This window comes from Snodgrassella gandavensis (genome assembly GCF_914768025.1).
Taxonomy (GTDB): domain Bacteria; phylum Pseudomonadota; class Gammaproteobacteria; order Burkholderiales; family Neisseriaceae; genus Snodgrassella; species Snodgrassella gandavensis.
In genome coordinates this window covers 57,672-115,342 of sequence record NZ_CAJZCE010000003.1, presented here as the reverse complement: position 1 = coordinate 115,342, position 57,671 = coordinate 57,672, and the positions used below count along the sequence as shown (strand labels likewise).

The window sequence follows — 57,671 nt, the reverse complement described above, 5'->3', positions numbered from 1 at the left end:
AATACGGTCGGCCAGAAACTGTACGGCTTCCTGAAAACTCAGTCCCTGATATTCCATGATAAAGCCTATGGCGGAACCATGCACGCCACAGCCAAAGCAGTGATAAAACTGTTTGGTGGGGCTAACGGAAAAGGAGGGTGATTTTTCTTTATGAAATGGGCAGCAGGCCATGTAGTTGGCTCCGCTTTTTTTCAGCGGTACAAACTCTTCGATTACGTCAACGATATCGATTTTATTCAATAGTTCGTCAATAAATTCGCCTGGTATCATGCCAACTACGCCTGTCTACTTCTATGCTAAAGATTTAAAACCTGTTTTTTAGGTTTGTTTGTGCTGCTGTTGTTAATTATCAGGCTAAAAGCTGTTTGATTTTTTTGCTGACTTCACTCATGTCGGCTTTGCCAGCTAGTGTTTTTTTCAAAACACCCATTACTTTGCCCATGTCACTGGGTTGTGTGGCACCGACGCTGGCAATGGCATCTTGGATTTCGGCTTCGATTTCGGCGTCATCTAGCATTTTAGGCAGGTATTGTTGTAACAGGTTGATTTCTGCCTGCTCTTTTTCGGCCAGATCATTTCTGCCACCTTCGGTATACATACGTACAGATTCTTTGCGCTGTTTGACCATTTTGCTGATGATTGCTGTGAAGCGACTATCGTCGACTTCGATTCGTTCGTCTACTTCGATCTGTTTTATTGCAGCCAGTGCCATGCGGATGGTAGACAGGGTAGTTGAGTCATGGTTGCGCAAGGCTGTTTTCATGTCTTCCTGCAGTTGTTGTTTTAGGCTCATAATGGATGCTCGCAATGAAATGAATAAGTATTAATTGAATTGATGGTTAGTAGTTTATTGCTATGTTTCCGGTTTGCTACAGTTTTTAATCGTTAAAATGCAAATACCGCAAGCAATAGCCTGCGGTATTGTTTTTTATGGTGTTCACCCGGCTGCAAGACTTGATGAGCCAGCGATACCAATTAACCAATTAATAGTATTTTGGTTGCAATTGCTGGCTGCGCAAGCGTTTCTGCAAACGTTTTACGGCTGCTGCTTTTTTGCGTTTACGTTCGGTAGTTGGTTTTTCGTAAGCTTCGCGTGCACGTAGTTCGGTCATCAGGCCGGTTTTTTCTACAGTGCGTTTGAAACGGCGCATTGCAACTTCAAAAGGTTCATTTTCTTTTACACGTACAGAAGGCATGTTTTTTCCTGAGTAAATTAATTTTGTTACTGATTTATTCATCAGTATGGTAAATACTGAATTACTGCCATTTGATGGCAAAGGCGGTGTTTACGGTACCGCATAACCGTCTACAACATCACCTCCCAAGGTGTAAATGATGGCTATATCTGTATGTATAAAAGTATAAACAGATATATGGTTATTTTAAATAAATAAGGTTTAATTATGGCTGATTAAATCTGTGTCGTCAAGATGATGTTGAATAGATTGATGCTGATATTTTCTACAAATATTTGTGTTAGATACGATTTACTCGGCGAATCTGGGGTATGGAGTGCAGATCGCGTGTGATTAGGTTGAGCTGGTCTAAGTCTTTTACTTGTAATACAAAGCGAAATTCGATAAATCCTTCCACGCCTTCAAGTTTTTTTGATGTGGTTTCTACTGATTTGATGTTGCTGCCATTAGAGGAGATAGCCTCCGCTATGGTAGCCAGCAGGCCATGGCTATCGATAGCATTCAGGCACAGGGTGACTTGGTAGTTGTCTGCCTGCATGATATCCCAGTTGGCATCCAGTTGAAGCTCGGGATCTGTTTTGAGGATGTTGTTGCAGGTATCGCGATGTATGATGATTCCCTCATCTTTAATCAGCAGTGCTTTGATGGCATCGCCGGGAATAGGGTGGCAGCATTTGGCCAGATGAATATGTGCTGATTCGTTGCCGGTGAGGTTAATTGGTGTGAGTTTGATGGTGTTGTTAAAGTGTTCTCCAGCCAGCTCGGCAATATGCATGGCCACTGAGACAGGTTGCAGTAATCCCATGCCAACTTCGCACAGGACGTTTTCAAATGAGGTGTTTTTTAGGCGTAAATCAGCCAGATATTTGTCTTTCAGGCTGTCAGACAGTAAAACATTTTCTGGCAACAGGCTGGACAGTGCTTTTTGTAGTAGCTTTTCGCCCAGACGTATGGCATCGCAACGATTCATTTTTTTTATCTGGCTGCGGATGGCGCTGCGTGCATGGCTGGATACGGTAAAGGCTAGCCATGCTGGTGTGGGATGGCCATTACTTGAGGTGATGATTTCTACTGTATCACCTGTATGCAAGCGGGTACGCAATGGCATTAGGTTATGGTTGATACGTGCTGATACGGTGCGGTTGCCAATATCGGTATGGACTGCATAGGCAAAATCAACGGGTGTGGCACCTTCTGGCAAGGTGATGATTTTACCTTTAGGGGTGAAAACATATACTTCATTCGGAAACAGATCGGTTTTTACATGCTCAAGAAATTCAATGGCGTTGGCACTGTGAGCCTGAATGTCGAGAATGCTTTGCAGCCACTGGTTGGTACGCATCTGTGCCTGATCAAAGCTGTTCTGTTCGCCATCTTTGTGCATCCAGTAGCTGGCAATGCCGCGTTCGGCTATGGTGTCCATTTCATGAGTGCGTATCTGTACTTCTATCGGCAGGCCATATGGTCCAATGAGAATGGTATGCAGGCTTTGATAGCCATTGTTTTTGGGGATGGCAATGTAATCTTTGATTCGCCCTGGTTTGGGCTTATAAAGGTTATGTAAAACACCTAAGGCGGTATAGCAGGCAGGAATGTTGTTGACAATGACTCTGAAAGCGTAGATGTCCATTACGTCAGCAAAGTGTAGATTTTTGCGGCGCATTTTTTCATAAATGCTGTAAAGGTTTTTTTCTCTGCCTCTTACTTGTGCTTCGATATTGGCGCTGACCAGACGCTGGCTGAAGGCGCGCAATACTTTACCGACTACGTCGCGTCGGTTGCGCCGAGATGATTGAATGGCTTTTGCCAGAACTTCATAGCGATGGGGGTATAAATGCCTGAAAGCTAAATCCTGCAATTCACGATAAACGTGATTTAATCCGATTCGATTGGCCAGTTGTGCATAGATTTCCATGGTTTCTTGGGCAATGCGTCTTCGGCTGGCTGGTTTTTTGGCCGATAATGTGCGCATGTTGTGTAATCGGTCTGACAATTTGACGATAATCACGCGAACGTCCTGAGTCATCGCCATTATCAGTTTGCGGAAGCTTTCGGCCTGTGCTTCCTGCTGGCTATTGTATTCGAGCTTTTCCAGCTTCGATAATCCATCAACCATATTGGCGATGGTTTCGCCAAATGCTGCAATGATTTCTTCTTTGGTGGTACCGGTGTCTTCCAGTACATCATGCAGTACGCCGGCGCATAAAGCTTGTATGTCTACGTGCCATTCTGCTAGCTGGGTGGCAACTGCCAGCGGGTGAGTAATATAGGGCAAGCCGCTATTGCGAAATTGCCCCTGATGTGCAATGACACCAAATTCACATGCTTTATTGAGCAGATTCAGGTCTTCTTTGTTGAGGTAAGAAGCAGTATTCAGAAGTTTATTCTGTGCTTCAGTAATGATGGCCTGATAACTGTTTTCTATTTGCTGCTGACAGCATTTTAGCTGGGTTGCTATGCTGGTGTGTGATAAGGTATTAATCTCATTAAAAATCTTCATGCCTACAGGACCCATGGCCTCGCTGGGCATTTGGTTATCTGTAGTTGTGATGGATAAATCCTCGAAAGCTGTTTTGATTAAGACCGCTGCAAGTGCCTGTACACGTTGCTGGTTTTCAGCCAGTGATGTAGTAATGGCAAAACTGCGTTCAAGTAGCGCAGTTTTGCCAGTTTGCTCTGCCAATGAATAAATATAGGCACAAGCCTGTTCCAGTAGTTTCCAGCGTTCCTGTTTGTACAGATATTCTGTATGTGCAAACAGTTTATCCCGCCATTGGTTTGCTGGCGGTTTATAGGGTAGGCTGGGTGGAAACATGGCTATTTGCCTGTATTATTTTTGCTGGTTAAGTAATTCTGTTCCAATTTGTCCGCTGGCGATTTCACGAAGGGCAATAACAGTGGGTTTGTCATGATCTTCATCGACCAGTGCGGTAGCACCATTGGCAAGCTGGCGTGCACGCAAGGCGGCAATCATGGTTAGGTCAAAGTGATTGGGAATGCGTCCGACACAATCTTCTACAGTAATACGAGCCATAATCTGAATTCCAATCCTGATATCAGGTAAGTAAGAGATAGTTTAAAAAAATTATTCTCCGGTTAGAATCCGGGTAATTGTTTGAGTTTGTGCTTGTGCACGTAATCCAACCGAGCGAATAATTGCCAGTAAATCCTGCTCTGCTTGAGTAAGCTCATGATTAACAATTACATAATCAAACAGTCTGCTTTGCTCAATTTCTTCGCGTGATTTTTCCAGACGATAGGCAATGACGTCTTCGCTATCAGTGCCACGGTTTTGCAGACGTTCGGTCAGTTCAGTCATTGAGGGGGGTAAAATAAAAATACTGGTTGCTTCTGGCAGTAAACGACGAATTTGTTCTGCTCCTTGAACATCGATTTCCAGAATAACGTTGTAGCCCTGTTGTCTTAATGATTCTACTGCTTTTAAACTGGTGCCGTAGTAGTTGCCGTATACATTGGCATGCTCAATAAATGCACTGGCAGCAATCATTTCCTCAAATTCACTACGGCTAACAAAATGGTAATGTACACCATTTTGCTCTCCTTCACGCGGCATTCTGGTGGTATGGGAAATAGAAATACGGATATCTGGCTGATTGGCACTCAGGCGCGATACCAGAGTGGTTTTGCCTGTTCCGGAAGCAGCAGAAACAATGAAAATATGTCCAGATTGCAACATAATATGAATTTAAGGATTACGGTGGCTAATTATGCCACAGCCGTGAATGTTACGCCAATCTGGATGACGGGATTATTGCATATTCTTGCACTGTCTGTGGCCGGTAATAGCTTTCTTTTAGTGCTAGTTTCGGCTAAAATGCTAAATTCAATTTCCTGCTGATTGTCATGACCAAGTTTATTTTTGTGACTGGCGGTGTGGTCTCTTCACTAGGTAAAGGCATTGCCGCTGCGTCTACTGCTGCTATTTTGGAATCTCGTGGTCTTAAAGTGACCATGCTTAAACTGGATCCTTATATTAATGTTGATCCGGGTACAATGAGCCCCTTTCAGCATGGTGAGGTATTCGTTACCGATGACGGCGCTGAAACTGATCTGGATTTGGGGCATTACGAGCGCTTTATTGATGCCACTATGCAAAAGCGCAACAATTTTACGTCTGGTCAGGTTTATGAAAGTGTAATTCATAAGGAGCGTCGTGGTGATTATCTGGGCGGAACGGTTCAGGTTATTCCGCACATTACTGATGAAATTAAACGCAAGATTCATGAGGGTGCTGCCGGCTATGATGTTGCTATTGTGGAAATCGGTGGCACGGTAGGTGATATTGAATCTCTCCCTTTTCTGGAAGCTATCAGACAGATGCGTAGCCAGCAGGGAAGAGGGAATACTCTTTTTGTTCATCTTTCGTATGTTCCCTTTATTGCCGCTGCCGGTGAAATCAAAACCAAGCCAACACAGCATTCTGTCAAGGAATTACGTGAAATCGGTATTCAGCCTGATGTGCTGATCTGTCGCATGGATCGGCCGATGCCGGAAGAGGAAAAACGCAAGATTGCTCTGTTCTGTAATGTTGAAGAACGTGCTGTTATTAGCTGCTATGATGTAGACAGTATTTATGAAGTGCCGGGAATGCTACATGATCAGGGTATTGATAGTATTATCTGTGAACAATTGCAGCTGAATGTTCAGCAGGCTGATTTGACTGCATGGAACAAGATCGTCTACTCAGTACAACATCCGAAGCATAAAGTAAAAATTGCCATGGTGGGCAAGTATGTGGATTTGACTGAGTCATATAAATCTTTATCCGAAGCATTAAAACATGCCGGTATTCAAACTGAAACAGATGTAGATATTCACTATATTGATAGTGAAATTCTGGAAACAGATGGGACAGCCTGTTTGCAGGATATGGATGCCATTCTGGTTCCAGGCGGGTTTGGTACTCGTGGAGTGGAAGGTAAAATTGCTGCTGTACGCTATGCTCGTGAACAGAAAATACCTTATCTGGGTATTTGTTTGGGTATGCAGATTGCTCTGATTGAATATGCGCGTGATGTGGCAAATCTGGAAGGTGCCAATTCAACTGAATTCAACTTGAAAACTCAGCATCCCGTTGTTGCCCTGATTAGTGAGTGGCAGGATCGCGATGGCCAGATTGAAAAGCGCGATATTAATACTAATCTTGGTGGCACAATGCGTTTAGGTGCACAGGAAGTCAAGTTGGCGGCTGGTTCTTTGGCCAGAACTATTTATGGTAATGAGTTAATTCGTGAGCGTCACCGTCATCGTTATGAAGTTAATAACTACTATCTGCCTCAGTTACAGCAGGCGGGTCTGGTAATTGGTGGTGTATCTACGGGACATGAACAATTGGTGGAAACCATTGAGTTACCGAATCATCCTTGGTTTTTTGCCTGTCAGTTCCATCCTGAATTTACTTCAACGCCGAAGAATGGCCATCCTTTGTTTACTGCTTTTATTAAGGCGGCATTGGCTTATAAGAAATAAATCAATTTTTTGCTTGCTGAACAGGCTACCCGTTTTTCGGGTAGCCTGTTTTTTGTTTAAAACTATTAATATTTTTGCTATCTGTAATTACATTTTGTATGATGGTTTTAGTATTAACAAGTGGTACATATATATTCCTTGCTATGAAAAATATTATTTTACTGGTCATTGTGGCATTGGGTCTGTGGTGGTGGCAGTATGGCGCGGTGGATGAGCAGCAAAAGAGTCATGCGCAAGAGCAGATAGTAGAGTCTTTTAAATCGATTCGGAATAATTTAACCGGTGCGCCATCGACCAGCAGTCCGGTGTTGGGAGCTATTCCTGTTCAGCAGGCTCAAAATGAAAATCTGGATAAGGTACAGGTTTATGGAGAGGGCAAGGTGATTAAAACTTTGCCCGATGATAATAAGGGTATTCGTCATCAGCGATTTATACTCAAGACTGATAATGGTACTCTTTTGGTGGTACACAATATTGATCTGGCGCCCCGATTAGACGGTTTGCAGCGTGGGGATAAGGTTGGTTTTACTGGTGAATATATTAGTAATGAACGGGGTGGCCTGATACATTGGACACATCATGATCCCGCTCACCGTCATGCTGATGGCTGGTTGTTATATCAGGGCAGGCGTTATCAATAAGCTTGCTGAGGTATTGGGTTTTAAAAATTTATTATTTGTGGTTTATATTTAAATAGAGGAAATATAGTGAATAATCTTTCTTTTCGTAGTCCATTGGCTAATTTGCTGTCTGAAAACTGGTGGATAATACTGATACGCGGGATTGCCGCTTTAGTTTTTGGCTTACTGACGTGGTTTTATCCATTTATATCTATTTTGATCATGGTAATGTTTTTTGGCATTTATGTTTTGGTTGATGGGGTGATGGGTGTAGTAATTGCTATCAGAGGTCGCCAGACGCATCAGGATTGGTGGCTGATGTTGATTTGGGGTATTGTCAGTATTCTGGCCGCTATGTTGACTTTTTTTGTTCCGGGTATAACGTGGCTAGTTTTGATTACATTGATTGCAATCTGGGCATTAGTTAGTGGTATATTACAGATCATCGCTGCTATTCGTTTGCGTCGATCTATTCGTGCAGAGGGATGGATGATTGTTGCGGGTATATTGTCGGTTTTGGTGGGTATTATTTTGTTTGTCAATCCTATACAAGGCGGTATCGCACTGACTTGGGTTATTGGTGTTTATGCAGCATTGTTTGGTGTTGTGAACATTGCTTTGGCTTTTCGAGTACGTCGATTCGCTACGTTAAAGATAAATGAAAATAATTGATTTTTATATAAAATCTAACATTCCTCATTAAAAAAAACTGGCTGGTAATAAGTTAAACCAGCCAGTTTTTATTATTTAGAAAACGCTTTTATTTCAATACTTCGGCCATGGCATTGGCTACATATTCTATATTGCTACTATTTAGGCCAGCCATACACATGCGACCATTTTCGACTAAATACACGCCAAATTCACTTTTTAAGCGTGTTACCTGCTGGGGGCTTAAGCCCGTAAAGCTGAACATCCCACGTTGTTTAATGAAATAGCTGAAATCGCGTTCTGGGATTTTAGTCTGCAATACTTCGTACAAACGAGAGCGCATAGCACGAATACGGTCGCGCATGGTGTAAACTTCCTGCTCCCATTGTCGAAATAATTGGCTATTATTCATCACATGGTCAACAATATGGCCACCGTATGCGGGAGGGCTTGAGTATAAACGGCGAATAGTAAATTTGAGCTGGCTTTGTACCAACTGAGCTTCTTCCGCTGTAGGACAGACTATGCTCAGGCCACCAATACGTTCACCATACATGGACAGATTTTTGGAAAATGAATTACTGATATAAACACATAAGCCCATATCAACAGCTTTGCGAATAGCATAGGTATCAGTATCAATATCGTCACCAAATCCCTGATATGCTATGTCCATAAAAGGTATTAATTGCTGTTGTCTGATAATTTCCAGCAGTTCATCCCATTGCTGATGAGTAGGATCAACACCAGTAGGATTGTGGCAGCAGGGATGTAACAAAATAATACTGCCTACTTCCAGTTGTAGAAGAAACTGTTTTAATTCTGTAAATTTAATGCCGATGGTTTCTGGATCATAGTAGGGATATTTATGTACTTCTATTCCTGCGCCCTCAAATATACTGATGTGGTTGCCCCAGGTAGGATTGCTGACGTAAGCTTTTGCGTGTGGGAACCAATGGTGAATAAATTCTGCACCTATGCGCAAAGCACCAGAACCGCCAAGGCTGGCAATAGTGGCAACCCGTCCGTTTTTAATGGCTTCATGCTCATTGCCGAGTAATAATCTTTGGCAGGCTTGTCGATAACCTGGCAGCCCGTCCATTGGTAGATAATCATGCGGCAGATGCTGTTCTACCATTCGCGACTCTACGGTTTTAACGCATTCCAGTACAGGTACATGACCAGTATCATCATAATAAACACCTACACCCAGATTCACTTTATGGCTGCGCGAATCCTGTTTGTATTGATCCATCAGACCTAGTATAGGATCTCCTGGATAGTATTCGACATTCTGAAACATCTCAGTTCCTTAGAAGACAGCAATGTTATTTGACGGAAAAATGAATTGCCGTTATGCAATCCAAGGTGATTGTACCTTAAATGTCTTTACTCTTATTAATTATTGCTGTTATTTTTTTACAAAAACCAAATCCCACACACCATGTCCCAGACGTTTACCGCGTGCTTCAAATTTTGTTTCCGGCCGATAGGCGGGTGTTGTAGCAAAATCATTAGCAGTATTTTGTAATTCCGGGAAGCTGGTTAATACTTCAAGCATCTGCTCTGCATATTCTTGCCAGTCAGTAGCTAGATGAATATAGCCGTTTTTTTGCAATTTTGGAAGTAACTGGGCAATAAAGGGTATCTGAATCAGGCGACGTTTATGATGGCGCTTTTTGTGCCATGGATCCGGGAAAAAAATATGGATGCCATGTAGACTATCATTGCTGAGCATATGATTGACCACTTCCACTGCATCGTGGCGCATCACTTTTATATTCTGAATATTCTGTTCCTGAATCAGTTTTAACAGATTACCTACACCTGGTCCGTGTACATCAATAGCAAGAAAGTCGCATGCAGGCAGATTCTGGGCAATTGTGGCAGTTGCGACCCCCATGCCAAAGCCGATTTCCAGTATTTTAGGTGCATTCCTATTGAATATAGTGTCTAAATCTACTATGTTTGTATTGAAATCAACACCGAATTGTGTCCATTGTGTATCAATGGCACGTTGTTGTGCAGCAGTCATGTGGCCTTGGCGAAGGACAAAGCTGCGGATGCCACGAGCGTGCTCTTTATTACTTTTTACTTGCAGATCGGGTTTATTGGTCATACTTTATCTTGCGTTTAACATAAAAGTTGATAATTGGGCAGATAGGGATTCTAACATGCTTCAGGAGATATATTGCTGCAATGTTGTCGCCAGTGTTTCTGCTGTTATATTGTCGGCTAACGTAGCCTGTCCAAGGGTTTTTAGCACGACAAAACGCAAGTTTCCATCAATTACTTTTTTATCGTGGCTCATATGGGTAAGCCATGCATTCAATGACATTTGCGGGGGAACAACGGGCAGATTAGCCTGAGATAATATAGTAATAACGCGTGCAGTATCTTCTGGACGCAGATAGCCAAGTTGTTCCGACAAGCGACATGCCAGTACGGTACCCGCAGCAACAGCTTCTCCATGCAACCAGTTGCCATAGCCCATTTCTGCTTCAATGGCATGACCAAAGGTATGCCCCAGATTGAGATAAGCGCGAATACCCGCTTCTTTTTCATCTTTGCCTACAATATCGGCTTTCATCTGGCAGCAGCGATAAATAGCCTGAGCCAGTACAGATGGGTTCTGTTCAATTAATGCAGCAATATTGCTTTCCAGCCATTGTAAAAATTCAACATCACCTAATACTGCATATTTAATTACTTCTGCCAAACCAGCGGAAAATTCGCGAGGAGGTAAGGTTTGTAAACTGTTTAAATCGATAAATACCGCCTGAGGCTGATAAAACGCGCCAATCATATTTTTTCCCAGAGGATGATTGATTGCTGTTTTACCCCCAACAGATGAGTCTACCTGACTAAGAAGTGTGGTAGGAATCTGAATAAAAGGAGCACCGCGCTGATAAGTTGCGGCCGCAAAGCCTACCATATCGCCAATGACCCCCCCGCCCAAAGCCAATAAAGTAGTCTGGCGTTCAGCCCTGTGTTGCATCAGCCCGTCATAAATCAGATTCAGTGTTTGCCAGTTTTTATATTGTTCACCATCGGGCAGAATAATACTGAAATGCTCATAACCTGACTGGGTCAGAATCTGCTGCCATTGCGACAAGTATAATGCCGCCACTGTATCATTACTAATAATGGCAATTTTATTATTAAGATAGGGGGCAAGAATACTGTGCGCAGATTCACGCAAATTGCTACCAATAAAAATTGGATATTGATGTGAGGCGGTTGCAACAGAGAGGGTATGCATAATGACTTATAACAAAGACAGTTGTTGGGAAGGTTGACGCAGTAATCGAATTAATCGGCTAACGGTATGAGTACAATAAGGACTGCCTACATCTATTACGGTATGTGCGGTGGCACGATAAATAGGATCACGTACAGTATATAATTCTTGTAGCTTGGCTAGTGGGTCAGAAACCTGTAACAGCGGGCGGTTTTTATCATGCTGAATTCTTCCCAGTAAGACTTCCGGTTGGGCATGAAGATAAACGACATGACCATGCTGTTGCAGTTTAAGCCGGTTTTCGATTTGTAAAATGGTACCGCCACCGGTAGCAATAACAATATTTTTTTGTTGTACCAGCTCGCTGATAACCGTTGCCTCACGACAGCGAAATCCGGCTTCACCTTCAAGTTCAAAAATGGTTGGTATGGAAACACCAGTACGCTCACAAATTACCTGATCGCTATCATAAAAGGGACGGCGTAATTTATTTGCCAGTTGTTTACCAAGAGTAGTTTTACCTGCTCCCATTAAACCGATCAGAATCAGATTGCCAGCTATATTATCCATGTTTGTTATTGTAACTGAGTGTTGCAATTTATGCATTAGTAAACTGAGGGTAGATAATTGATGAATAGTGTTAAATTTAAAAATATAAATAAATAAGTATATCTTTATTATCTTGTAAATTTTTTATGATGGATTACCCTTTAATTAACGAAAGAATGTTTCTATGTCTCTTTGCTGATTTGATATTTTAAAGACTAGCTAAATCACCTAAAGTTCGAATTTATTTATTGTTGAAATAAGAAAAGCCAGTCTGTTTTTACAGACTGGCTGAATGGATCCTGCTGAAGTTACCTCAATATTTTAATGGAGTATTAGTCGATTCAACAATTCGTGGCGTAATGAAAACCAGTACTTCATTACGTTGCTGGGTATTTTTTCTGTATTTGAATAAATTGCCAACGCCTGGAATATCGCCTAATAAAGGCACTTTATTTGTAGTGTTGCCATTATTTTCATTATAAATACCACCAATAATTAATGTACCACCATTTTCTATCATGGTCTGGGTATCAACAGTTCGTTTTTGCATACAAATATCACTGGTCACTGGCACATCAGGTGCAACATTTGAGCAGGAGATCGGTTTATCGTTTTGTACCTTCAATGTCATAATGATATTGCCATCAGGAGTAATTTGTGGTGTAACCTTTAACCCCAAAATAGCATCTTTAAAACTGATAGAGGTAGCTCCGCTAGAAGTTGATTCCTGATAGGGCACTTCATAACCAGATTCAATTTTTGCCTCTTTGCGATCCTGAGTTAATACTCGCGGTGACGAAATAATTTTGGTTTTACCTTCGCTTTGCGAAGCTGAAAGTTCAAGAAGCAATGCGCCCGAAGCAAAGCTATGTACCCAAGAAACTACAGAAGTTGGATTAGTTACACCAAGGTTAACATTTGGCGAGTCAAATTTTACTGTATTTTGACCGTCGGTTTTCAATGTATTGTCGGAGGCGTAATGTCCACCAATTATATTTTTGCCTGTATGTCTGAGGTAGCCAAATCTGGTACCTAATTCTCGTGCAAAACTATCGGTAGTTTCTACAATTCGTGCTTCTATCAGTACCTGCTGGGAGGGAACATCTACTTGTGCTACCAGTTTTTCAAATTTTTTAATGATGCTAGTAATATCGGTAATAATTAGGGTATTAGTAGCTGGATCCAGTAATGCACTGCCTCGAGGGCTTAAAATACTATGTTCTGGATCCGAACTTTTTCCATCCTCCGAAAGGTTAAGAATTTTTCTGAAGTCTTCTACACTCCGGTATTTTAGCTGAAAAGTTTGGGAAAGTAGTGGACCTAAATCATCAATTTTCTTTTGCTGTTCAAGAGTGGCTGTATCACGGGACAATAATTCATCGCGTGGAGCCACGTTAATTACGTTACCATTATGACGCATATCCAGATTGCGTGATTCCATCACCAGATTTAACGCCTGATCCCAGGGAACATCTTTTAATGATATAGTCATTTTTCCCTGAACGCTGTCGCTGGCGACAATATTCATACCGGATTCTTTTGCCAGAATTTGTAGAATGGTACGAACATCAATGTCCTGAAAGTCTAAAGAAACGCGTTTACCTTTAAAAGATTTATTGGTATTTTTTAATCCCTCGCTGTCTAATTCAAACTGGCGCGATACTTCTATAATCAGATTACTGCCACTTTTAATCTGATTGTATTCCCAACTACCCTGCATCTGGATATTAACTTCAGTATCATTTCCTATCCGGCGCAAACGAATAGTGCGCACCGGTGTGCTAAAGTCAGTCACATCAAAATTGCGTTGCTGTTCGGTTAGTAAAGGTACATTTTTATAGGTTAATGTCAGGCTGGACAGATTGCGTTTAATTACAGGTTCGGCTTTGCCATTGAGCCCAATAATGGAAACTACGCCATTACCGTTTTTACCTTTCTGAAAATCTACATTAACAGAACCAGCGACATTATATGTATTGTTATCTGCGCTTACTGACTGACGGCTTACAACCTGTTCTGTAATATTGCTGCTTACTGGATAGGATGGTGCATTCAATACAGGTTTAGTGTTGATGGGCGGAGTCTGTTTACTGTTAACTTTATTTTTTGCTGGAAGTGATTCTTGTACGTATACCCAGACTTCGTTACCTTTAATTGTGGCATTATACTGACTTGCTTTTGCTAAAGACAGCATAACGCGTGTGCGACCTGAATTCTGACCAGCTTCAATTTGTTGCAAGACCGAGTCATTAAATTTCAGCAGATTTTGTGGTACTGCTAATCCGGTGCTGGCAAAATCCAGTGCAATTCGTGCCGGATTCTCGGTAGTAAAACCTCGCGGTAGTGCGGGATCTTTATCAAACTCAAGTTTAATTAAGCGCTGTTGCTTCTGCAGAGCACCAACTTTGATAGCGGTAATATTACCTGCCAGTAGACTCTGACTCAGTAAACCCAGACCCAGAGTGGATAAAATAGATATGGTTTTAATTTTCATATTGATACCTTCTTAATTTTAAATGGGTTACTTTTTTAATTCTGGCTGGATGTTTCTGCAGAAGAGCTGTCTGCCGCCTGTGACGGTAAGCTCGCACGTCGGCTTGACCAGTTACCATATGTGTCTTCAACTAACTCCGAAATAACAATTTCATCTGGTGTTATCGCTGTTATGCGTCCATAATTCTGACCCAGATAATTACCCAGATTAACGGTATATACATGTCCATTCACAGCAATGAAAGCTGAGGGTGCTTTGCCTGCAGCTTTAATCAGGCCGACATAATGCAATTCATTCAAAGGATAATTTTCCAGAATCTGTCTGGGGCGGTTTAAATCAGGGATATTATTTCCCTGTAGTCCCGCTTTTAAACGAGCCGGATTAAAGATATTCATTTGTGGCTGTGCAGGAGGATTATAATTGGACCGAATATTTAGTTCAGTTTGTTTTGATTTAATGGGTTTGGATTTTGCCTGCTGACTGGTATTTTGCATCCATCCGTGCAAATCTTCATTGGCTGCCGAACATGCACCTAATGTCAGAATACAAAGGCAGAGTAGATATTTATTCATGTTTAATCCGTTGCTTAGCTATTTTAAATTACCGTGATTACAGAGAAAGTAAACTTATCTTTTTTTATCATTGGTTTGTGTTTTGATTTCTGCATCGGTTAACGCTTTGTAAGTATTGGCAACTGCTTTTAAGGTAAGCATATTATCTTTATCATTACGTTTCAGAACAATGGAGTTTAAGGTAACAATACGTGATAATTTCCCTACATCGCGCATAAACTGACTGATCTGATTGTAATTACCCGTCAGGGTAATATTGTAGGGTAATGTCTGAATAACCTGCTCTTCAGCGTTATTATCAGCTTGATTTCCTGAGTAAGTATTTTGTGCTTTTGCAGGTGTCACACTATCCATATTCAATCCGTTTTTGGTTGCACACTCATGCAACTCCTGAATCAGATTAGGAATTTCTGCTTGTGTTGGCAGCTGCTTTAATAATAAATGAAATGAACCATTTATGCTATCCAGTTCTGCTTTCAGAGCATCCAGATGGGCTGCTTGTTGACTTTTTTCTGTATAAGTTTGTTTCAGTGTTTCCTCTTCTTGTTTCAGTTGGCTTAATTGTTCATTTAGACCACTGTAAACAAAGAAGTAGGCCAGCACCAGAATTAAAACAATAATGCCCCCAGCTACACCCAGTTGTACAGGTTTGCCTTGCTGATATAGGGAGTTTAAATTTATCGCTTTAAGGTCAATGTTTTTTGCCATATTCAACTACTCCTTCAATTTGATGCTGCTGATGCATCAGATGCAACCTGATTTTGTGGTTTTTCTATTGCCAGATTTTGTTCCGCAGGTGTTGGATTTGAACTAATGACCTGATTAGTCTCGAAAAGGTCTTCCTGCTGGCCAATATTGCTATTTAATTGTACGCGGATGCTGAATTCTTGCGTATTATTAACCCGTTTAATATTTAACAATTCAGGAGTACTGAAAAGTTTACCTGGTAATGCGCTCATGAATGCAGCAGTTTTGGCATCACTGAATGCTTTGCCATTAATTGTATACGTATTGGCATCCTGAGCTTCGATGCTGGTTATATATAATCCCATGGGGGCTACAGCATTCAGTGTGTCTAGTATACGGGCTGCTTCAAAACGTTTATGAGACAGTTCCGCAACTTTTTCTTGTCGCGCCATAAAGTTTTTTCGCTCTTCTTGCAGTTTGGCAATCTCGCTAATCTCTGTATCCAGTTTGCTTATACCATTTTTTAAAACTTGATTACGGCTTTCCTGACTGCTTACTCGACCTTCAAAAGCTGTATAACCTAGAAATGCCAGCCCGAGGCCAATTACGGCTGCTCCTGCCAATAAAGTCTGAAACTGCTTCTTTTGTTTAGCCTGCAATACTTCACGATAAGGCAGTAGGTTAATTTTTAATAAAGGTAACATCTTATAATCCTCTTACGGCCAGACCAAAGGCAACAGTTAATAAACTACTGTCCAGTTGTAATTTTGCCTGTTCGATACTATCACCGGGTTGTGCTAACAGTATGGGGTTAATCTGTTGTGCCGGGATGCGGGTTTGTTGGCTGATACTATCAGTGAACCCATTGCTTCCATTGTTGCCATAACTGAAAATCAGAATTTCCTCAATTTCGTTTTCCTGACTGGCAGAAGTAAAGTAAAACTGTAAAACCCGCTGAATTTCCTGAATAAACTGTTGCTGAAATGGCTGTGCTACGGCTGAGTTATAATTTTCAGGCTTGGATGGGCTATAAAGCATGTCCCAAGCTTCTTCTTCGGTAAGTTGATAGTTGCGTCGTAAAGACTGTATCAGGTGGTCATAGCCTAGGTTAATTTCTTGTTTGTACAGGAGTTTGCCATGACGCATGATAATTGCCTGTGTTTCCCTGTAATCAATATTGAATACAGCAATACATTTATTGGCAAGATCTGGTTGTCTGATATTGATCCAAGTAATGGCGCTGTTTATTACTGCCAGTAAATCGACATCCATTTGTGTGGGCGTAATGCCTGCTTCAGTATATGCATCCATCAGCATATCGACATCATCCCGCTTACTATTGACTAGTAGCAGATTCTCTCCGCCCTGATCATTAGTACTGATATTTTGGTAATCATAACTGACGTTATCAAGAGAGTCATATTGACTTAGTTCAGCCATAATCTGTTCTTCTTCGGTATACTCCGTATCCTCGGTTCGGCTGAGAAATCGAATGGAGGCCTGTTTTTGTGAAATGGCTACGGTAATGTTGCGACAATTACTTTGAAGTTTTTGTTTTGCCTGTTGCAGATGAGCAACAAGTTCATCGTGATTTTCGATGTTGCCATTACCAATTATATTTTTTGGCAGAGGGACAACAACGTATTTTTCGAGACGAAATTGATTTAAACTGCGTGCATTCAATAGCACCATGTTAATACTTTTATCAGTAATACTGATACCAAGACATTGTCTCGAGGAAGTTGTGGCCACCTTCTTATTCTTTGAATTTATTTTGAAATTATTCATTTTCATGAAAGGGCTTTCTGTCTGTTTATCAAATGAGTGATCTCGTACTTTAAAAATCGCTATTGTATATTGCTAACGAAATGCAGAACAAAGTTTACTTTATTTTGAATATGTTTCGCAGCCTTTAAATGAAAATAAGTTGATTATGATTAGAAAATTATTACTATCTACCGTAGGTCTTTTTGTTGGGCTGGGGCTTTTTGTTGCTGGTCTGGTGGCAATTGCAATTCTGGTTACCTATCCTAAATTGCCGTCTTTGGAAGCTGTGACTCATTATCAACCCAAGATGCCGCTAACAATCTATTCTGCTGATGGTAAGCTAATGGGGCAGTTTGGTGAAGAACGACGTGCTTTTACCCGAATCAATGACTTTCCTCAGGTGCTCAAGGACGCAGTAGTGGCCGCTGAGGATAAACGTTTTTATGAACACGGTGGAGTTGATTTTATTGGTATTACCCGCGCGCTGATTTTCAATATGACTGGTGGCGTACAGTCAGGAGCCAGTACGATTACCCAGCAGGTAGCGCGTAATTTTTATCTCACTAATGAGCGCACATATACACGTAAATTTAACGAAGCTCTTCTTGCCTACAAGATTGAGCAGAAATTAACTAAAGATCAGATTCTTGAGCTTTATTTTAATCAAATTTATCTGGGGCAACGTGCCTACGGTTTTGCGGCCGCATCTCTGATGTATTTTAATAAACCGGTGCAAAAACTGGATTTGGCTGAGGCAACGATTCTGGCCGGTCTACCCAAAGCACCATCCACTTTTAATCCTGTTGTAAATCCGCAACGAGCTAAAATGCGTCAGCGCTATATCCTGAATAATATGGTGGAATTGGGCAAGATTACTCCTGCTCAGGCTGATGCGGCCTTTGCTGAACCGTTACAGTATGTACATTATCAGCAGGCTATCGATCAGAACGCTCTGTATGTTGCAGAATTGGTACGTCAGCAGATGTATGAAAAATATGGTGATGCAGCCTACACTCAGGGTTTTCGGGTGTATACCACAGTCAATTCACAGGATCAGGCTGTAGCTACACAGGCATTGCGTAAAGTACTGACTAATTTTGATAAGGGTGCGACCTACCGGGGAGCAGAAGGTTTTTTTGATCTGGGTAGGATTCCGGATGATATCCGTGATGAGCAGATAGAGCAGTATCTGGCTAGTCGTTCAGCGGTGGATGGTATGCTGCCAGCTGTCGTGACTGCATTGGGTTCAAATTCTATTGTGGTATACATAGCCGGTGTGGGTGAAAATAGGATTGGCGGCAATAGCTATAACTGGATTAAGCGTGCTATTAATAATGACAAATTAGCAGAAGCTTCTATCCGCGTTGGGTCGGTGGTGCATGTGCGTGGGGATGGTAAGAGCTTTCGTGTTGTGCAGCAGCCGGAACTTCAGGGTGCAATTGTTGCTCTGGATGCACAGACTGGTGCAGTAAGAGCACTGGTTGGTGGTTATGATTATTATCGGCGCAGCTTTAATCGTGCTACTCAGGCCAAGCGTCAGCCAGGTTCTTCTTTTAAACCGTTTATTTATTCTGCAGCTATTGCAAAGGGCTTTACCCCTGCAACCATGGTAAATGATGCTCCGATAGTTTTACCCGGGCTGGGTGCTGGTGGGCGTCCTTGGACTCCTAAAAATTCGGATGGACGTTATGCTGGGCTAATTACGCTGCGTCAGGCATTAACAGCATCCAAGAATATGGTTTCAATCCGTATATTGATGGCAATGGGCGTTGATTATGCCAGACAGTATGTGCAACATTTCGGTTTTCGTTCAGATCAGATTCCGAACAGTTTATCCATGGCACTAGGCAGTGGTCAGGTAACGCCCATGCAGATGGCGGAAGGTTATGCTATTTTTGCCAATGGCGGTTTCAAAGTTTCCAATTATGTCATTGACCGGATTTATGATAGTCGTGGTAATTTACGTGCACAGATGCAGCCACTGGTGGCTAATCAGAATGCGCCGCTGGCTATTGATCCGCGTAATGCATATATTTTGTATCACATGATGAAAGATGTGGTTAATCATGGTACTGCTTATGGCGCTCGTGCACTGGGTCGAAGTGATATTGCGGGTAAAACGGGCACAACCAATGATAATAAGGATGCATGGTTTGTGGGTTTTAATCCGAATGTGGTTAGTGCAGTATATATTGGTTTTGACCGCCCTCGCAGCATGGGACGTTCAGCCTTTGGTGGTACTATTGCCTTACCGGTGTGGTTGGATTATATGCGCTATGCATTGAAAGGCAAGCCGATTGTAAATACCCCGGTTCCAGCAGGTATTGTGCAGAAATCTGGTGAATATTTTCTTAAAGAATTTCAGACAACCAATCCTGATTTGCCGCTGGATAATCGAGCAGATGGCCCGGTAACGTCCACAACAAATGATAGTGAGGGTGCTGATGATGCTAGTGAAATACCGATTGCTCCACAGTCTGGCAATAATGGTCAGTTAGATTCACTGTTTTAGCAATCAGCAGAGTTATAACCTCTTGCAACGGGTAATCAGTTTTGATTACCCGTTTTTACTGGTATACAGACAGGGTGTTGATGTATGTTTGGATAAGTTGGACTTGCTGCGTAAATTGCAATAATTGCAGGTAATCTAGTTGGTGGCTAACTAAAAAATTATGCACAGATATCAATAACTCAATAGATTATTTGAATAATAATTGATTATTTGGTAAGTTAAATGCGCCATTGAGTTACAATACTTAGACGGATTATCACATTTTTTAAAAAAGAAAATTTTTGGTTTATTCGGAACCAGAGAGGAAAGGAGTAATATGAGTGAGCAGCAATTACAATCCGGCCAGTCTAATGAAGGTAATAACCAAGATAAAGATACCAACTTAAATGTTTTTGAAAAAAGCGTGCTGGAATATCAGGGTAAACATTCGGCTGAGGATTCCTCTACTGCCCCTTTACCAGCAAGCTATCCTTATCGGACACGTATGCGGCGTGCAACCTATGAACGAGAAAAAGCCAAATTGCAAATTGAATTATTGAAAGTGCAAAACTGGGTTAAGCAGTCTGGTCAGAAGATTGTGTGCTTGTTTGAAGGTCGGGATGCTGCCGGTAAGGGTGGAACAATCAAGCGCTTCATGGAGCATCTTAATCCACGTGGTGCTCGGGTAGTGGCTCTGGAAAAACCGACTGAGACAGAAAAAGGTCAGTGGTATTTTCAGCGCTATATTGAACGTTTACCTACCAGTGGAGAGATGGTGTTCTTTGATCGTTCCTGGTATAACCGTGCTGGTGTGGAACGGGTAATGGGCTTTTGTCAGCCACATGAATACTTACAGTTCATGCGTCAGACGCCAGAATTGGAACGGATGCTGGTAAATAGTGGTATTTATTTGTTTAAGTTCTGGTTTTCTGTTTCAAGAGAAGAGCAGTTGCGCCGGTTTATTTCTCGACGTGACGATCCGTTAAAACACTGGAAACTTTCGCCAGTTGATATTCAGTCTCTGGATCGTTGGGACGATTATACCGCAGCCAAAAACGATATGTTTTTTCACACGCATACTGGTGATGCGCCGTGGACAGTGATTAAGTCTGATGATAAAAAACGTGCGCGTCTCAATTGTATTCGTCATTTTCTAACCGAACTTGATTATCCGGGTAAGGATATTAATGCGATCGGTGCTGTTGATAATCTGATTGTACTAAAGCCGCAAACTCAGTTTAAAGATTCAACAGATACGCATATTGATTAGTTTTGCCGTTGTTTTGCTGTACTGTTAAGCGTAATGATGTTTACGTATAATTCGGATTTCAGGGTATATGCAAGTGTTGTTATAGTTGGGTAAATGTGTCCTGTGTGATTTTATATGAGAATAAGAATGATTTTGCGTTGTTTTCTGGAAAGTAAATTCGCATGGTATTAACCAAATATATTACTGAAACGGCCAAAGCAGCCAAAGAAGCATATTTTTCTTTAACTGCTGTTTCTGCTGCGCAAAAAAATTTGGCTTTGTCTTTTATTGCGGAAAATTTGGCTGCACAGCAAGAAGTCATTCTTGCTGCCAATGAAATTGATATGAACTTAGCACGTCAGCAGGGGTTGGATGCTGCGTTGCTGGATCGGTTGCAACTTACTGAGCGTAGTATTGAGGCCATGATTGATGGCGTGCATCAGGTGGTTGCACTTGCTGATCCTGTGGGTGAGATGGATGAATTTCGTACTCTGCCCAGTGGTATTACGCTTGGTAAAATGCGTGTGCCGTTAGGTGTTATTGGTATGATTTATGAATCGCGACCGAATGTTACTTTGGATGCTGCAATTTTATGCCTGAAATCTGGCAATAGTTGTATTTTACGTGGAGGAAGCGAAGCGATTAACAGTAATCGCGCAATTGCTGCTGTCATTACAGCCTCACTTAAAAAGGCAGGATTACCGGAAGCTGCTGTCAATCTGATTACGGAAACCGATCGTGCTGGTGTGGACGTTTTAGTGAATTTGCCTGATTATATAGATGTAATTATCCCTCGTGGTGGTAAAGGACTGGTGCAGCGGGTGAATGAAATGGCGCGTGTACCGGTTATCAAGCATCTGGACGGAGTATGTCATGTTTATATTGATGTCTCTGCTGCAACAGAAATGGCGATTAATATTGCTGTAAATGCCAAAACTTCACGTTATGGTACTTGCAATACCATGGAAACTTTGTTGGTTCATGCCGGTCGTGCAGCAGAGTTATTGCCTTTACTACAGCAAAAGTATGCTGAAAAAAATGTTGAGTTACGTGGCTGTGTGCATACTCAGCAAATTTTGGCTGATAAAGTTATCCCGGCAAGCGAAGCTGACTGGTCAACCGAATATCTGGCGCCGATTCTGTCTATTAAAGTTGTGACCGATGTTAATGAAGCCATCAACCACATCAATCACTATGGCAGCCATCATACTGATACTATTGTTACCAATGATTTAACTCATGCACAATTGTTTTTGCGTGCAGTAGATTCAGCCAGTGTAATGGTTAATGCATCGACTCGATTTGCAGATGGGTATGAGTATGGTCTGGGTGCTGAGATTGGTATTTCGACTGATAAAATCCATGTGCGTGGCCCCGTAGGCTTACATGGGCTAACCAGTCAGAAATGGATTGTTCTGGGGCATGGGGAAGTGCGTCTCTGAAACTTATCTGTTTCTGATGTTATAATATTATAAAGACATATATGAATTGGTTGAAATGGTTTAGATGCCATAATTCAGATGGTTAAATTCAATACCCTGATCGTTTTTATATAATACTTTTATGGGAGTTTTGGTTTTGATTTCCACCAACCAGTTTGATGAAAAACTGATTATTAATGTTTTAGTATGTCACTAATATTGTGCTGATTAAATTTTGCAGAAATTAAAAGGGCATAATGTGAAACGCATTGTATTGTTTATTGCTACCAATTTTGCAGTTATCATTGTCATTAATGCTGTTCTGAATATTCTCTGTGCGCTTTTGGGAATTAATATCTATGGTAATATTATCAGTACTTTGTTATTGCTGGCCGCTGTAGTTGGCTTTACCGGTTCCCTTAGTTCTCTGATGATGTCTAAAACACTGGCACTCAGTTCAGTTAATGGTCAAATAATTGGTCAACCACAAACGGCAGCAGAGGCATGGTTGTTAAATACTGTTGCCAATCTGGCCAGTCAGTGGAATATTACTATGCCGGAAGTGGCTATTTATGATTCACCTGAACCTAATGCGTTTGCTACTGGTGCCACTCGTAATAGTTCGCTGGTTGCTGTCAGTACTGGCCTATTGCACGGTATGTCGCAGGATGAAGTAGAAGCGGTACTGGCTCATGAAATGGCACATATTGGCAATGGTGATATGGTGACAATGACGTTGTTACAGGGTGTGGTGAATACCTTTGTTTTTTTCTGGGCTCGTCGTATTGCTGAGGCTACAGCCAGAAATGATGATGGTGAGGTGTCGCAGAATACTTACTTTATGGTGAGTATGATTTTACAGATATTCTTTGGTTTTCTGGCAAGTTTGATTGTGATGTGGTTTAGCCGTCAGCGTGAATATCGTGCAGATGCCGGCGCAGCCCGTCTGGTGGGCGCGCCGAAAATGATTGCAGCTTTACAGCGCTTGAAAGGTGAAACAAGCCATTTGCCGGCTGGTATGTTGGCTCTGGGAATTGCCAGCGAGGTTGCTGATCCTCTATTTAGTACCCATCCCACTCTGGACAACCGGATTAATCGTTTGCGTCAGATGTGATTTCCTTGCTCTGTGAATTAGTATATCCAGTAATTGACTAGTGACCGGTTTACTCTCTCTCATAGGAAGAGAGAGTAAACATGATAAATCCAGCTTTTTATGTAGTAAGGGAAACGGATTATCATAATCATTTAAGCTTAGAGTGACTAAGCTGCGCAAACCTCACCTGACGCTAAAGCGCATTACTCTGTGGGTTATGCTCATTAATATTTATTTCGTTTGCAGAAAAATATTTAATGGCATATCTCAACAGTAATTTATCTACGGCTTTTTCGCGGCTTGCGTCATCAACAAATAGCGTTTCGATGTGGTTTCATGAATGTCTCAAATCCATAAATTATTTCCGCTTCATTACGGGTAGTTATAACTCTGATATTGGGTAAACAGACATCAAGCATATTGGGTGCAGTGCGGTAATATGATTTTGCAATAAAAAACGGTAAATAATGAAAACGGATGATTTCCATATTGTCGCAAGGGATTCGAACTGTGATGATGCTGCGGATTCTATTTTTGTAACGTATTTTTCTTAAGATTATGCTTATATAGCAAATAAATTTTTGTGGTCTGTTTTTACATACTTTGGTCTTTTTTAGCAATATAGAGTAAAAATCAGTTGAGCAAATTTGTCATGGCGAGGCAGTATAAGCATATACTCTCAGGCTGTACACTGGTTCAGTATAATGAATTCTAAATGGTAATTATTAGTATAAGTATTTGATAAAAAATAATATTGATATTGGATGATAGAAATAGGAATCAGGTGAAACCTGCACTATCATTCAATGCTTATGCTTTATTTGTTGCGAAATGTTATGTAATCTGATTTTAAGTTGTCAAACCGATAAGTTATGGTTTTGTGTGTATTAACCTAATTCTGTAGTAAGTATTGTGATTGCTAGTCCTACCTCAATTGCTAAAGCCTTTTTCGATATGGGAGCTGATTGTGCTATGGTTTCCATTTTGATTTATCAGGTTTATGATATAACTGGATATCAGAGTCTTGATGACTGTTGATTATTGTAAATTTATGCTGTTTATAAATAATGTTTGTATAGATAAATAGAGAGAAAGATGCGTAATTATCTAACACCTAATTTTAATTTTGCGCCTGTACGTCCTGAGCATGCGCAGGGCAGCAGGGTCTGGGATGAGAATGGGCAGGAATACATTGATTTGGCTGGTGGTATCGCCGTTAATGCGTTGGGACATTGCCATCCGGTATTAATTGAAGCGCTCACTACGCAAGCGCATAAGCTGTGGCATATTTCCAATATTTATACCACACAACCAGCTCAGGATTTGGCGCAGCGGCTGGTAAAGCATACGTTTGCAGAGCAGGTGTTTTTTTGTAATTCTGGAGCAGAGGCAAATGAGGCTGCATTCAAGCTGGCTCGCAAATATGCACGCGATCATTTCTCTGGCGTTGATAAGCACGAGATTATAGCCTGTGTTAATGGTTTTCATGGGCGCACGCTGTTTACTGTTTCGGTTGGCGGGCAACCAAAATATAGTGATGACTTTGCACCTTTACCAGAAGGAATTCGGCATATTTCGTTTAATGATGTTGCCGCTATTGAAGCTGCGGTTAGTGATAAAACCTGTGCAGTTGTTATTGAACCGATACAGGGGGAAAGTGGTGTATTGCCGGCAGCCAGAGAGTTTTTGCAGGCAGCCAGAGAGGCCTGTGACCGACATCAGGCATTACTGATTTTTGATGAAGTGCAGACTGGTATGGGGCGTACCGGAAAATTATTTGCACATCAATACTATGATGTGCAGCCGGATATTGTTTCCAGCGCTAAAGCACTGGGTGGTGGTATTCCGATAGGTGCCATGCTTACTACCGCCAAAGTTGGAAACAGTTTTACGCCCGGCAGTCACGGAAGCACATTTGGTGGTAATCCGCTTGCGTGTGCTGTTGGTTGCGCTGCTTTTGATATTATTAATACACCGGAAACCATGCAGAATGTGCAGCAGCAGGGAGAAAAATTGCAGGCTGGATTGCAGGAATTAGGTGCAACAACGGGTGTGTTTTCTCAGGTAAGGGGGCAGGGGCTGTTGCTTGGCTGTGTGATGTCTGAGGCATATAGCGGGCAGGCGGTACAGTTAATGCAGTTAGCATTGCAACATGGCTTGCTGGTTTTGGTTGCAGGTAACGATGTGTTGCGTCTGGCTCCAAGTCTCTTGTTGACTGATGCTGATTTACAGGCTGGGTTACAACGATTAAAAGCAGCCATTACCGCTTTTGTGCATATTTAAACATGTCTATTTCTTCAGCTAGGCAACGGGTAGTTGTTTTAACAGGTTCTGGCATTAGCGCTGAAAGTGGTTTACAGACTTTTCGTAATCATGGTGGTTTGTGGGATGGAGAACGGGTGGAAGATGTGGCCACACCTGAGGCCTTTGCCCGCAACCCTTTACGAGTGCTGGATTTTTATAATCGTTTACGGCGCCAGTTGCAAAATGTTCAACCGAATGCCGCCCATCTTGCCTTAAGGCATCTGGAAAGTGGCTATGATGTAAATATTATTACTCAAAATGTAGATGATTTGCATGAGCGGGCTGGTAGTAGTCATGTACTGCATTTACATGGTGAGCTATTAAAAGCCAGAAGCAGTGTCGATGAGAATTATATTGTAGACTGTTTTTCTGATCAGACCATGGCGGATGTTGACGCCAGTGGATTCCTGATGCGGCCGCATATAGTCTGGTTTGGTGAGGCAGTGCCTATGATTGAGCCGGCAATACAATTGATGCGTGCTGCTGATATAGCGATAATTATCGGCACTTCTTTACAGGTTTATCCAGCAGCCGGTTTAGTGCAGTATATCCCGCCAGATGCAGAAATTTTTCTGATTGATCCACAGCCGAATGAAGGTTTGCAACATGTCCAGTTTATTCGTGCATCAGCGCAGGCAGGTGTGAGTAGTTTGGTTAGTGAATTGTTGCGGCGTGCTGAAGCACATTCTTTATCCTGTCTGAATAGGGGTGATTAAAATCTGTACTTTCTCTAGTTAGTGCTAAAATTTCAGCTCTGATTTTCTTGATTCTTGTGTATCAGTATGACAAATAAAAATTTAGTCATTGCCAGTCGTGAAAGTGCTCTGGCCATGTGGCAGGCACGTTATGTGCAGCAATGTCTTCAAACGGTGTACCCTGATTTATCTGTTGATATTCGGGGTATGACGACCCGAGGCGATCAGATATTGCATCAGTCTTTATCAAAAATAGGTGGTAAGGGGCTGTTTATCAAAGAGCTTGAGTTGGCTTTACAGCAGGAAACTGCTGATATTGCCGTTCATTCTCTAAAAGATGTACCCATGCAATTACCAGAAGGCTTTGTACTGGCAGCTATAACAAAGCGTGCTAATCCGTTGGATGCTTTTGTTTCTCATCAATATGCCAGCCTAGCTGACTTGCCGGCCGCTGCGATAGTGGGTACTTCCAGCCTGCGTCGTGAAGCGCAGATTCGGTTGCGATATCCGCATTTGCAGGTAAAGCCTTTGCGCGGGAATGTGCAGACGCGTCTGGATAAATTGGATAGACAGGAGTATGCGGCAATTATTCTGGCGGCAGCCGGCCTTGAGCGGCTGGGATTAGATGAGCGTATCCGAAATATATTACCGGCTAATTTATTGTTGCCGGCTGTTGGGCAGGGCGCCTTGGCAATTGAAGTTGCAGCCCATCGTCAGGATTTACTGACGTTGCTGCAAGCACTTCATCATCCTGTTACAGCAGCTTGTGTTACAGCAGAACGTTCTATGGCAAAGGTTTTGGGGGGTAGCTGTCAGGTTCCTCTGGCTGCATATTGTACTGAAAAATTTGGCATGCTTGAGTTGCGCGGTTTGGTTGCTTCTGTTGATGGCAAAACTGTGTTGCGTGCCAGTGCACAGGCCAGCATGGAAGAGGCGAAGCTGCTTGGTTTAAAGGTTGCCCAGCAGTTAGCCCAGCAGGGCGCACAACAGCTGATTAATGCCGTATTATCTGCCCGATGAATGCTCAACCCTGTCTGGCACTAATGCGCCCGCGATTGGCTGCGGCTGCTGATATAGACTGTTGTATCCGCGCAGGCTGGATACCGCTATTACTTGAATATCAGCAGTTGCAACCACGGCCGGCAGTTTTACAACAGTTAGTTTTGCAAAGTCTGGTTGAGAATGTAGTTCTCTGGGTTAGCCCAAGTGCTGTGCATATTGCGGCCAAATATGTTTCTCAGTCAGAAAAATTACTGCATGTGGCGGTAGGGGCATCTACAGCCAGAACATTAGCTGCTTATGGATTCAAGCGAATTTTATATCCCAGTGACGCACATGATAGTGAGGCAGTTTTACGTTTACCTTTGTGGCAGCAACAAAAAGGCAGGCTACTGCTGATTCGTGGTGTTGGTGGACGTGACTTGATCATTAATCAATTGCATCAGCAGGGCTGGCAGATTGAAGTCGCTGAGGTGTACCTGCGCCAGCCGCAGCCAGTTGATTGGTCAGTATTAACACAACAGGCACAGCAGGGAAGTTTGAAGGCGGTTTACATGACGACAACCGCAGCTGTGCAGGCATGGTTTATGCAGTTGCCGCCAGATTTGTACGCAGTTAGCAAAAGCTTGTTATACTTAGTTCACCATCCGCGCATAGCAACCGCGTTAACAGAGTATGGTGTTTCGACACTACTGGTAACGGATTTATACCGTGGATTGGAATTTTTGCATTCTCACAGCACGCTTTGATAGTGGCGCAGGAGTGCTGTTTATCCCAATTATTATGTAGGGAGTATACCGAATGAGTGAACAACAAGATGCACAGTCTAGCCAGCCTCCAGAACAGGGGAAGCAGCCATTACTGGTGAATAAACAGGGTGAGGTTAGTGCACCTCCAGAATCGGCTACTTCTGCGGCTGCTGAAAGTACAGGTAAAGATAAAGATACCGTACATCAAACTACGGATTTTCAAAAAAACAACACAGGATCAGGTATGTCTGCACCCAATGTACCCAGCCAGTCAACTTCTGTAAAACAGCAACATTCCGGTTCGGGTAAAGGGATTGCGCTGGGGGCTCTGGTATTATCTTTACTGGCATTAGGAGCCAGTGGCTTTTTATTTGTTGAAGGCCAGAACCAGCTTAAAACCCAGCAGCTGCAATTTGATCATAAAATCGATAATGCTGGTATTGATGCCAGCAAAACTGCGGCTACTGTAGAAACAGGCCTGGCACGCATTGATGGATTAAGTCGACAGTTGCAGGAGCTGCAATCGCAGCAAAAAACTCAGGGTGAGAATGTTGACCGTCTTACCCGTGCCTATCAGGAGCTAGTGAAAAGTCGCACGGACTGGCTGGTGGATGAAATTGAAGCTACGCTTAATCTGGCTTCGCAGCAGTTATTGATTTCTGGCAATGTGCCGGTGGCCGTAAATGTGCTCGAAAATCTGGATAACCGTTTATCACGTTTTGATCAGCCACAATTATTGCCAATCAAAAAAGCCATCAGCAGTGACTTGGAAAACCTGAAAAGCCGTCCATATCTGGACACGGCCAGTGCTTCTTTACGCCTGAATCGTCTGGAATCAGCCGTTGCCGGCTTGCCTTTGGTAGTAGATGGTCAGTTAAAGCCAGGTACTGTTCCGGCTACTGCAACAATTAATCCGAATGCTTCATGGTGGCAACGTACCTGGCAAACTACTATGCACTCTCTGCGCGGCATGGTAGAAGTACGTCATATCAATCATAATGATTCGATGCTGATGTCACCAGAGCAGATATATTTTGTGCGTGAAAATCTGCGTCTGCGTTTACTTGATGCTCGTATTGCACTGATTCAGCGTCGTGGTGAAGTGTATGTTGCTGATCTAAATGGCGCCGAAGCGACAGTAAAACAGTATTTCGATGGTAGCTCAGTGGCAACACAATCATGGCTGAAAGAGCTGATGCAATTAAAAATGCTTAATGTACAGACCAATCAGGACAGTAATTTGTCTGCTAGTCTGGCTGCTGTACGTGAATATCAGAATCAGTCGGGAATGGATATGTCTACGGCGTTGCCGGATGTAAGTGCTTCTGCTACCAGTGGTGCATCTACTCCATCAGCTTTACATTCTGAAAGGCCGGCTAGCCTGGAAAACAGTAATAATGTGTCCGCAGCCTCTTCTGAGCAGGGAGAAGATACATTATGAGATCTTTGTTATGGTTGATTGTTCTGTTCACTGTTGCGGTTGCTGTGGTACTGGGTGCGAAATATTACAGTGGTGATGTATACATTGTGGTAGAGCAGACTCTGGTACGCATTAATTTGCAGCTTTTTATTGGTATTATTCTGTTAGCTGTGGTGTTGCTGAATATTCTGTTACGCATTGTTATGGGGTTTATGCATCTGCCCGGACATTGGCAGCACTGGCGTATTAATCATCAGCGTCATCAGGTTGAAACGGCATTGAATCATGCTGGTCTGGCTTATTTTGAAGGACGATTCCAGTTTGCCGCACGTGAGGCAGAACGGGTGTTACGCAACAAGCAGGGGCAGCACAGCCGTGCTTTGGCATTATTACTGGCTGCGCACAGTGCAGATCAGATGGATGACATCACAACCCGTGACCGATATTTGAATGATGTTGCCAAACTGCCGCAAAAACAGCAGCTATCCCGCTATCTGTTGCTGGCACAATCTGCATTGGCACAGCACAATGATCAACAGGCAAAAAATGCTCTGGATGCTGCAGCTAAAATCAACCCGAATTTAACCCGGCTGGTTAAGCTGCAATTACGTTATGACTGGGAACAGCGTAATGCACAGGGAGTATTGCAGCAGGTTGACAAATTAACCCGTGCAGGTGCTTTAAGTGACAGTGAACAGCTACACTACCGTTGCTGGGCTTATCGGCAATTACTGACAGAAGCCAAAGACCCGGCTGAACTGAAAAACAGTCTCAAGTTAATACCGGTAGATGAGCAGGAAAGCACACTTAGTGTGGATATTGTGGAAAAATATCTTCAGCTAGGCATGTATGCTCAGGCATTGAAGTGGGTAAAAAAATATTATCCGCGTACCCATGATGCGGCACTGCTACCTGCTTTTAATCAGGCCAACCAGTATTTAAGCGGCAAAGAGCAACAAAAGAATATGGTAACGGCGGATAAGTGGTTGCAGCAGCGGCCGCAAGACCCGGATTTGTTATTATTGATGGGTGAATTGAGCTACCAGCAGCAATTGTGGGGTAAGGCTAAAAGCTATCTGGAAGCCAGTTTGCAATCACGCAATAATAATGTGACCAGATTGCTGCTGGCCAAGGTGCTGGAGCAGTCTGGCCAGAGCGAAGCTGCCGAGCAGCAACGCAATCAGATATTAGCTACCATCAGTGATGATGAGTTGTAATCTTTAGTTTAGTTTTGATTTAACAGGCAGTTAGTGCTTAATGTGCTAGCTGCCTGAGGTTAATTATGGCAGTTTTACATAACGATACATTTTTACGTGCTTTACTGAAACAGCCGGTAGACTATACACCGGTATGGCTGATGCGGCAGGCAGGGCGTTATTTACCGGAATACCGAGCAACACGGGCAAAGGCTGGCAGCTTTCTGGCATTATGCCATAATCCTGAATTGGCCACAGAAGTTACCTTGCAGCCTCTGGAGCGCTTTAGGCTAGATGCTGCCATTCTGTTTTCTGATATTCTGACTGTACCAGATGCCATGGGGTTGGGTTTGCACTTTGTTGAAGGTGAGGGACCAAAATTTACCCATCCGCTACAGCATGAACAGGATGTGGCACGTTTACAGGTGCCTGATATGAGCCGTTTGCGCTATGTGTTTGATGCAGTGCGTAGTATACGGTTGGCGTTGAATGGGCGTGTACCACTGATAGGTTTTTCTGGCAGTCCGTTTACTCTTGCCTGTTACATGATTGAAGGCGGAGGCAGCCGAGATTTTCGTTTATTGAAAACGATGTTGTATCAACGTCCGCAATTATTACATCGGATACTGGATATTAATGCGCAAGCAGTAACTGCCTACCTGAATGAACAGGTTGCTGCGGGTGCTCAGACTGTACAGATTTTTGACACTTGGGGTGGTGTTCTCAGCGATGCTGCATTTCGGGAGTTTGATTTATTTTATCTGCAACAGGTGGTGTCTGGTTTACAGCGTGAGGCAGATGGACGACGAGTGCCTGTGATTGTATTTACTAAGGGCGGCGGGCAATGGCTGGAACAACTGGCTGCACTAGACGTTGATGCTTTGGGTGTGGACTGGACGGTTAATTTGCATCAGGCTCGCCATCAGGTAGGGCAGCGGGTGGCCTTACAGGGTAATTTGGATCCGCTGGCATTATTTGGTACTTCTGAAAGTATTGAATGTGAAATTAAGCGTTTGCTGGCTGCTTATGGTGCAGGCAGTGGACATGTATTTAATCTCGGACATGGTATTAATCAGTTTACTGATCCGGAAATGGTGAAGTTTGCAGTAGATGCAGTACATCGTTTGTCAGTTGAATACCATCAAAATTAATTGCTGCTATATTGGCAAACGAATGACCAGTTAAAACAGATAATTCAGGCGAATACAGCCTATTATTACGGCAGGCACAGGATATATTTTCTGTACCTGCCAGAATTTTTTGTCTGGCCTGTATTGTAATTGTTTTTTCAGATTATCTACTTATCTCTTTATAATTTACCGTATCTGATGGTTTCAGAAACAACAGGTTGGCTTATATGTTACATAATATACCGTGGGCAGAATTGATTGTTGTGTTACACGTGGCGGTGGTAACCGTGCTGGTGGTACGGGTGTTGTACCACCAGCGTAATACGGGTGTATCTGTTGCGTGGATTTTGATGTTGATGGCTTTTCCTCTAGTTGGTGCCGTGGGCTATTTATTGATTGGGGAACCAAGGCTAGGTTCGCGTCGTTTGCGCCGGCAGCATGAACTGGTGAAGTTCTATCAGGGATTTAGTGAAACGTATTTGCATGATTTTAACCAGCATGCCTGTAGTGGCCTGAATGCACGCTATCATGGTATCAGCCTGATTGCAGCTGATAAAACTGGTTTTGAAGCGACGGAGTACAATCATCTCACTCTGATTACCAATGATGAGGAAATTATCACTGCTATCCGCCATGATATTCAGCAGGCTAAAACTAGCTGTCTGCTGGCATTTTATATTGTTGATCCTCAGGGTGAAATTATCGCATTACTCAACGATGCTATGGCAGCAGCACAACGCGGTGTGGTAACCAGTATGTTGGTCGACAGTATTGGCAGTGCCAGATTCTGGCGCAGTGACTGGCCGCAGCGTTTGCGCAGTGCTGGTATTACCCTGACTGAAGCTTTGCCTATTCAGCTCTGGCGTACTTTGTTTGTGCGGGCAGATTTGCGCAATCATCGCAAAATTGCAGTGATAGATCAGAAAATAGGCTACACCGGTAGTTTTAATCTGGTGGATCCGCGTTATTTCAAAAAAAATGCCGGTGTCGGACAATGGGTAGATGTCATGATGCGTTGTGAGGGTAGTCTGGTACAGCCGCTGGCAGCAGTTTTTGCCGGTGATATGGCGGTAGAGACTGAATCCAATCTGATGCAGGTGCAGCAATGGGTGGATAGCTATGGTAAACAGGCGCTTATGCATAATTTACAGGTTGCCCAACAGGAACAGAATGGCATCGTGGTGCAAGTCATTCCGTCTGCGCCCGAACAGGGCAGCCCGGTTATTTATGACACAATTGTCAATGCCATTCATGCCGCCACGCGCCGGATTATCATTACTACGCCTTATTTTGTTCCAGATGATGCTTTGCTGCTGGCTCTGACTACAGCAGCTACCCGTGGTGTCGACGTTACGCTGATTGTACCGGAAGCAGTCGATTCCAAACTGGTGAAATATGCTTCACGTGCGTATTACCCGATGTTGTTACAGGCCGGAGTCAAAATCGCTCTGTTTAAGGGCGGGTTGTTACATGCCAAAACTTTAACAGTGGATAGCGATTACACCCTGTTTGGTACCGTAAACATGGATATGCGCAGCTTTTATCTGAATATGGAAATTAGTCTGGCAATTTACGATGAAGGTATGACTGAGTCAGTGGTCGCATTACAGAACGGCTATCTGCGTGACTGTGAATTTATTGAACTCAAGGCATGGCAGGCGCGTTCAAAATGGTGGGGGCTGGTGGAAAATACAGTGCGCCTGTTTGGCCCATTGTTGTAGGACTGGATAAAGATATGAAGATGCTGTCTGGCTGATAACGGACAGCATTTTTTTATGCTTGATTGCGTTAATAAATCTGTTTACTGAGTGCAATGTTCTATTTCGGCGGTAAAAATCTTTTTATTTTTCTGGATTTGTTTTATGCTGAAGTCTGAATTTGTGCTTAAATATAGATCTTTATCTGCGTTCAGTGATGCAGCCGAACCGACTAGTGATAGTGTCACAAATGCTTGGCAATACGACTGATGCGACAAAATTGCCGCAAGCGATAGCTGAGTATAGCGAATGCAAAAATGCATCGGTATTGTAGGAGGTATTACTACAGCAGTAATCTAGATAAGTCTTATCAGAAATAAATAGAGTATAGATCAATGACACTAATAGTGATTATTATAAACACATACTATTAGATGTCAGCCAGTAGTCGCTAAGAATAGGCTATCGGGGTAGGGTGCCCAGTAATGATACGCATTGGTGATTTGTTCAATCGGCGTTACGCAGCTTCTGTGATTGAGAATGCTAGTAACGGGTATAATTTTGATGAGCCCCAACCTAACATGCTTTTAGTACGGCATTTAATCTCCGCAAAGCTATCTGATGCAAATAAAAAGCACTGATTCAATCAGTGCTTTTTACATAGGAGTAATGATTAATCCTGCTGAATTCCAGCGATTAACCAGTCCTGCTGGCTGCCTACAGGTTTGACAAAATGCCATACCTCGCTGAAAGGTTGCTGTGCACTGCCCAGCTCCTCACTTACCAAACCACTAAAACGTACGCTGGCAATGTACTGGCCGTTTTCCTGAGTGCTGTCTACAAGATCAGCATTTAGATTACTAAATTCAGCAGTATCCTGATTGTTGATAATATCATTACGGACATCAGCAAACATTTCTGGTGTAAAGTAGCGGCGGATTTCTTCCAGATTAGAAGCATTATTCATTGATTGCACATGATTAAAGCGCTGGCGGGCAAAGCGTAGGAATGCCTCCAGATTACTTCCGTCTGCCATACCTGTCATGTTGGTTTGCATCGTATTGCCATTAGCAGCAAGATTCTGACCAAATATATTGGTACGGCTACTATTACTGTTATTATTGAGAGAAGTGAAATCGCTGGAATTCTGATGATTACTGTAAGGTGTATTTGCCTGATTATTTTTTTTGCTGGCAAAACGGCGATACAGATAAAAACCACCAAATGCGATAATCAGTAACCATATCCAGCTAAACCCGCTTTTACGTTGTGGTTGTGTCAATTGCTGATCGGCGTTAGCAGAAGGGGTAACTGCTGTCTCACCTGTATTGGAATCGTTGTAGTTGGCTTCAGTGCTTGCTGCCGGCGCACCTGATTGTGGCTGGTTATGGTTAGCCATTGCATGGCCTGCCAGTGCGCCAATAGCTGCACCAGCTACGCCCGCACCAATTACCCGGCCGGTGCTGTTTCCACGCGGCTGAGGCTGGTTAGAATAACTGTTCTGATTGTTGTTGCGATAGTCGCTGCGTCCTGAATTGGAATAAGAGCGCGACATGCCCGCATTATTGCCTCCACCAAGCCGGCTTGAGGATGAATTAGCATAGTTGTTGCGGCTGGATTGATAAGATGGGCTGCTGTATGAGCTAGAGTAGTTCGAACGCGACATACCGCGATTACTACCACCACCGATTCGTTTGGCTTCAGCTAGTGGACTCAGAGTCAGGCTGAGAATAACCGCAGAAGCAATATAACGTAATTTTCGATTGTCCATCACTTGGATACTTCCATATCTAACATGTTAAAACTTACTTTACTGTACATAGCGTTGAAAAATAAGATTTCAAGCAAAAAAATATTCATTATTTAAGCTATTTTACGGTTTCATGGTTGCTTTTGCGATTAAAAATACATATTTCGTGTGTAAAAAATTTCTATTCATCGATTGTAGTATAAAAGTGATTATTGTTTGAACCTTAGCAGAAATACAGTAAAAGACTTTAGTGAAAATGATAAGGTAATATATAACTATTTGTTTATCAATATGGACAAGGAAATTTTTTTCAAAAGTGCAGTATGGCTGATATAAATTTAGGATAAAAAGAACCCTCTGTGCCAAGGGGAGAAGCAGCAGAGGGCCAAAATAATGTTTCGACAAGAGAATACTGGAAAAGCTTTTTAAATCTTTGTGTTATACGCCTGTTCTTGCGTATAGACATTATCTTAATGACTTAGACTGTTTTTTGCAGCGAAAGTTCTTATAGTTTTGTTATATTTTGTAATTTTTCTTCTTTTGAAATCCCGGTAAAGTAATGTTGTAATGATATGCGAGTAAACGACTTAGTACACCGCTGATAAACAGCAGGTTGATAGTCAACGGCGTAACCATTTTCCAGTGATCCAGCAGACATAATAATAGGCCGAGTAAAATGGCAATCGTGCCATAAATATCACTGCGTAGAATAATGGGCACTTCATTGACTAGAATATCACGCAGGATACCGCCGCCTACCGCAGTTACAAATGCCAATGTAACCACACCAAACCAATTTAATTCCAGTGCCAGCCCAACCTGTGCTCCAGTTAAGCTGAACGCCGCCAATCCTAGTGCATCGGCTACCACAAACCATATGGCCAGAGCTCGATGACGCTGATACTGTAAATGAAGCCCCCATGACAATAAAAGCGTAATAAATATAGTCCATAATGCTGTATTACTTTTAAAAATCATGGGAATATGACCAATCAGAGCATCGCGCATCATCCCGCCGCCTACCGCAGTAAGCAAGGCCACAATTACCACACCAAGAATATCCAGTCTTTTGCGAAAACCAACCAGATAGCCAGACACAGCAAATGCAACTGTTCCTATAATGTTAATCAGTTGGAAAATAAGATCAGTATTGTGCATGTTACATTTGGTCAGATTCTGGTTGAAAAAAACGCCAGCCACCGATGGGTAAATCGTCAGCCTGCCATGAACCAAAGGCGCAGCGATGTAAGGCAATAACACGGTTACCGGCAGCGGCAACCATGCGTTTAACCTGATGGTATTTACCTGATGTGATGGTTAGCAGCAGAGTATGGGCGTCGATTAATTCGGCAGCTTCAGCTTGTACTGTTTCATTATCGTCATGTAACAGTACCCCGTTTTTTAAAACAGTACACAGCTTGTCGTCTGCCGCATGCTTCAAACTAACTTGATAAATTTTTGGCAGCTTGTGCTTGGGTGATGTACAGCGATGGTTAAATTGGCCGTCATTAGTCAGAATCAGCACGCCGGTTGTGTCTGCATCGAGCCGGCCGACAGCCTGCATATCAAGGTGGCGCAAAGGTTCTGGCAATAAGCTGAAAACACTTGGATAATACTGCGGCTTATGTGAAGTTTCATAATCGGCTGGTTTATGCAAGAGAATATAAAAATGGGGAAGAGGTACCGGCGTCAGATTTACCTCATCAATTTTCAGGCTACTCACATTAAGTGGATCAATATCCATGCGTGTATCAGTACAAACCATACCATTAATTTGTACGGCAGCATCAACAATTAATGCCTGACATTGCTTGCGACTGCCCAAACCCTGTGCTTGCAGGTATTTTAATAATTGCATAACTAATCAACCTTACTGGCTGCTTATCTTCCAAATAAATTTAAAAAAACAGTAATGTATCCAGCACAAATAGCGGGATAAGCACAGATGCAGACCATCCCATATAGCCAAAAAAGCCTGGCATAGTAATACACTGTTGCTCGGCAATGGCTTTTATCATGAGATTGGGTGCATTACCAATATAACTGAGCGCGCCCATAAATACTGACCCCATGGAAATAGCCAGTAATGTTTTAGGAAAGTACTGCATTAGTAGCTCGGCATCCCCACCGGCAAGATTAAAAAACACCAGATAGGTCGGCGCATTATCCAGAAAGCCCGACAATAGCCCACTCATCCAAAAATAGAGTGCATTTACCGGCTCACCATTGTGCTGAATCAGTTGTACCAGTGTTCGAAAATCACCCGCTACGCCCAGTTGCAGTATTGCCATCACAGGTACAATGGTAATGAAAATCCCGATAAATAGTTTAGCCACTTCTTGCATCGGCGCCCAATTGAAGTCATTTTGCTGACGCAACCTTGCTGGTGTTAATTTTAGTCCACATAAGATAACTATTAACAGTAAACCATTACGTAACCATGGGAGCAGACTAATCTCAATTCTGTAAACGTGCCACACCGGTGTATTTTTGCATATACCTGAAAACAGTATTATGCCTGTTACGGCAAGCAATAACAGCAGATTAGCCTTGCCCTGAATAGTTAATGAGGGTGTGGTTTTTCGTGCTACAGGCGAGGCTTTTGGTTCGTGATGCCAGTAATAGGAATCAATGCAAAAGAATAGCAACAGTAAAACCAGAGTATTAACCAGCACTGGTAATAACATATGGCCTAGTGTCCATTGAAAACCAACGCCTTTCAGAAAGCCCAAAAATAGCGGCGGATCACCAAGTGGTGTTAACCCGCCACCAATATTAGCCACCAGAAAAATAAAAAATACGACAACATGGCTACGATGACGCCGCTGTGCGTTGGCGCGCAATAATGGCCGGATAAGCAGCATGGCAGCACCAGTTGTTCCCATCAAGCCAGCCAGAAATGTACCTATAGCTAGAAGTGAAATATTTAGTCTAACGCTGCCAGTACTATTGTTCTGAATTACAATGCCGCCAGACAGGGTATATAACGCCAGCAATAAAAGTATAAAAGGAATATATTCCTCTAGTAATGTATGTACTGTGAGAGAAATACTGGTTGATACACCATAGTGCCAGCTTAGAGGCAGCAGGAATAAGCAACACCAAAGACCAATAATTTTACCACTATGTAAATGCCATAAATTTGGCAGTAGCATTGGACACACAGCAATGGATAGCAGTGTACCGGCAAAGGGCATACACCACCACAGGCTTAATTCTCTAACAGACAGACTGGCAGCCAGCGCAGGTAAGGGGGTAGAAATACAGATGCCTACGGTTATCAACTGTAATATTTGACCATACTGGCGTAAAAATGAAATGGCTGGCTGCAAATAATGAGATTTAACCGGTGGCATTCTATATTCTATATTATTTAAACAGCAGTGATTTTAACAATAAAACCATAAAGGGTTGAAGAATTGTGTACTGGTTTGCATAGCAGTTATTGAAGATGGTTGCTAGCTAAGGATATTATGTTATTAGTTACATTTTTAAATGTAAAAATATAAGTTATTGTGATATTTGCAGATAAGTAAATATTCGATTGAGGCCTGAAGTGTTCTTATTCTACAGCTTAATGCTTTTTTTGTTTTCGCATCGGATATTCTATTCCCAGTTTTGCCCAGCCTTCAGCGCCCATCTGGCGTAATAGTGCTTTATTGCGTTCATAAATGGTTGCTGCGTCGGGAAACGCCGCAACAGCCTGATCAATACTGCTTTCCCGAATTAGATGCAAAATAGGGTAGGGGCTACGATTGGTATAATTACTGATGTCATTATGTGGTTCGTCGGCAAATTGAAAATCGGGGTGAAAGGGTGCTATCTGTATGGTGCCATTTGCATTAACATCCAGTAGTACCTGCTCTGCCAATGTCACCACATCCAGAAAAACATCAAAATCAGTAAATAATTGTGGTTCAATTACTAAAGTGGTTTCGATGTCAATTGCTGGTGTTTGCAGCAACAGCAGAATTTCCTGTTCAAGTAATTCAAGAAATGCATCCAGATGTCTGGCATGACTAAGCGTAAATCGAAGCCTGTTCAGATTATAGGGCTTTCTGGCAAATGGGCAAAGATTCAGGCCGATAACAGCCTGTTCCAGCCAATGACGACAGGCTGCAATAATATTTTCATCAGCAGTAGGAATTACAGTCATAAAAATTTATTTCACCTGAGATTGCAGATACAGCAGTCTGGCTTGAATCAATGAATGGATAAAATTGCTATTAATCATGGTATTCCGCTTTTTGTTGTTACTACTGGCCGATATCCAAATGTTCTAGCGGTAATGAAGTAGTGGCCTTGATTTCTTTTAACACAAAACTGGATCTGGCATCTTCCACTCCAGGTGTGGCCAGCAAGGTTTCTAATACAAAATAGGAGAAAGCATTCATATCGGAGAAAAATGCCTGAAGAATATAATCTGTTTCACCGGTAAGTGCAAAGCAGTTTAACACTTGTGGCCAATGTTGTACGGCCAGAGTAAATTCGTCTCGGGATTGCTTGCTCTTATTAACACGTACACGGATAAATGCCTGTAAACCAAGTCCAATATTACACGGCTCTAGCAGGGCTGCGTAGCTGCGGATAATACCAGATTCTTCCAATTGCTTTAATCGGCGCAAACAAGGCGAGGGCGATAAAGCTACTCGTTCAGATAGTTCAACGTTGCTAAGACGACCGTTGTCTTGTAAAACTTGCAGGATTTTAAGGTCGGTTTTATCTAAAAAACTTATTGCCATAATGCAAGGATCCTGGGGTTTACTACCGCGTCAATGCTACTGGCGGAGATAAATAAATTAAAGTAGGTTTATATTGTAAAATTGCACATAATTACAAAAATCAATGTTATTTTGACATTAATCTAAATTTAATACTAGTTATTCTAAATGATTTTTGTTTATCTAGCTTTTTTAATTGGATAAAAATTGCTGATAACGGCCTGTTTTCACTGGTAATACATATTCTATATTGAAGTGGTACTGCATTTATCCTCTGGTTTGTTTTCAGTTTACACTGAAAACAAGCACCGAAAGAAATTATTAAGATATTACTATTTAAGATACTAATTAAATATAGCCATATCAGTTATATATTGAAATTATTCAAATGCGTGAAATGTATATAAAAATTACAGAGTGCGACTACTATACTGTGTGACCAAATTTCTCAAACAACTAAACTCATTCACTTTTTGTGTATATTTTATAGCTAGAAATAATTAAAATGTTTTTTTTAATAAAAATATTAAATTATTTGGCTTTTTAATTGTCGTAAACCAGAAAAGCAACAACGCCGATAAGGGGTATAATTGGTGCTACACAAAAATTAACTCATGTAAAAAATATGATTGATAATATCTTATCCTAAATTATTTAAGTAAAATCAGGTAATTGAAGAATGATAATGAATGGTTTTAGTTGATTATGTCCAACTCCTCTATAGTTTTTGTTAACACCAGACTGAATCTGGCCTTAATTATCACTGTGCTGATAACGGGTGCTCTGGCTTTTGTTCAGGTTTATTCTGTTCAGTCTATTTTGCCTGTATTGATGCAGGAATTTCGGGCAAGTGCCGCTGCGATTGGTTCCACAGTAGGTGCCACTATTCTGGCTGTGGCGTTTATGTCTCCGTTTTTAGGTATGATATCGGATGCATTCGGACGCAAAGCTTTTATTGTTGGTTCAATTGTTTTTATTGCTATTCCTACTTTTGCATTGTCTTTTGTCCACAATATCAGTCTATTATGGTGGTTGCGCTTTGTACAGGGGCTGGCTGTTCCTGGTATAACCGTGGTTCTGCTGGCTTATATAGGCGAGGAGTTTTCTGGTAATGCGCGCATCAGGCTGATGAGCTTTTATGTTTCCGGCACTGTGCTGGGCGGTTTTCTTGGCCGGTTTTTGATGGGATACCTGACCGAGTTTATTGGCTGGCGGCATGCATTTATGGTAATGGGTATTATCAGCGTGGTTGGTGCCATCTTGGTTTGGCGTAATCTGCCGGCATCGCAAAAGTTCGAAGCCAAACCGCAAGTCTCAACAGCATTGATTACTCTCTGGCACCATCTACACAACCGCTATGTTCTGGCTGCGAGTGCACTGGGATTTTGCGTACTGTTTTCTCTGGTTGGCTGTTTTACCTATATCAACCTGTATCTTGACCAGCCGCCCTATAATCTTTCCAGTTCACAATTAGCCAATATATTTACTGTGTATTTAATCGGAATGGTTATTACACCGCTATCGGCACGTTTAATCATTAAATTTGGTACCAATCTCACGGTTCTAATTGCAATGAGTTTGTCTATTATCGGGATATTATTAACCTTGTTGCACCCGTTATGGTTGATTGTATTGGCACTGGCTATTATGAGTAGTGGGATTTTCATTACGCAATCCTCCACTATCACTTATATATCTGCCAATGTTACTGAAGGGCGTTCACTGGCTTCCGGCCTGTATTACATGTGTTATTACGCTGGTGGTTTTGCTGGTTCTCTGCTTTGTGGCCATGCTTTTGAGAGCGGTGGCTGGTTTATGACAGCAGTCACTCTGATTAGCGCACAATTGTTGGCTATATTGATTGGCGGAGTGTTGATGCGAAAAAAAGGCTGAACTGAAATACTGAATGATGCATAAAACACCATTGCAAAGAAGTATTTTATTTTGACAGTTTGCAGAGTTAATTTATATTGTTTGAAATCTAAATAGCTTAATTGATGCAATCATGTCAGCTACTCAATAATCTCAATGTTCTATTCTTAGTCTGGCTATTAGCAGAGAGTGAGCGAGCTATCTAGATTGGGGTAGCTTTATATATCAAGTGGAAAGGCCATACATATTCAAACAACAGAATAAAAGGGTAGTCGTTGATTGAATTCCGCGGGAAGCCAATAGTCTAACGATGAATGTAACTGTTTGTGATTGCACCAATAAGCTTGAACCGCAAGGGCTTGTTGTGGTTTTCCGGTTGTCACGAATTTTTTCCCTTTAACAAACTCTGTTTAAATGCTTTTAAATGTTACTTCGAATATTGTATTGTCATGATGACACTTTTTTTACTCAGCAAGCGTTGAATATTAAATGTATTAAAACATGTATCTAGTAATAGATTATCAAACACCTTTCCTCTATCTGAATAAAATAGATTTAATGATGACTATGGTTACTTAATCTGGCTTAGGCATCACTAAATTTGCTGTTGTATGTTGACCGACACTATAACTTGCAATCTATTGATTAGCTAAATTAAATAACACACATAAATTGGATAGGCTGCACTAATTCACACAAGTTTTTAGGAGATAAGGTAAGCTTAACTCTAAAAAGGGAAAATGATGAATCAACAAAAATGTGCATGAGGGGCTTTTGGTGCTGATTTTTAAGCGCCAATGGTTAAACTTTGTCAGCAAGGGAATCGCGCAGTGAATTGGTCAAGGAATATGATTTGACACTATCCGCTTTAGACCGTTGGATCAGTCAAATAAGCAAAAGCAGTTCATTTTAGACTAAAGATAATTGCACTCCAGAAGAAAGGGAACTAATTGCGTTACGCAAAGAGCCTAAGCTGCTACGAATGGAGACCGATATCTTAAAGTCGGCTGTACTGATAATGGGACGAAAATCAAAATTCTGAAAGTAAACCCACATCGTTATGCTATAGCAGCATTATGACACTACTTAGCGATATGCAGGCATTAAATCTATTATCCGTGCAAAGCAAAAAACAGAAATCGGCCGCCGATTACGCCGATAAAATATTGACTATTTTTAATCGCAGCTACCAATCATATGAGGACTAGGCGAATTCGTTTTGTCTTACAACAAAGCAGCATCAGTATTTCTCGACGTTACCATTGCTCGGGCAATGAAGTTGCTATTATTGCTATCAAAGTATACGATTAAACGTTATCAAGGAAATCAGAAGGCAAGCAATAGCTAATCGTTTACAACGTCAGTTTGATGTAGACGCCAAACGGCAGATTATAGTGGTAGACTTAACCTAATATTCGTATGAATGGCCATTTCAATAATTCAAAAGGTTGTGTAATATTTTGCCCTAAGCCTCAGATTCAAAATCAATGTGCGTTATATACGCGCAGACCTATAAAAAAATAATAGAATAATATATTGGTTTATTAATTAGGTATGCTGCAGTTCTCCTCCACGGAGAGGCTAATTCGACTGCGATTAAGGTACGGGATTCAGTCATAACAACTTAGATTGATTATTATTTGAATCTGAAGGTTGTTGTGTGTTTACCATTATTGAACCTATTCAGATATAGATAACGGTTAATTCTGTTACCAAATTCTATAATAAATCGACTTATCGCACTTTTCCTGTTCCGAATGGATACTGCCCATCTTCATATGATATTTCTGCGTAGCCGGTGCAACTTTACACAGACAGGGTACATGCTGGCTTAACTGGTCGATATCGGCCATTTTGAAATTAACCCCTGTTCAGTAGCAGCGGCGAGCAGGTGCAATACTGTATTGGTAGAACCGATCATAGCGATATCCGGTTCATGGCACCATTAAAGGTTGCCTTGGGGACAATGCAGTAGGGAAGGACAATGCCATCATCCTGTTCATAATAGCGTTTGGCTAATTCGACAATATACCGGTCGGCTTCGAGAAACAGTTCTTTAGGCAAAGCATGAGGGGCAGTATCCTAGCAGCACCAGTTACGCGACATAGTACACGCGCACCAGCATATGCAGGCCCTTGATATTTGTAAACTCAAGGCTGACTTTTAATTACAGTAATTCTGCCAACAAATTTCCAGTGTAAGCCTAGATTTATTTTTTCGAGACAGAATATGTTGATATGTATTATCTATATGACTATTTCTCCGCTTTTATAACTATTGTTCTGGCTAAATAATCCTGAAGAGTACGTTGATTTGTTTTTTTGCGGAAAAGCATAATCAGGCAAATAAACGGAAGCAGATAAGCAAATAACAATTTAGTAGCTATCCCGGGAAAGTTAAATAATTGAACAAATATAGCTACAAAAGTAACTGAAATAATTTTGGCAATTATATTAAAGACACCTTCACGCAGTAATACAGTACCAACAAAACCTGGATTTTGTCCGTCAATGCCGATAACTTTAATACCCATCAGGCGTTTGCCAAAAGATTGTCCGGTTTTGCTCATTTGTATAGATTGAAAGATAGCATAGATTAATAGAGATATAGAAATGCAAATTATTAAACTTAGAACTTCAATATCTTCAGACTCAGATCGTAAGACAAATTTAACAAAAATAAGAGAGAGTATTGTGCCAATAAAGGCAGCCAAAGTTAACAATAGATTGTTAATAATATATGCACTAATTCTGTTCCAGGGGCTGGCAAGTTCAACTTCAATTTCCCTATCTGTTGTATGGCCATATTCATGATTATTTGTCGAAAAGTTTTCTTGGGTATTAGACATAATTGATTTTTCTAAAAATTAGTTGGTAAAAATTGAATAAATAACTTTAATTTTTACAGTAATCGTTCTTTCTGCTTCAATTAGTATGCATGCAACTATAAAAATAATGTTAAATATTTTAAAGATTATTGTTTATCAATTCTATAATTTTTTGTAATCAATATGCAACTCCGATTTTTATACTCTTATCAGTTTTTGGATAGAGTATAAATAATTACATTACAGTTATTGATTGGTGGTGACTGATGAATAGCAATAGCAACTTTTATTGTTCAAATTAACCGGTTTTCTATTGAGCGATTAAATGATTGCTTGTCTAAACTATGGATTTGCTATCCATACTGAGTATTAAATATCCTATATAGACTTAATAACAATACAGTAACACCTACAATCAGAATATCTGATTAGCGTCTGGGGATCTTAACTTTTATAGGTTTCTCAGAAAATTTATTTCTGACAACTATCGTATCAGCCAGAAAATCCGGTAATGTTCGTCGCTGCCATTTATTAATAAATACCATAGCCGGAACAAACATAAAGACAAAATAGCCAATACCTAAAGTCAATGAACCTATTATTACTACTATTAACTGATATACGATTTCGCGCAAAATCACATTGCGTACAAAGCCAGGATTATCACCATTGGTTCTGATTACCCTGAGATTTAGCATGCGTTTACCTATAGACTGACCATATTTACTCATCCAGTTTATTTGCCATGCGGTAAAAATAATCAGTGCTGTTATCGTTAAACAGATTATAGTCAGCGTTTGCGGTAGTGTAAGCCAGTCCAGAAAAAACTGTGTTAACTCATCTGAATCGTACTCTTCCTCCATAGCATCAAATGAATTGTCCTCTTCCCCCATAGCATTAAATAATGCTGATAGTGAATAGATAGATATAGGCAAAAAAATGATATATTGGAATAGCTGATTGATGGTTATTGCGCACAGGCGATAGGCTGGTGTGGCCAGCTCCAATCTACCATCTGCCAATGCCGGTATAGATTGTATGTATTGATCAGAATCTGATGTGCTTGTTTTGATACGGTCTTGTTTTTGCATATAAGTATTTTGATAATATGAGTAATGAAAGATTTTTTATTGTAAGCAAATGATGGATATCCTGCAATACTGATTTTTAATGAAATAATATATAAAATAAAATATATATCTTTGATTGTGAGTGATAAAAAAAAGACAGATTGATCAATCAACCTGTCTGTTTTCACTTTTGGAGTGTCAGTTTCTTTATGAGGAGGCACGCAATTCTGTTGAGAGTTTATCCAGAATACCATTGATAAATTTATAGCCGTCTGTACCACCGAAGGTTTTGGTGATTTCAATGGCTTCGTTAATAATCACGGGATGTGGCGTTTCCGGCATAGCTGATAATTCATGGCAGGCCATTAACAGTACCGCTCGTTCTACCGGATTGAGTTCATCTTCATGCCGGTCGAGCAGGGGGCGGATGCGTTTCATGTAGTCGCGCTGATTGTTATAGGCACCAAAAAATATCTGGGTAAACAATTCACCGTCTGCTTTGGCAAAATATTCATTGTCACGGATATTCTGCGCAATAATGGCTGCTGATTCTTCTTTGTTCAGCTGTGCCTGATACAGCGCCTGTACGGCAAACTGACGTGCACGGCGACGTGGGGTAATCATTGACATGTATACAATGTCCTTGTTAGGTAAATAATCAATATTGGGTTTTGAGCAGATTGGCCATTTCCACCGCCACCACCGCTGCTTCGCTGCCCTTGTTGTACATACGTGCCAGTGCCTGAGCATCGTTTTCTGTGGTGAGGATGGCATTGGCAATTGGTATCTGGTGATCCAGACTGACACGAGATACGCCAGCGGCCGCTTCATTGGATACCAGTTCGAAATGATAGGTTTCACCGCGAATAACTACGCCGATGGCTACTAATGCGTCAAATTTGCCGCTGCGTGCCATGCTTTGCAATACCAGCGGTACTTCTAATGCCCCGGGCACAGTGGCCAGTGTAATATCGCTATCCTCAACCCCCAGTTTTACCAAACGTTCAGCACAGGCTTTAACCAATTGAGTACCAATTGGATTAGTGAAACGAGCCTGTACGATGCCTATGCGCAGGCCAGAACCATTGTGTTCTGGGGTGATGGTATTCATTTGATTTCCTTTTTCTTCAGTTATGCTACTGGCGTGGTGTATAAGCCAGAATAAAATGCTTTTATAATGAGCATTCAGACGCCAATGTTTAGCATCCTGATTTTACCGAATTTGTCGATAGCATGGAATGTTTAAGCGGTTTTTTTCTGGCTGCTTCTGGGCTTGAGTGACCCCAGATATATTGCCAGCAAGGTTAGTGCGGTGCCAGTCCACTGTACTGTATTAATCGGTTTATTAAGAAAAAAATAATCAATCAAAATGGCAGCTACCGGCTCACTTAATAATAACAGGCCGGTTAAAGTTAACGACAGTAGCGGTACTGCATAAGCAATCAATCCCCAGGCAAAGCACTGCATAATCACACCATATATCATGACCATAAGTACATCTACCATATTCGTCGGCCAGAAATGGCTCGAATCAATCAATATACTTGGCACAATTAAGGTACTGACTGCACCAATGCTTACCAGTAGCATCAATGGAAATAATGAAACCGGTTCTGCCTGATGTGCCTGTCGGATACAGGCCATGGAAGCAGCCATAGCTGCGCCGGAAATTAAGCCAATAAAGATACCGTATCCGCCATGGGTATTATGTCTGAGTTCTGGATGGGCAATCAGTAAAATGCCGACGACAGACAGTAGCATGCTGAATAGTTGCAGTTTACTCTGACGCTCGCCAAAGAAAAACCACGCAATTGCAGCCAGAAAAAATATCTGCATGCTGTTGAGCAGAGTAGAAATCCCCGGACCAACGGCGTGAATGCTTTCATGCCAGAATGCCAGATCAAAGCCTAAAAATACGCCAGACAGGATACAAAAACGTTTTGCTTTGCCGCTTGTCGGTAATTTTTGTCCAAAATGCCGGCTGAGGAATAGAAAAACAATACCACCAATTAATACGCGCCATAAGGCAATAGCATAGGAACCAATGGAGACAAATTTGACAATCAAGCTACCAAGCCCGAAAACAACGCAGCCAAAAGTTAAACCGGAAGCAGCCCATTTTTGTGGGGTCAGTTGCATTAGATACCATCCTTGAAAAACAGCCATTACAATAGGCTGTCGGAAAATATGTGATGTCCCTATCCCGGTAACATTACATAATTCAGACAGCCTGAGGGGGCGTATTGTATGTCAATTATTCTACTAAAATATATACTTGTTTAGTAAAGAAATATTATCTAGCTGGCTCTTCAAATCCGGTTACTTCAAGGCCAAATCCGTTCAGGCCGGTAAAGGCTGAAGGCTTGCCCATAACCCGCATGCGTTTTACTTGCAGGCCGGCTAGTATCTGTGCGCCAATACCATAGGTTTTACTATCCCATTGTCTGGCCTGGTGTGCACCTTTGGGTAAGGTGCGGTCGAGTAGGGTGGCACCTGTTTCAGAGCGGTGCATCAGAATGATTACGCCGGCATCAGCCTGCTGTATACGTGCCATGGCTTCAGGTAGTGGCCAGGTGTGCAGTTGATCTGGTTGCAGAAAATCCATGGCACTGAATGGTTCATGTACTCGCACCAGTACTTCTTCGGCGTTTGCCGGATTGCCTTTTACCAGCGCCAGATGGGTTTCACCCGATAATTGATCGACATACACGTGCTGAGTGAAATCACCCCATGTAGTATGGATATTATTGACACCGAGTTCTTCTATCAGGCTTTCATGGCGGCTGCGGTACTCAATCAAATCGGCAATGGTACCAATTTTAATTCCATGCTTTTCTGCAAAAAGCATTAGTTCCGGCATGCGTGCCATAGTACCATCGTCATTGATGATTTCGCAGATAACCGCAGCCGGAGTCAAACCGGCCAGTTTGGCTAAATCAACACTGGCTTCGGTATGTCCGGTGCGCACCAGAACACCGCCTTTTTGCGCGCGTAATGGAAAAATATGGCCGGGCTGAACAATATCCTCTGCTCTGGCAGTAGGAGATACTGCTGCCTGTACGGTATGAGCGCGGTCTGCGGCTGAAATACCGGTAGTAATACCATGTGCTGCTTCAATGGAAACGGTGAAGTTAGTGCCATACTGGGCGCCATTATTCTGGGTCATCAGCGGTAAACGCAGGCGGTCGACAATTTCTTCTTCCAGAGGCAGACAAACCAGTCCGCGAGCGTATTTAATCATGAAATTGATGGCTTCAGGTGTGACAAACTGCGCGGCCATAATTAAATCGCCTTCGTTTTCACGCTCTTCTGCGTCTGTAAGAATAACCATTTTGCCGGCTTTGATATCAGCAATGATTTCTGGAATGGTGGCAATACTCATGATGGTAAACAGCGCTCTCTTGGCAAAATAAACGCTATTTTACTCTGGATTAGTGGCTGTAGCTTGCTTTTATCAAAAAAGGCTTGATACTTGTATATTTAAAATAGCAGTTATAGGTTAATTCTGATTTTTCGTTCTTGTCTGCTCTTTGAACTCAATGTATGGAACTAGAAAACCACGAATAATTTATAAATTAATATCAAGCCGATTGTTGTGTGTGTAACAGTATTATTACTGCATTGGGTTTATCAGGAGAAGTGCGAAATATTTATCAGGATTTTATTTTCAGTATAATATTAGGTTTAGGTTCCATCGGATAATCTGCACCACCTTTAAAGTACCAATGTGTCAGATAGACTGCCAGAGTTGCTGCTGGCAAAATCAGAAAGCCGCCGCCGATAAATAGTATCAGAGATATAATTGTGTTAGGTATGCCACAAATGCAGCCAATAACAACCAGTATTTTTAAAAACAGATTAGATGAAACATCAAAAATCCAGCCGGTTATCATGATTAAAAGTATTAATATGGCAAAAAAAGCCATGATTGATAAAATATCATCTGAATTTAGTGTTATATCATCGGTAAATACTTTAACCAACTTTAAAATAGGCATTTTCCCGCCATCAGCAAAGAGTGCCAGCAGCATAGGCCATGCACTGATGATTAACGTGGAAAAAGAGTATATTACGCACCGTAAGAAAACTTCACCAGTATATTCCTTTACCATGTTTATTCTCTCTTATATAGATAAATCTAATCAAAATATAATGATTCGGGAATCAAAAAGTAAAGTTTAAAGATAATATTTGATATCACAAGGTTCATCTTTATTATAACTAAGTTTTCATAAAATTACAAAAATTAATAATTTATGTGAAGTAATATGATTTTGCTAAACAACTAAATGCTTACAAATAATTGTGTGCGGTAAAATGGAGATAGTTTTATATTGCTGCACATAGGGCTGTTGATAAAAGGCAATTGTTATATTATAAATTTGATATATAAGTGAAATAATGTAATTTAGAAATATAAATTTAATTTTATTTGTTTAAGAAAACTAAACTTGGCGACGATAAAGGTATATTGAAATAGCTAAAGAAATTATTGACTATTAAAATTATAATTTGTATATTAATGTAAATTAATGTGTGTTAAAAAGAAAGCAATGGGCGGCATTATGAATTATTTTAAATCATCAATATTTTTTTCTCGTTTAGCTTTTTCAATTTTTGCATTGTTTATAACTGTTGCTCCCTTTTGGATTTTTATCTATTTTGTTATTTTAAATCTTGTTGATAAGAATGAAAAAATTTCACATTTACTATGGTGCTGGTCAGCGTATTTGGCATCGGTCATTATTATTGTAATGATAATCGGTTGGATAGTTAATGTTAAACCAAATTTATTTTTTAAAGTCATGGTTATTACAGGGACATGTTGTGCTATTCCCCATGTAGTGATCAGTTTTATTAATTTGTCTGGAATAGTAATCTTACCTCTGGATATATTAGCCTGCTATTTGGTGTATTGGTATTTGAAAGGTTGGCAACCTTATGTATCTGAACCTAAACCTGCGTTGAAAATGAAGATTAAGCTAGGCTAATTCGAATTTATACTTGATGCAGATAAAAGCTTGCATTTGAAGTTATAACTTTTAAAACCTAAAAGTCTTTAATAGTATGAGATGTAATTAAAATCATTTTATATAAAAAAATTATCTGAAGCTATGTTTAGTTTATGTATTATCTTTGATAAACGGTTCTTTAAGTTAACATACATATTTAAATGGAGGTCGATATGGAAAAAGAATATACCGATACCACATTTGTAAAACGTTTTTTGATATCTCTAGGTTGCTTGATTATCGGTTCGCCATGTTTTTTTATCGGGATTGTAGGAGATGATAAAGCTTTTCCAGTTTTACGTTTTTTGCGCATTCTTCCGATGCCTGAAAACATGGATGGTAAGAAAATTTTCTATTTTACACTGGGTGTAATGGCTTTCTTTGCAACGATAATATTATTAATTATGATGTTTGGGTGGATATTTAATGTTTCTTCTAATCGCTTTCTAAAAGTTCTTGTTGTTATTGGTTGTTGCTGTGGTTTACCTAATGCTTTTGTATGCCTGACAATCGGCAGTATGCTTATGGGAGTTGGTTTATTAATTTTGCCTGCAACATTGTTGGCTTGTTATTTGGCAGGCTGGTATTTTAAGAGCAGACCTGATGATGCAATAGATCAATCTTGATAGAGATTTAGTTGATTTTGTTTTGCATGAAAAATACTGTTTGCCAGTTGTTTTTTACCTGCTGAGGTATAAAAAATAGCACTCACTACTACGAAGAATGGCTAATGCTAGTTTATGTTTCTTGCTGCTAGTTGTTTTTTATTATAGCTATTATGGCTATCGCTATCTTGTTTTTCTGGTTCTTTTCATAATTAAGATGCTTAGGTATTCTGGTATTTTAGGCAGTTTTAATAACCAACTTGTTTATAAAGCTTGGTAATTTGCCCCAACTATCTTGGTTTTTATCCGGTGGGCTAATTTTGCATCCATTGTATTTACCTTTTATTTAATGAGGTAGTCCTATAATTGGCAAATAGTTTAATCTTTTATGAAGGCAAATTTTATTTTGTTTAAACAGAAAGATTAAATTAAAATGATAAATAAATACAAAATATGCATATAAAAATCGAAATTTTAAATTATTATTTGTTTATTTTTGTAAAAATAATGTATAATAATGAAAATATCGGGAGGTGTGATGAGTTACTTTAAATCAGCTATATTTTTTTCTCGTTTACTACTTGCGTTTGGCGTATTAGTTGCTAATGCTTCAGTATATTGGATTGGCCGCTATATTAGTATGTTATATAAGGAAAGTCGCTTCCAAGAATTTGATGGTACTACTATTTGGTTTTTAACAGCTTGTTTTATATTAATTGTACTTGTATTGATGATTTTTGGCTGGATATTGAATTGTAAATCAAATTTTTTCTTTAATACTATTATTATCATTGCTACGCTTTGTGCCATTCCACATGTGATATTTAGTATTATTTTTCTTTTAGGTATTTTTGTTTTGCCTTTGGATATATTGGCTTGTTATTTGGTTCGCTGGTATTTAAGGGGAGGGGCAAAATATCAACCTGAAGTTAAACCTGCGTTGAAAATGAAGATTAAGCTTAGCCATTGAAATTATAATTTCAGTTGTAAATATCTTTAATGATGCAAGGTGTAATAATAATTCTTGTTAATAAAATTTATCTAAAGCGATATTGGGTTTGAATATTTTATTTATATACCAGATTCTGAATTAATTTAAAGCTCAAAAGGAAATGGATATGCATAAAAAATATACTGCCGAAGTATTTATACGCCGTTTTATATTCTCTCTAAATGCTTTTTTTATAGGATTTCCCTGTTTTTTTATCGGGATTGTAGGTGTGCACAATGGCATAAGCTTCCCTTTTTTAAGATTTTTGCATATTCTTCCTATGCCAGAAGAAATGGATACCAATCAAGCATTTTATTTTATCTTAGGGGTATTGGCTTTTTTTGCGACAGTAATATTTTTAATTATGATATATGGATGGTTGTTTGATGTTTATTCAAACAGATATCTAAAAATCATGGTTGCTGTTGGCTGCTGCTGTGGCATACCTAATGCTATATTCTGTCTGTGGATTGGAACGATGGCCGTTGGAATTGGGTTGTTAATTTTGCCAGCTGTAATATTGTCAATATATCTTACTGGCTGGTACTTTTGGAACAGGAATGATGAAGAAATCCAGCAATTCTAAAGGGTAACTAAGTGGTTCTGTTTGATGTTAAAATATTGTTTTTAATGCTAATTATTTAATTTGTTAATGCAATTTATCCGATAGATGTTTCATTGTTAAGATTTGAGTTATATGCTGCATTTTTGTTTGATTAGGGAAATTTATATTGTTTAACCACGGTGTTATCTCGCCGTGGTAAACAGGCTCAGAAATTAATTAGTATCTGATTTAGCAGCATGCTGTTGCATGTATTTCTGTACGGTATCAACAATTGCTTGTGTTTGTGCGTCTATTTCCAGATTAATGCAATCATTTACTTGACAGCTTCCAAACAGGGTTCGACTCATGGTTTCGGGAATCAGATGTACACTAAATTCAGTTTCGGTTACTTCTCCGATGGTAAGACTGCATCCATTGAGGCCAATAAAGCCTTTGGTGAGGATATAGGGTTTGGTGCTATCTGGGAGGTTAAACCAGATAGTACGGTTGTGTGGGGTGTCTTCAATTCGGCTGATGGTAGTGGTGGTGAAAATATGGCCGCTCATGATATGGCCGCCAATTTCATCACCATAACGTGCTGCACGTTCTATGTTTACTGCATCACCCACTTGAAGTTGTCCCAGATTGGTTTTGGCCAGACTTTCTGCCATTACATCGAAACATACTTCGTCGCCTTTGATGGCAGTAATGGTGAGGCAGCAGCCATTGTTGGCGATGGATGCACCAATACTGAGGTTGTCACTGGCGCCTTGAGGCAGGTGTACCTGTAGGGTACGTAGCTGGTGGTGCTCATTGATGGCGGTGACAATACCTAAACCCTGAACGATGCCTGTAAACATTTATTTCTACTTTCAATAATAATCAGATGTTGTGTGTGCCTATCTTTCGTAGCTTGTATGCATGCTTGCTTGTGAATAGTGTCTTCCTGAAAAAGGTATACCTGTTCTGCGCTGCCGATGCACAGTGATAGTATACTGTGGGCTTGCCGTTTTACCAACGGCTACCGTGCTGAAATAACAGTTATTGATATGGCGGTGGGCACTGTAATACTGGATGGCCTGTGCTTTTACCCGGATACCTACTTCTATGGGGGGAGGTATATCCTGCATGATTGATTAAGGCGTAAAGGTAATGAGTTCGCTCATGTAAATGGTTTTTTTGAATATTACCTGATTTGCGGATAATGTTACTATGTATTCGTTAGAATAGTGACTGGCACAAGCATAGGCTATCTGATCCAGCAGTTTGAGTAAATTGCCACCATGTACATTACCATGAAATTTGCTAATGCTTTGGTCATTAGTACCGGCATGGCGAGTTGATGTTGCGCACTTTGCGGTAGGCATGGTGTAGGTATGATGGAATTACTTTCTTTCTGTGAAGGTTGTTTATTTTTATAGAAATTACCAATGGTTATAACCAGTGGCGCCTGTGGAAATATGCTATCATGGTAATGATGATGGTGACCATGAGGCCAAGTACTACATAGTAACTATAGTGCCAGTGCAGTTCAGGCATGTTGTCAAAGTTCATGCCATATATGCCAGTTAAGACATTCAGTGGCATTACGATAATGGTGAACACGGTGAGCATGCGCATTTGTTCATTGAGGTGGTTGGACTGATAGGATAAATGTACATCCATCATGCCCATTACGGTATCGCGTGCGCTGCCGAGCGTTTCCATTAGTTGCTGGGTGTGGTCGTAAACATCCAGTAAGTAGACGTGGATGTCTTTACTGAACAGGGAGAATTCATTATGGACAATACGGCCGACAATATCCCGTATGGGCAACAGTGTGCGTTGTAGGTTAATGGCATCGCGTTTTAATTGGTGGATGGAAACCAATAGATTTTTGTTGCTGTTGCTAAATAATTGTTTGTCTAAACCTTCGACTCGGTTATCAAATTCATCTACTGTAACGAAGTAATCATCGACAATGCGATCCAGTAATGAATAAGCGAGAAAATCAATGCCTTTGTGGTAGATGTCGCTGTAATTGTACTGGATGTATTCGCGGATCACTTGCAGTAATCCAAGGGGTTCGAACTGGAAGGTGATGATGTAGTTTTGCCCGATGATGATGTAAATCTGGTTGTATTGTAGTTTCTGTTTTTTATAGGTAAAAACACGTGCGGCCACAAACAGATAATGTCCGTAATTTTCGATTTTCGGACGCTGTTTGCGACTCAGGATGTCTTCCATGGCCAGTTCGTGGATGTTAAATGTTTGTAATAGTTGGTGTAGTTGCTCATTATCGGTGATTCCGATTAGATGAATCCAAGTAAGTCTGTCTTTGGTGGGGGCTGGTATGTTTTCACAGCATATATCGGCACCGGTATAGCTGTGAGTGAGCAGTTGTTTGGAGCTAATCTGGGTAATAGTCAGTGATTGTGCCGGCATGTTGCTGACATTGCTGCGATGTGCCAGACTGGGCAGGTTATGTGGCTGAGCCTGTTTATTACTGGAAACACGTGGCGGTGTATTCATGGGGCATCCTTGACTAAATAGGGTTTAGATAGCCTTGATTTCTAGCTGTAAGCCAATTTTGTGCCATAAAGCAGACTCCTGCAATAAGGCACTTGCTGTAAGCGGATTATGTTTTAACCATTCTGCACTGATGCTGATAATCAATTGCTTGTCGCCTTTGTGGTAATGGATGTCGCAATGGTTTACCGGTATCTGAATATCCTGCCGTGCCCGGCAGAATAATACAGCCAGTCGTAATGAAAGTATGCCCAGCCACAGCATTTCCTGCTGGGTAAATTCGGCAATTTTACGCAGATCTCCACGTTGTCCCAGTACCATGGTGGCGAGGATGTGCTGTTCTTTGCGGGAAAAACCGGGCATATCAGCCTGATCAAGAATATAGGCGGCGTGTTTGTGAAAGCCGGTATGGGAAATGTCCAGACCAATTTCGTGTAGTTGTGCCGCCCAGCGTATGTATTGTTGCCACTGCTCCAGATGAACTGGGGTAATGGCTGCGGTTAGATGGTTGAATACAATTTGTGCCAGACTGGCCACTCTTTGTGCCTGAATGGTGTCGACATGGTAACGTTTCTGAAAATCGGCGATAGTTTGGTTGCGCATGTCGTCGCCCAGTTGTCGTCCGATCATATCGTAAAATACGCCATCACGCAGTGCTGCATCGGTTACGGTCATTTCGCTGATGTTCAGCTCGGCAAAAGCGGCAATCATGACGGCCAGCCCGCCGGCAAAGACTTCCATCCGGTCTGATTTTAATCCTTCCAGTTTGGCTTTTTTGATGCTGCCCGCTGTGATAATGCGGTTAGCAATTTTGTGCATTTGGGCGGCAGTGATGGCATCAATGGATTCATCGCCAGCAGCAATGACATCGCGAATGGAACGTGCTGAACCTGATGTACCGATGGCGTAGTCCCAGCCAATATTTTTTAGTGCTACTGAGATACGTTGGATTTCGGCACGGGCGTTGTTGACGGCTGCCTGAAAATTTTTGTTATTTATTTTACCGCGTGGAAAGAAACGCATGCTGTAGGACACGCAGCCCAGGTTGAGACTTTCGGTGATAGCTGGTTGTAATTCATGTCCGATAACGAATTCAGTTGAACCGCCACCGATATCGATTACCAGCATATTTTCACCCTTGGGCGGCAGGGTATGGACGACACCGGTATAGATCAGGCGTGCTTCTTCACGTCCGGCAATAATATCAATGGGAAAACCCAGTTTTTCTTCGGCCTGTGGGATAAACTGGCTGATATTTTTGGCTACACGGAAAGTATTGGTTGCAACAACCCGTACGTGATCAGGTTGAAAACCACGCAGTCTTTCCCCGAATCTGGCCAGACAGTTTAATGCGCGTTGCTGGGAGGCCTGATCAAGCTTCTTCTGTTCATCCAGTCCGGCGGCCAGTCGCACCATTTCTTTTATGGAATCTACTACTTGTAAATGGCCATTCTGGTTGTGACAGATTTGGAGGCGAAAGCTGTTGGAACCTAGGTCTACAGTGGCGAGCATGTCTTGCGCGGTCATAATGAAATTGTTTCGGCTTCAGATAAGTATAATGTTACCGTATAGCTGGCATCACTGCTATGAATGGCTGTGCTGCGATAGGCTAATAGTGAGAATGATACACAAGTAACCGCCTGTTTTTACTATTTTTACTATGATGTGGGTTATTGTTGTGTTAGGAAAATTTATGTTGAGTTGTACAGAAAGCGTCAGAACTGGGAAGAATATGCTTTTTCTGTATATCTGTGCTGAAAGATTCTAGCAGGAGATAAGTTGCCATAGGTTTATTGTATTGACCTGCTGAATAAGCAGATGTGAATAAGACCGTTACACAGGCAGGATGAGTGTGCCGGTTTGGCTTGTATCCTGAAGTGAACGGTCTGATGAGCTAGCTTGATGCTAATATGGCTGATTACAGGCTGTAATACATTTCAAATTCTAGCGGATGTGGAGCCATGCGGATGCATTTTACATCTTCGCTCTTGAATTCGATGTAGCTGTCAATCCAGTCTTGGCTGAATACACCACCACGGGTAAGGAATTCGTGATCAGCT

The 57,671-nt window shown here is 41.4% G+C and carries 53 protein-coding genes and 1 pseudogene (2 of these 54 cut by a window edge); 20 read left to right on the top strand and 34 right to left on the bottom strand.

The genetic code is table 11. The features are described 5' to 3' along the window. From dnaG to gmk, 6 genes are all read right to left on the bottom strand, one after another. Positions 1 to 270, bottom strand: partial view of a DNA primase gene (dnaG, locus tag MJ764_RS03730; RefSeq protein ID WP_239324748.1) — the start only. It extends 1,515 nt beyond the left edge of the window; 270 of the gene's 1,785 nt are visible here — the first part of the coding sequence; the start codon lies at positions 268 to 270; its stop codon lies off the left edge, out of view. Between the two features lie 79 nt (positions 271 to 349). After that, entirely contained in the window at positions 350 to 793 is a 444-nt protein-coding gene (locus tag MJ764_RS03725) for a GatB/YqeY domain-containing protein (protein ID WP_239324746.1), read from the bottom strand. Between the two features lie 190 nt (positions 794 to 983). Further along, complete coding sequence (gene rpsU, locus MJ764_RS03720; protein ID WP_174827624.1) at positions 984 to 1,196, bottom strand: 30S ribosomal protein S21; 213 nt, start codon at positions 1,194 to 1,196, stop codon at positions 984 to 986. A gap of 280 nt (positions 1,197 to 1,476) precedes the next feature. Continuing rightward, entirely contained in the window at positions 1,477 to 4,011 is a 2,535-nt protein-coding gene (locus MJ764_RS03715; RefSeq protein WP_239324744.1) for a RelA/SpoT family protein, read from the bottom strand. A 15-nt stretch (positions 4,012 to 4,026) separates the two neighbouring features. Continuing rightward, positions 4,027 to 4,230: a DNA-directed RNA polymerase subunit omega gene (rpoZ, locus tag MJ764_RS03710; RefSeq protein ID WP_100089686.1), complete on the bottom strand. Its 204-nt coding sequence runs from the start codon at positions 4,228 to 4,230 to the stop codon at positions 4,027 to 4,029. Between the two features lie 51 nt (positions 4,231 to 4,281). Beyond that, positions 4,282 to 4,893, bottom strand: a complete 612-nt coding sequence (gene gmk, locus MJ764_RS03705; protein ID WP_239324742.1) for a guanylate kinase — start codon at positions 4,891 to 4,893, stop codon at positions 4,282 to 4,284. A 167-nt stretch (positions 4,894 to 5,060) separates the two neighbouring features. Between gmk and MJ764_RS03700 the strand changes: the two genes are divergently transcribed. The 3 genes from MJ764_RS03700 (at position 5,061) to MJ764_RS03690 (ending at position 7,978) form a co-directional block, all read left to right on the top strand. Beyond that, complete coding sequence (locus MJ764_RS03700; RefSeq protein ID WP_239324740.1) at positions 5,061 to 6,686, top strand: CTP synthase; 1,626 nt, start codon at positions 5,061 to 5,063, stop codon at positions 6,684 to 6,686. Between the two features lie 143 nt (positions 6,687 to 6,829). After that, positions 6,830 to 7,327, top strand: a complete 498-nt coding sequence (locus MJ764_RS03695) for a DUF3465 domain-containing protein (RefSeq protein ID WP_239324738.1) — start codon at positions 6,830 to 6,832, stop codon at positions 7,325 to 7,327. 66 nt (positions 7,328 to 7,393) lie between these two features. After that, positions 7,394 to 7,978, top strand: a complete 585-nt coding sequence (locus MJ764_RS03690) for an HdeD family acid-resistance protein (protein ID WP_239324736.1) — start codon at positions 7,394 to 7,396, stop codon at positions 7,976 to 7,978. A gap of 88 nt (positions 7,979 to 8,066) precedes the next feature. Here MJ764_RS03690 and MJ764_RS03685 read toward each other — a convergent pair whose 3' ends face one another. From MJ764_RS03685 to pilM, 9 genes are all read right to left on the bottom strand, one after another. Next, positions 8,067 to 9,260, bottom strand: a complete 1,194-nt coding sequence (locus MJ764_RS03685) for an amino acid aminotransferase (RefSeq protein ID WP_239324734.1) — start codon at positions 9,258 to 9,260, stop codon at positions 8,067 to 8,069. 108 nt (positions 9,261 to 9,368) lie between these two features. Further along, positions 9,369 to 10,076 (bottom strand): tRNA (guanosine(46)-N7)-methyltransferase TrmB, encoded by a 708-nt coding sequence (gene trmB / locus MJ764_RS03680; RefSeq protein ID WP_239324732.1) that lies wholly within the window; start codon positions 10,074 to 10,076, stop codon positions 9,369 to 9,371. Positions 10,077 to 10,136: 60 nt separating this feature from the next. After that, the gene (aroB, locus tag MJ764_RS03675) at positions 10,137 to 11,219 is read right to left on the bottom strand and encodes a 3-dehydroquinate synthase (RefSeq protein ID WP_239324730.1); all 1,083 of its coding nucleotides are present in this window, start codon (positions 11,217 to 11,219) and stop codon (positions 10,137 to 10,139) included. A 6-nt stretch (positions 11,220 to 11,225) separates the two neighbouring features. Next, complete coding sequence (locus tag MJ764_RS03670; RefSeq protein ID WP_239324728.1) at positions 11,226 to 11,768, bottom strand: shikimate kinase; 543 nt, start codon at positions 11,766 to 11,768, stop codon at positions 11,226 to 11,228. Positions 11,769 to 12,060: 292 nt separating this feature from the next. After that, positions 12,061 to 14,241, bottom strand: coding sequence for a type IV pilus secretin PilQ (locus MJ764_RS03665; protein ID WP_239324726.1), 2,181 nt, complete (start codon positions 14,239 to 14,241; stop codon positions 12,061 to 12,063). A 35-nt stretch (positions 14,242 to 14,276) separates the two neighbouring features. Next, on the bottom strand, positions 14,277 to 14,813 hold the full coding sequence (locus tag MJ764_RS03660; protein ID WP_239324724.1) for a pilus assembly protein PilP: 537 nt from the start codon (positions 14,811 to 14,813) through the stop codon (positions 14,277 to 14,279). 54 nt (positions 14,814 to 14,867) lie between these two features. After that, positions 14,868 to 15,521: a type IV pilus inner membrane component PilO gene (locus MJ764_RS03655; protein ID WP_239324723.1), complete on the bottom strand. Its 654-nt coding sequence runs from the start codon at positions 15,519 to 15,521 to the stop codon at positions 14,868 to 14,870. A 14-nt stretch (positions 15,522 to 15,535) separates the two neighbouring features. Then, positions 15,536 to 16,204, bottom strand: coding sequence for a PilN domain-containing protein (locus tag MJ764_RS03650; RefSeq protein ID WP_239324721.1), 669 nt, complete (start codon positions 16,202 to 16,204; stop codon positions 15,536 to 15,538). A gap of 1 nt (position 16,205) precedes the next feature. Continuing rightward, on the bottom strand, positions 16,206 to 17,288 hold the full coding sequence (gene pilM, locus MJ764_RS03645; protein ID WP_275415243.1) for a type IV pilus biogenesis protein PilM: 1,083 nt from the start codon (positions 17,286 to 17,288) through the stop codon (positions 16,206 to 16,208). Positions 17,289 to 17,433: 145 nt separating this feature from the next. On the opposite strand from pilM, the gene MJ764_RS03640 reads away from it, so the two are divergent. The 12 genes from MJ764_RS03640 (at position 17,434) to cls (ending at position 33,735) form a co-directional block, all read left to right on the top strand. Next, positions 17,434 to 19,779, top strand: a complete 2,346-nt coding sequence (locus MJ764_RS03640; RefSeq protein ID WP_239324717.1) for a penicillin-binding protein 1A — start codon at positions 17,434 to 17,436, stop codon at positions 19,777 to 19,779. A 316-nt stretch (positions 19,780 to 20,095) separates the two neighbouring features. Next, positions 20,096 to 21,028 (top strand): polyphosphate kinase 2, encoded by a 933-nt coding sequence (ppk2, locus tag MJ764_RS03635; protein ID WP_239324715.1) that lies wholly within the window; start codon positions 20,096 to 20,098, stop codon positions 21,026 to 21,028. A 161-nt stretch (positions 21,029 to 21,189) separates the two neighbouring features. Then, positions 21,190 to 22,449 carry a glutamate-5-semialdehyde dehydrogenase gene (locus tag MJ764_RS03630; RefSeq protein ID WP_239324713.1) on the top strand — a complete coding sequence of 420 codons (1,260 nt, stop codon included), beginning with the start codon at positions 21,190 to 21,192 and terminating at the stop codon, positions 22,447 to 22,449. Positions 22,450 to 22,687: 238 nt separating this feature from the next. Then, the gene (gene htpX, locus MJ764_RS03625; protein ID WP_239324711.1) at positions 22,688 to 23,542 is read left to right on the top strand and encodes a protease HtpX; all 855 of its coding nucleotides are present in this window, start codon (positions 22,688 to 22,690) and stop codon (positions 23,540 to 23,542) included. Positions 23,543 to 24,616: 1,074 nt separating this feature from the next. Beyond that, positions 24,617 to 25,804: an acetylornithine/succinyldiaminopimelate transaminase gene (locus MJ764_RS03620; protein ID WP_239324709.1), complete on the top strand. Its 1,188-nt coding sequence runs from the start codon at positions 24,617 to 24,619 to the stop codon at positions 25,802 to 25,804. Between the two features lie 2 nt (positions 25,805 to 25,806). Beyond that, positions 25,807 to 26,541: an SIR2 family NAD-dependent protein deacylase gene (locus MJ764_RS03615; RefSeq protein WP_239324707.1), complete on the top strand. Its 735-nt coding sequence runs from the start codon at positions 25,807 to 25,809 to the stop codon at positions 26,539 to 26,541. Positions 26,542 to 26,607: 66 nt separating this feature from the next. Further along, entirely contained in the window at positions 26,608 to 27,540 is a 933-nt protein-coding gene (hemC, locus tag MJ764_RS03610) for a hydroxymethylbilane synthase (RefSeq protein ID WP_239324705.1), read from the top strand. After that, the gene (locus MJ764_RS03605; protein WP_239324703.1) at positions 27,537 to 28,268 is read left to right on the top strand and encodes a uroporphyrinogen-III synthase; all 732 of its coding nucleotides are present in this window, start codon (positions 27,537 to 27,539) and stop codon (positions 28,266 to 28,268) included. Before hemC ends, MJ764_RS03605 begins: the two co-directional genes overlap by 4 nt. A gap of 52 nt (positions 28,269 to 28,320) precedes the next feature. Then, positions 28,321 to 29,709 carry a uroporphyrinogen-III C-methyltransferase gene (locus MJ764_RS03600; protein WP_239324701.1) on the top strand — a complete coding sequence of 463 codons (1,389 nt, stop codon included), beginning with the start codon at positions 28,321 to 28,323 and terminating at the stop codon, positions 29,707 to 29,709. Then, the gene (locus MJ764_RS03595; protein ID WP_239324699.1) at positions 29,706 to 30,905 is read left to right on the top strand and encodes a heme biosynthesis HemY N-terminal domain-containing protein; all 1,200 of its coding nucleotides are present in this window, start codon (positions 29,706 to 29,708) and stop codon (positions 30,903 to 30,905) included. Before MJ764_RS03600 ends, MJ764_RS03595 begins: the two co-directional genes overlap by 4 nt. Positions 30,906 to 30,970: 65 nt before the next feature. After that, positions 30,971 to 32,035: a uroporphyrinogen decarboxylase gene (gene hemE / locus MJ764_RS03590; RefSeq protein ID WP_239324697.1), complete on the top strand. Its 1,065-nt coding sequence runs from the start codon at positions 30,971 to 30,973 to the stop codon at positions 32,033 to 32,035. Positions 32,036 to 32,241: 206 nt separating this feature from the next. Further along, positions 32,242 to 33,735: a cardiolipin synthase gene (gene cls, locus MJ764_RS03585; protein WP_239324695.1), complete on the top strand. Its 1,494-nt coding sequence runs from the start codon at positions 32,242 to 32,244 to the stop codon at positions 33,733 to 33,735. 649 nt (positions 33,736 to 34,384) lie between these two features. Here the strand turns inward: cls and MJ764_RS03580 are convergent. From MJ764_RS03580 to MJ764_RS03555, 6 genes are all read right to left on the bottom strand, one after another. Further along, a complete protein-coding gene (locus MJ764_RS03580; RefSeq protein ID WP_239324693.1) occupies positions 34,385 to 35,482 on the bottom strand; it encodes a Tim44 domain-containing protein in 1,098 nt (365 codons plus the stop codon). A 495-nt stretch (positions 35,483 to 35,977) separates the two neighbouring features. Beyond that, complete coding sequence (locus MJ764_RS03575) at positions 35,978 to 36,619, bottom strand: trimeric intracellular cation channel family protein (RefSeq protein ID WP_239324691.1); 642 nt, start codon at positions 36,617 to 36,619, stop codon at positions 35,978 to 35,980. Between the two features lies 1 nt (position 36,620). Next, complete coding sequence (locus MJ764_RS03570) at positions 36,621 to 37,319, bottom strand: 16S rRNA pseudouridine(516) synthase (RefSeq protein ID WP_239324689.1); 699 nt, start codon at positions 37,317 to 37,319, stop codon at positions 36,621 to 36,623. A 40-nt stretch (positions 37,320 to 37,359) separates the two neighbouring features. Continuing rightward, the gene (locus MJ764_RS03565; protein ID WP_239324688.1) at positions 37,360 to 38,817 is read right to left on the bottom strand and encodes a sodium:proton antiporter; all 1,458 of its coding nucleotides are present in this window, start codon (positions 38,815 to 38,817) and stop codon (positions 37,360 to 37,362) included. 218 nt (positions 38,818 to 39,035) lie between these two features. Continuing rightward, on the bottom strand, positions 39,036 to 39,617 hold the full coding sequence (locus tag MJ764_RS03560; RefSeq protein WP_239324686.1) for a DUF1415 domain-containing protein: 582 nt from the start codon (positions 39,615 to 39,617) through the stop codon (positions 39,036 to 39,038). Positions 39,618 to 39,717: 100 nt separating this feature from the next. Continuing rightward, positions 39,718 to 40,203, bottom strand: coding sequence for an Lrp/AsnC family transcriptional regulator (locus tag MJ764_RS03555; protein ID WP_239324684.1), 486 nt, complete (start codon positions 40,201 to 40,203; stop codon positions 39,718 to 39,720). A gap of 684 nt (positions 40,204 to 40,887) precedes the next feature. On the opposite strand from MJ764_RS03555, the gene MJ764_RS03550 reads away from it, so the two are divergent. Then, entirely contained in the window at positions 40,888 to 42,075 is a 1,188-nt protein-coding gene (locus MJ764_RS03550) for an MFS transporter (protein ID WP_239324683.1), read from the top strand. A 1,751-nt stretch (positions 42,076 to 43,826) separates the two neighbouring features. Here the strand turns inward: MJ764_RS03550 and MJ764_RS03545 are convergent. From MJ764_RS03545 to MJ764_RS03510, 8 genes and pseudogenes are all read right to left on the bottom strand, one after another. After that, positions 43,827 to 44,130 (bottom strand): annotated as a pseudogene (locus MJ764_RS03545) (dihydroxy-acid dehydratase domain-containing protein); the annotation flags it as partial. 178 nt (positions 44,131 to 44,308) lie between these two features. Continuing rightward, a complete protein-coding gene (locus MJ764_RS03540; protein WP_239324681.1) occupies positions 44,309 to 44,902 on the bottom strand; it encodes an RDD family protein in 594 nt (197 codons plus the stop codon). A gap of 407 nt (positions 44,903 to 45,309) precedes the next feature. Beyond that, a complete protein-coding gene (locus MJ764_RS03535; protein ID WP_239324679.1) occupies positions 45,310 to 45,972 on the bottom strand; it encodes an RDD family protein in 663 nt (220 codons plus the stop codon). Positions 45,973 to 46,158: 186 nt separating this feature from the next. Then, the gene (gene nusB / locus MJ764_RS03530; RefSeq protein ID WP_239324921.1) at positions 46,159 to 46,575 is read right to left on the bottom strand and encodes a transcription antitermination factor NusB; all 417 of its coding nucleotides are present in this window, start codon (positions 46,573 to 46,575) and stop codon (positions 46,159 to 46,161) included. Positions 46,576 to 46,609: 34 nt separating this feature from the next. After that, positions 46,610 to 47,062, bottom strand: a complete 453-nt coding sequence (gene ribH / locus MJ764_RS03525; protein WP_239324677.1) for a 6,7-dimethyl-8-ribityllumazine synthase — start codon at positions 47,060 to 47,062, stop codon at positions 46,610 to 46,612. A 131-nt stretch (positions 47,063 to 47,193) separates the two neighbouring features. After that, positions 47,194 to 48,090, bottom strand: a complete 897-nt coding sequence (locus MJ764_RS03520) for a DMT family transporter (protein WP_239324675.1) — start codon at positions 48,088 to 48,090, stop codon at positions 47,194 to 47,196. A gap of 154 nt (positions 48,091 to 48,244) precedes the next feature. Further along, the gene (ribBA, locus tag MJ764_RS03515) at positions 48,245 to 49,333 is read right to left on the bottom strand and encodes a bifunctional 3,4-dihydroxy-2-butanone-4-phosphate synthase/GTP cyclohydrolase II (protein ID WP_338053815.1); all 1,089 of its coding nucleotides are present in this window, start codon (positions 49,331 to 49,333) and stop codon (positions 48,245 to 48,247) included. Positions 49,334 to 49,604: 271 nt separating this feature from the next. Beyond that, entirely contained in the window at positions 49,605 to 50,063 is a 459-nt protein-coding gene (locus MJ764_RS03510; RefSeq protein WP_239324673.1) for a hypothetical protein, read from the bottom strand. A 453-nt stretch (positions 50,064 to 50,516) separates the two neighbouring features. Between MJ764_RS03510 and MJ764_RS03505 the strand changes: the two genes are divergently transcribed. From MJ764_RS03505 to MJ764_RS03490, 4 genes are all read left to right on the top strand, one after another. Next, complete coding sequence (locus MJ764_RS03505; RefSeq protein ID WP_100114540.1) at positions 50,517 to 50,942, top strand: hypothetical protein; 426 nt, start codon at positions 50,517 to 50,519, stop codon at positions 50,940 to 50,942. A gap of 194 nt (positions 50,943 to 51,136) precedes the next feature. Next, positions 51,137 to 51,589, top strand: a complete 453-nt coding sequence (locus MJ764_RS03500) for a hypothetical protein (RefSeq protein ID WP_239324671.1) — start codon at positions 51,137 to 51,139, stop codon at positions 51,587 to 51,589. Between the two features lie 517 nt (positions 51,590 to 52,106). After that, positions 52,107 to 52,538: a hypothetical protein gene (locus MJ764_RS03495; protein WP_239324669.1), complete on the top strand. Its 432-nt coding sequence runs from the start codon at positions 52,107 to 52,109 to the stop codon at positions 52,536 to 52,538. 148 nt (positions 52,539 to 52,686) lie between these two features. Next, the gene (locus MJ764_RS03490; protein ID WP_239324667.1) at positions 52,687 to 53,145 is read left to right on the top strand and encodes a hypothetical protein; all 459 of its coding nucleotides are present in this window, start codon (positions 52,687 to 52,689) and stop codon (positions 53,143 to 53,145) included. A 191-nt stretch (positions 53,146 to 53,336) separates the two neighbouring features. Here the strand turns inward: MJ764_RS03490 and MJ764_RS03485 are convergent, their stop codons facing one another. The 5 genes from MJ764_RS03485 to glnA all read right to left on the bottom strand — a co-directional run. Continuing rightward, positions 53,337 to 53,963: a riboflavin synthase subunit alpha gene (locus MJ764_RS03485; RefSeq protein WP_239324665.1), complete on the bottom strand. Its 627-nt coding sequence runs from the start codon at positions 53,961 to 53,963 to the stop codon at positions 53,337 to 53,339. 276 nt (positions 53,964 to 54,239) lie between these two features. Next, positions 54,240 to 54,470 carry a hotdog domain-containing protein gene (locus MJ764_RS03480; protein ID WP_239324663.1) on the bottom strand — a complete coding sequence of 77 codons (231 nt, stop codon included), beginning with the start codon at positions 54,468 to 54,470 and terminating at the stop codon, positions 54,240 to 54,242. A 67-nt stretch (positions 54,471 to 54,537) separates the two neighbouring features. Then, on the bottom strand, positions 54,538 to 55,614 hold the full coding sequence (gene corA, locus MJ764_RS03475) for a magnesium/cobalt transporter CorA (protein ID WP_239324661.1): 1,077 nt from the start codon (positions 55,612 to 55,614) through the stop codon (positions 54,538 to 54,540). Between the two features lie 24 nt (positions 55,615 to 55,638). Next, positions 55,639 to 57,138 carry an exopolyphosphatase gene (gene ppx / locus MJ764_RS03470; protein ID WP_239324659.1) on the bottom strand — a complete coding sequence of 500 codons (1,500 nt, stop codon included), beginning with the start codon at positions 57,136 to 57,138 and terminating at the stop codon, positions 55,639 to 55,641. Between the two features lie 391 nt (positions 57,139 to 57,529). Beyond that, positions 57,530 to 57,671, bottom strand: partial view of a type I glutamate--ammonia ligase gene (gene glnA / locus MJ764_RS03465; protein WP_239324657.1) — the 3' end only. The gene runs 1,277 nt beyond the window's last position; 142 of the gene's 1,419 nt are visible here — the last part of the coding sequence; the start codon falls outside the window, past its right edge; the stop codon is at positions 57,530 to 57,532.

What these genes read in the sequence shown, in the direction of transcription:
- MJ764_RS03495 (WP_239324669.1), top strand. Translation starts at nt 52,107, where the DNA reads ATGAGTTACTTTAAATCAGCTATATTTTTTTCTCGTTTACTACTTGCG.
- ribH (WP_239324677.1), bottom strand. Translation starts at nt 47,062, where the DNA reads ATGAATACCATCACCCCAGAACACAATGGTTCTGGCCTGCGCATAGGC.
- MJ764_RS03580 (WP_239324693.1), bottom strand. Translation starts at nt 35,482, where the DNA reads ATGGACAATCGAAAATTACGTTATATTGCTTCTGCGGTTATTCTCAGC.
- rpsU (WP_174827624.1), bottom strand. Translation starts at nt 1,196, where the DNA reads ATGCCTTCTGTACGTGTAAAAGAAAATGAACCTTTTGAAGTTGCAATG.
- MJ764_RS03510 (WP_239324673.1), bottom strand. Translation starts at nt 50,063, where the DNA reads ATGGTAAAGGAATATACTGGTGAAGTTTTCTTACGGTGCGTAATATAC.
- rpoZ (WP_100089686.1), bottom strand. Translation starts at nt 4,230, where the DNA reads ATGGCTCGTATTACTGTAGAAGATTGTGTCGGACGCATTCCCAATCAC.
- MJ764_RS03565 (WP_239324688.1), bottom strand. Translation starts at nt 38,817, where the DNA reads ATGCCACCGGTTAAATCTCATTATTTGCAGCCAGCCATTTCATTTTTA.
- MJ764_RS03595 (WP_239324699.1), top strand. Translation starts at nt 29,706, where the DNA reads ATGAGATCTTTGTTATGGTTGATTGTTCTGTTCACTGTTGCGGTTGCT.
- MJ764_RS03620 (WP_239324709.1), top strand. Translation starts at nt 24,617, where the DNA reads ATGCGTAATTATCTAACACCTAATTTTAATTTTGCGCCTGTACGTCCT.
- MJ764_RS03670 (WP_239324728.1), bottom strand. Translation starts at nt 11,768, where the DNA reads ATGGATAATATAGCTGGCAATCTGATTCTGATCGGTTTAATGGGAGCA.
- MJ764_RS03615 (WP_239324707.1), top strand. Translation starts at nt 25,807, where the DNA reads ATGTCTATTTCTTCAGCTAGGCAACGGGTAGTTGTTTTAACAGGTTCT.
- MJ764_RS03550 (WP_239324683.1), top strand. Translation starts at nt 40,888, where the DNA reads ATGTCCAACTCCTCTATAGTTTTTGTTAACACCAGACTGAATCTGGCC.
- MJ764_RS03480 (WP_239324663.1), bottom strand. Translation starts at nt 54,470, where the DNA reads ATGCCTACCGCAAAGTGCGCAACATCAACTCGCCATGCCGGTACTAAT.
- MJ764_RS03485 (WP_239324665.1), bottom strand. Translation starts at nt 53,963, where the DNA reads ATGTTTACAGGCATCGTTCAGGGTTTAGGTATTGTCACCGCCATCAAT.
- MJ764_RS03505 (WP_100114540.1), top strand. Translation starts at nt 50,517, where the DNA reads ATGAATTATTTTAAATCATCAATATTTTTTTCTCGTTTAGCTTTTTCA.
- aroB (WP_239324730.1), bottom strand. Translation starts at nt 11,219, where the DNA reads ATGCATACCCTCTCTGTTGCAACCGCCTCACATCAATATCCAATTTTT.
- ribBA (WP_338053815.1), bottom strand. Translation starts at nt 49,333, where the DNA reads ATGAGTATTGCCACCATTCCAGAAATCATTGCTGATATCAAAGCCGGC.
- MJ764_RS03715 (WP_239324744.1), bottom strand. Translation starts at nt 4,011, where the DNA reads ATGTTTCCACCCAGCCTACCCTATAAACCGCCAGCAAACCAATGGCGG.
- ppx (WP_239324659.1), bottom strand. Translation starts at nt 57,138, where the DNA reads ATGACCGCGCAAGACATGCTCGCCACTGTAGACCTAGGTTCCAACAGC.
- MJ764_RS03695 (WP_239324738.1), top strand. Translation starts at nt 6,830, where the DNA reads ATGAAAAATATTATTTTACTGGTCATTGTGGCATTGGGTCTGTGGTGG.
- MJ764_RS03725 (WP_239324746.1), bottom strand. Translation starts at nt 793, where the DNA reads ATGAGCCTAAAACAACAACTGCAGGAAGACATGAAAACAGCCTTGCGC.
- pilM (WP_275415243.1), bottom strand. Translation starts at nt 17,288, where the DNA reads ATGAATAATTTCAAAATAAATTCAAAGAATAAGAAGGTGGCCACAACT.
- MJ764_RS03660 (WP_239324724.1), bottom strand. Translation starts at nt 14,813, where the DNA reads ATGAATAAATATCTACTCTGCCTTTGTATTCTGACATTAGGTGCATGT.
- MJ764_RS03520 (WP_239324675.1), bottom strand. Translation starts at nt 48,090, where the DNA reads ATGCAACTGACCCCACAAAAATGGGCTGCTTCCGGTTTAACTTTTGGC.
- MJ764_RS03650 (WP_239324721.1), bottom strand. Translation starts at nt 16,204, where the DNA reads ATGTTACCTTTATTAAAAATTAACCTACTGCCTTATCGTGAAGTATTG.
- MJ764_RS03560 (WP_239324686.1), bottom strand. Translation starts at nt 39,617, where the DNA reads ATGACTGTAATTCCTACTGCTGATGAAAATATTATTGCAGCCTGTCGT.
- MJ764_RS03540 (WP_239324681.1), bottom strand. Translation starts at nt 44,902, where the DNA reads ATGTCTAATACCCAAGAAAACTTTTCGACAAATAATCATGAATATGGC.
- nusB (WP_239324921.1), bottom strand. Translation starts at nt 46,575, where the DNA reads ATGATTACCCCACGTCGCCGTGCACGTCAGTTTGCCGTACAGGCGCTG.
- ppk2 (WP_239324715.1), top strand. Translation starts at nt 20,096, where the DNA reads ATGAGTGAGCAGCAATTACAATCCGGCCAGTCTAATGAAGGTAATAAC.
- MJ764_RS03605 (WP_239324703.1), top strand. Translation starts at nt 27,537, where the DNA reads ATGAATGCTCAACCCTGTCTGGCACTAATGCGCCCGCGATTGGCTGCG.
- corA (WP_239324661.1), bottom strand. Translation starts at nt 55,614, where the DNA reads ATGAATACACCGCCACGTGTTTCCAGTAATAAACAGGCTCAGCCACAT.
- MJ764_RS03665 (WP_239324726.1), bottom strand. Translation starts at nt 14,241, where the DNA reads ATGAAAATTAAAACCATATCTATTTTATCCACTCTGGGTCTGGGTTTA.
- hemC (WP_239324705.1), top strand. Translation starts at nt 26,608, where the DNA reads ATGACAAATAAAAATTTAGTCATTGCCAGTCGTGAAAGTGCTCTGGCC.
- MJ764_RS03570 (WP_239324689.1), bottom strand. Translation starts at nt 37,319, where the DNA reads ATGCAATTATTAAAATACCTGCAAGCACAGGGTTTGGGCAGTCGCAAG.
- MJ764_RS03555 (WP_239324684.1), bottom strand. Translation starts at nt 40,203, where the DNA reads ATGGCAATAAGTTTTTTAGATAAAACCGACCTTAAAATCCTGCAAGTT.
- MJ764_RS03700 (WP_239324740.1), top strand. Translation starts at nt 5,061, where the DNA reads ATGACCAAGTTTATTTTTGTGACTGGCGGTGTGGTCTCTTCACTAGGT.
- cls (WP_239324695.1), top strand. Translation starts at nt 32,242, where the DNA reads ATGTTACATAATATACCGTGGGCAGAATTGATTGTTGTGTTACACGTG.
- MJ764_RS03490 (WP_239324667.1), top strand. Translation starts at nt 52,687, where the DNA reads ATGCATAAAAAATATACTGCCGAAGTATTTATACGCCGTTTTATATTC.
- MJ764_RS03640 (WP_239324717.1), top strand. Translation starts at nt 17,434, where the DNA reads ATGATTAGAAAATTATTACTATCTACCGTAGGTCTTTTTGTTGGGCTG.
- MJ764_RS03685 (WP_239324734.1), bottom strand. Translation starts at nt 9,260, where the DNA reads ATGTTTCAGAATGTCGAATACTATCCAGGAGATCCTATACTAGGTCTG.
- trmB (WP_239324732.1), bottom strand. Translation starts at nt 10,076, where the DNA reads ATGACCAATAAACCCGATCTGCAAGTAAAAAGTAATAAAGAGCACGCT.
- MJ764_RS03500 (WP_239324671.1), top strand. Translation starts at nt 51,137, where the DNA reads ATGGAAAAAGAATATACCGATACCACATTTGTAAAACGTTTTTTGATA.
- hemE (WP_239324697.1), top strand. Translation starts at nt 30,971, where the DNA reads ATGGCAGTTTTACATAACGATACATTTTTACGTGCTTTACTGAAACAG.
- MJ764_RS03535 (WP_239324679.1), bottom strand. Translation starts at nt 45,972, where the DNA reads ATGCAAAAACAAGACCGTATCAAAACAAGCACATCAGATTCTGATCAA.
- gmk (WP_239324742.1), bottom strand. Translation starts at nt 4,893, where the DNA reads ATGTTGCAATCTGGACATATTTTCATTGTTTCTGCTGCTTCCGGAACA.
- MJ764_RS03575 (WP_239324691.1), bottom strand. Translation starts at nt 36,619, where the DNA reads ATGCACAATACTGATCTTATTTTCCAACTGATTAACATTATAGGAACA.
- MJ764_RS03630 (WP_239324713.1), top strand. Translation starts at nt 21,190, where the DNA reads ATGGTATTAACCAAATATATTACTGAAACGGCCAAAGCAGCCAAAGAA.
- MJ764_RS03655 (WP_239324723.1), bottom strand. Translation starts at nt 15,521, where the DNA reads ATGGCAAAAAACATTGACCTTAAAGCGATAAATTTAAACTCCCTATAT.
- MJ764_RS03600 (WP_239324701.1), top strand. Translation starts at nt 28,321, where the DNA reads ATGAGTGAACAACAAGATGCACAGTCTAGCCAGCCTCCAGAACAGGGG.